This window comes from Mycobacterium sp. NGS49 (genome assembly GCF_059812565.1).
This window is the reverse complement of sequence record NZ_JCALCX010000033.1, coordinates 1-57,671: the sequence shown is the minus strand read 5'-3', so window position 1 is coordinate 57,671 and position 57,671 is coordinate 1. Positions and strand designations below refer to the sequence as shown.

Annotated in this window: 50 protein-coding genes, 1 tRNA gene and 3 pseudogenes (1 of these 54 running past the window's edge); 37 read left to right on the top strand and 17 right to left on the bottom strand. The window is 63.6% G+C overall.

Annotated features, from left to right (window positions below; translation table 11 throughout):
• Together AC5Y7D_RS25790 and AC5Y7D_RS25785 are read left to right on the top strand one after the other, a co-directional pair.
• Positions 1 to 744 carry the 3' portion of an alpha/beta fold hydrolase gene (locus tag AC5Y7D_RS25790; RefSeq protein ID WP_264915937.1) on the top strand. It extends 168 nt beyond the left edge of the window, so 744 of the gene's 912 nt are visible here — the last part of the coding sequence; its start codon lies off the left edge, out of view; the stop codon is at positions 742 to 744.
• 90 nt (positions 745 to 834) lie between these two features.
• A complete protein-coding gene (locus AC5Y7D_RS25785; protein WP_264915943.1) occupies positions 835 to 1,416 on the top strand; it encodes a TetR/AcrR family transcriptional regulator in 582 nt (193 codons plus the stop codon).
• Positions 1,417 to 1,498: 82 nt separating this feature from the next.
• On the opposite strand, the gene AC5Y7D_RS25780 is transcribed toward AC5Y7D_RS25785, so the two are convergent.
• From AC5Y7D_RS25780 to AC5Y7D_RS25770, 3 genes are read right to left on the bottom strand one after another with little or no spacing between them, the layout of a single operon-like run.
• Positions 1,499 to 2,698: an NAD(P)/FAD-dependent oxidoreductase gene (locus tag AC5Y7D_RS25780; RefSeq protein ID WP_264915936.1), complete on the bottom strand. Its 1,200-nt coding sequence runs from the start codon at positions 2,696 to 2,698 to the stop codon at positions 1,499 to 1,501.
• Positions 2,695 to 4,083, bottom strand: a complete 1,389-nt coding sequence (locus AC5Y7D_RS25775) for a cytochrome P450 (RefSeq protein ID WP_264915935.1) — start codon at positions 4,081 to 4,083, stop codon at positions 2,695 to 2,697. Before AC5Y7D_RS25775 ends, AC5Y7D_RS25780 begins: the two co-directional genes overlap by 4 nt.
• 30 nt (positions 4,084 to 4,113) lie before the next feature.
• Positions 4,114 to 4,434: a 2Fe-2S iron-sulfur cluster-binding protein gene (locus AC5Y7D_RS25770; RefSeq protein WP_005086615.1), complete on the bottom strand. Its 321-nt coding sequence runs from the start codon at positions 4,432 to 4,434 to the stop codon at positions 4,114 to 4,116.
• 114 nt (positions 4,435 to 4,548) lie between these two features.
• Here AC5Y7D_RS25770 and AC5Y7D_RS25765 point away from each other — a divergent pair, with 114 nt between their 5' ends.
• The 11 genes and pseudogenes from AC5Y7D_RS25765 (at position 4,549) to AC5Y7D_RS25715 (ending at position 13,692) form a co-directional block, all read left to right on the top strand.
• On the top strand, positions 4,549 to 5,553 hold the full coding sequence (locus AC5Y7D_RS25765) for a helix-turn-helix domain-containing protein (RefSeq protein WP_264915933.1): 1,005 nt from the start codon (positions 4,549 to 4,551) through the stop codon (positions 5,551 to 5,553).
• 282 nt (positions 5,554 to 5,835) lie between these two features.
• On the top strand, positions 5,836 to 7,002 hold the full coding sequence (locus AC5Y7D_RS25760; RefSeq protein ID WP_264915932.1) for a thiolase family protein: 1,167 nt from the start codon (positions 5,836 to 5,838) through the stop codon (positions 7,000 to 7,002).
• The gene (locus tag AC5Y7D_RS25755; protein WP_005061010.1) at positions 6,999 to 7,436 is read left to right on the top strand and encodes a Zn-ribbon domain-containing OB-fold protein; all 438 of its coding nucleotides are present in this window, start codon (positions 6,999 to 7,001) and stop codon (positions 7,434 to 7,436) included. Before AC5Y7D_RS25760 ends, AC5Y7D_RS25755 begins: the two co-directional genes overlap by 4 nt.
• Positions 7,433 to 8,476 carry an LLM class flavin-dependent oxidoreductase gene (locus tag AC5Y7D_RS25750; RefSeq protein ID WP_264915930.1) on the top strand — a complete coding sequence of 348 codons (1,044 nt, stop codon included), beginning with the start codon at positions 7,433 to 7,435 and terminating at the stop codon, positions 8,474 to 8,476. Before AC5Y7D_RS25755 ends, AC5Y7D_RS25750 begins: the two co-directional genes overlap by 4 nt.
• Entirely contained in the window at positions 8,469 to 8,927 is a 459-nt protein-coding gene (locus tag AC5Y7D_RS25745; protein WP_264915929.1) for an FAS1-like dehydratase domain-containing protein, read from the top strand. The genes AC5Y7D_RS25750 and AC5Y7D_RS25745 overlap by 8 nt, the downstream gene beginning before the upstream one ends.
• A complete protein-coding gene (locus AC5Y7D_RS25740; RefSeq protein ID WP_264915928.1) occupies positions 8,924 to 9,355 on the top strand; it encodes a MaoC/PaaZ C-terminal domain-containing protein in 432 nt (143 codons plus the stop codon). Before AC5Y7D_RS25745 ends, AC5Y7D_RS25740 begins: the two co-directional genes overlap by 4 nt.
• Before the next feature lie 32 nt (positions 9,356 to 9,387).
• Positions 9,388 to 9,879: an FAS1-like dehydratase domain-containing protein gene (locus AC5Y7D_RS25735; protein ID WP_264915942.1), complete on the top strand. Its 492-nt coding sequence runs from the start codon at positions 9,388 to 9,390 to the stop codon at positions 9,877 to 9,879.
• Entirely contained in the window at positions 9,876 to 10,346 is a 471-nt protein-coding gene (locus tag AC5Y7D_RS25730) for a MaoC/PaaZ C-terminal domain-containing protein (protein ID WP_264915927.1), read from the top strand. Before AC5Y7D_RS25735 ends, AC5Y7D_RS25730 begins: the two co-directional genes overlap by 4 nt.
• Positions 10,347 to 10,390: 44 nt before the next feature.
• Positions 10,391 to 11,158, top strand: a complete 768-nt coding sequence (locus AC5Y7D_RS25725) for an enoyl-CoA hydratase/isomerase family protein (protein ID WP_264915926.1) — start codon at positions 10,391 to 10,393, stop codon at positions 11,156 to 11,158.
• Between the two features lies 1 nt (position 11,159).
• A complete protein-coding gene (locus AC5Y7D_RS25720) occupies positions 11,160 to 11,972 on the top strand; it encodes a TIGR03084 family metal-binding protein (RefSeq protein ID WP_499928616.1) in 813 nt (270 codons plus the stop codon).
• Positions 11,969 to 13,692, top strand: a pseudogene (locus AC5Y7D_RS25715) (acyclic terpene utilization AtuA family protein). The gene AC5Y7D_RS25720 and the pseudogene AC5Y7D_RS25715 overlap by 4 nt, the downstream one beginning before the upstream one ends.
• Here AC5Y7D_RS25715 and AC5Y7D_RS25710 read toward each other — a convergent pair.
• From AC5Y7D_RS25710 to AC5Y7D_RS25685, 6 genes and pseudogenes are all read right to left on the bottom strand, one after another.
• Positions 13,689 to 14,380 (bottom strand): annotated as a pseudogene (locus AC5Y7D_RS25710) (TetR/AcrR family transcriptional regulator). The pseudogenes AC5Y7D_RS25715 and AC5Y7D_RS25710 sit on opposite strands and share 4 nt — an antisense overlap.
• A gap of 214 nt (positions 14,381 to 14,594) precedes the next feature.
• Complete coding sequence (locus AC5Y7D_RS25705; protein ID WP_264916022.1) at positions 14,595 to 16,148, bottom strand: acyl-CoA synthetase; 1,554 nt, start codon at positions 16,146 to 16,148, stop codon at positions 14,595 to 14,597.
• Positions 16,149 to 16,174: 26 nt separating this feature from the next.
• The gene (locus AC5Y7D_RS25700; RefSeq protein WP_264916021.1) at positions 16,175 to 17,329 is read right to left on the bottom strand and encodes an acyl-CoA dehydrogenase family protein; all 1,155 of its coding nucleotides are present in this window, start codon (positions 17,327 to 17,329) and stop codon (positions 16,175 to 16,177) included.
• Between the two features lie 54 nt (positions 17,330 to 17,383).
• Positions 17,384 to 19,417 carry an ATP-binding protein gene (locus AC5Y7D_RS25695; protein WP_264916020.1) on the bottom strand — a complete coding sequence of 678 codons (2,034 nt, stop codon included), beginning with the start codon at positions 19,415 to 19,417 and terminating at the stop codon, positions 17,384 to 17,386.
• 5 nt (positions 19,418 to 19,422) lie between these two features.
• Entirely contained in the window at positions 19,423 to 21,024 is a 1,602-nt protein-coding gene (locus tag AC5Y7D_RS25690) for an acyl-CoA carboxylase subunit beta (RefSeq protein WP_264916019.1), read from the bottom strand.
• A 345-nt stretch (positions 21,025 to 21,369) separates the two neighbouring features.
• Entirely contained in the window at positions 21,370 to 22,038 is a 669-nt protein-coding gene (locus tag AC5Y7D_RS25685; RefSeq protein ID WP_264916018.1) for a TetR/AcrR family transcriptional regulator, read from the bottom strand.
• 69 nt (positions 22,039 to 22,107) lie between these two features.
• Here AC5Y7D_RS25685 and AC5Y7D_RS25680 point away from each other — a divergent pair, with 69 nt between their 5' ends.
• Positions 22,108 to 22,977: a metal-dependent hydrolase gene (locus AC5Y7D_RS25680; protein WP_264916017.1), complete on the top strand. Its 870-nt coding sequence runs from the start codon at positions 22,108 to 22,110 to the stop codon at positions 22,975 to 22,977.
• Positions 22,978 to 23,147: 170 nt separating this feature from the next.
• Here the strand turns inward: AC5Y7D_RS25680 and AC5Y7D_RS25675 are convergent, their stop codons facing one another.
• Positions 23,148 to 23,780 carry a TetR/AcrR family transcriptional regulator gene (locus tag AC5Y7D_RS25675; protein WP_264916016.1) on the bottom strand — a complete coding sequence of 211 codons (633 nt, stop codon included), beginning with the start codon at positions 23,778 to 23,780 and terminating at the stop codon, positions 23,148 to 23,150.
• Between the two features lie 128 nt (positions 23,781 to 23,908).
• Here AC5Y7D_RS25675 and AC5Y7D_RS25670 point away from each other — a divergent pair, with 128 nt between their 5' ends.
• The 11 genes and pseudogenes from AC5Y7D_RS25670 (at position 23,909) to AC5Y7D_RS25620 (ending at position 37,492) form a co-directional block, all read left to right on the top strand.
• Positions 23,909 to 24,763 (top strand): SDR family NAD(P)-dependent oxidoreductase, encoded by an 855-nt coding sequence (locus tag AC5Y7D_RS25670; RefSeq protein ID WP_070949307.1) that lies wholly within the window; start codon positions 23,909 to 23,911, stop codon positions 24,761 to 24,763.
• A gap of 13 nt (positions 24,764 to 24,776) precedes the next feature.
• Positions 24,777 to 25,700: a reductase gene (locus tag AC5Y7D_RS25665; protein ID WP_070949308.1), complete on the top strand. Its 924-nt coding sequence runs from the start codon at positions 24,777 to 24,779 to the stop codon at positions 25,698 to 25,700.
• Positions 25,697 to 27,190, top strand: a complete 1,494-nt coding sequence (locus AC5Y7D_RS25660) for a flavin-containing monooxygenase (protein ID WP_264916015.1) — start codon at positions 25,697 to 25,699, stop codon at positions 27,188 to 27,190. The genes AC5Y7D_RS25665 and AC5Y7D_RS25660 overlap by 4 nt, the downstream gene beginning before the upstream one ends.
• 44 nt (positions 27,191 to 27,234) lie before the next feature.
• Positions 27,235 to 28,752, top strand: coding sequence for a flavin-containing monooxygenase (locus AC5Y7D_RS25655; protein WP_264916014.1), 1,518 nt, complete (start codon positions 27,235 to 27,237; stop codon positions 28,750 to 28,752).
• 5 nt (positions 28,753 to 28,757) lie between these two features.
• A complete protein-coding gene (locus tag AC5Y7D_RS25650; RefSeq protein WP_373878440.1) occupies positions 28,758 to 29,714 on the top strand; it encodes an alpha/beta hydrolase in 957 nt (318 codons plus the stop codon).
• A gap of 76 nt (positions 29,715 to 29,790) precedes the next feature.
• A pseudogene (locus tag AC5Y7D_RS25645) lies at positions 29,791 to 31,357 on the top strand (flavin-containing monooxygenase).
• A gap of 89 nt (positions 31,358 to 31,446) precedes the next feature.
• The gene (locus tag AC5Y7D_RS25640) at positions 31,447 to 32,904 is read left to right on the top strand and encodes a cytochrome P450 (protein ID WP_264916012.1); all 1,458 of its coding nucleotides are present in this window, start codon (positions 31,447 to 31,449) and stop codon (positions 32,902 to 32,904) included.
• The gene (locus AC5Y7D_RS25635) at positions 32,901 to 33,554 is read left to right on the top strand and encodes a transglutaminase-like domain-containing protein (protein WP_264916011.1); all 654 of its coding nucleotides are present in this window, start codon (positions 32,901 to 32,903) and stop codon (positions 33,552 to 33,554) included. Before AC5Y7D_RS25640 ends, AC5Y7D_RS25635 begins: the two co-directional genes overlap by 4 nt.
• Positions 33,555 to 33,580: 26 nt before the next feature.
• Positions 33,581 to 35,200: a fatty acid--CoA ligase gene (locus tag AC5Y7D_RS25630; RefSeq protein ID WP_264916035.1), complete on the top strand. Its 1,620-nt coding sequence runs from the start codon at positions 33,581 to 33,583 to the stop codon at positions 35,198 to 35,200.
• Between the two features lie 38 nt (positions 35,201 to 35,238).
• Positions 35,239 to 36,384 carry an acyl-CoA dehydrogenase family protein gene (locus AC5Y7D_RS25625; protein ID WP_264916010.1) on the top strand — a complete coding sequence of 382 codons (1,146 nt, stop codon included), beginning with the start codon at positions 35,239 to 35,241 and terminating at the stop codon, positions 36,382 to 36,384.
• 49 nt (positions 36,385 to 36,433) lie between these two features.
• Positions 36,434 to 37,492 carry a BtrH N-terminal domain-containing protein gene (locus AC5Y7D_RS25620; protein WP_264916009.1) on the top strand — a complete coding sequence of 353 codons (1,059 nt, stop codon included), beginning with the start codon at positions 36,434 to 36,436 and terminating at the stop codon, positions 37,490 to 37,492.
• Between the two features lie 178 nt (positions 37,493 to 37,670).
• Here AC5Y7D_RS25620 and AC5Y7D_RS25615 read toward each other — a convergent pair.
• A protein-coding gene (locus AC5Y7D_RS25615; RefSeq protein ID WP_264916008.1) for an IS3 family transposase occupies positions 37,671 to 38,863 on the bottom strand; the annotation gives its coding sequence in 2 pieces (ribosomal slippage) (positions 37,671 to 38,593 and positions 38,593 to 38,863; 1,194 coding nt in all).
• A 41-nt stretch (positions 38,864 to 38,904) separates the two neighbouring features.
• Between AC5Y7D_RS25615 and AC5Y7D_RS25610 the strand changes: the two genes are divergently transcribed.
• Positions 38,905 to 39,291 (top strand): SCP2 sterol-binding domain-containing protein, encoded by a 387-nt coding sequence (locus AC5Y7D_RS25610; RefSeq protein WP_264916007.1) that lies wholly within the window; start codon positions 38,905 to 38,907, stop codon positions 39,289 to 39,291.
• A 130-nt stretch (positions 39,292 to 39,421) separates the two neighbouring features.
• On the top strand, positions 39,422 to 40,765 hold the full coding sequence (locus AC5Y7D_RS25605; protein WP_444980284.1) for an IS256 family transposase: 1,344 nt from the start codon (positions 39,422 to 39,424) through the stop codon (positions 40,763 to 40,765).
• A 50-nt stretch (positions 40,766 to 40,815) separates the two neighbouring features.
• Here AC5Y7D_RS25605 and AC5Y7D_RS25600 read toward each other — a convergent pair whose 3' ends face one another.
• On the bottom strand, positions 40,816 to 41,181 hold the full coding sequence (locus tag AC5Y7D_RS25600; RefSeq protein ID WP_264916006.1) for a DUF6933 domain-containing protein: 366 nt from the start codon (positions 41,179 to 41,181) through the stop codon (positions 40,816 to 40,818).
• Between the two features lie 563 nt (positions 41,182 to 41,744).
• Here AC5Y7D_RS25600 and AC5Y7D_RS25595 point away from each other — a divergent pair.
• The 3 genes from AC5Y7D_RS25595 to AC5Y7D_RS25585 all read left to right on the top strand — a co-directional run bounded on the left by AC5Y7D_RS25595 (position 41,745) and on the right by AC5Y7D_RS25585 (position 44,763).
• Positions 41,745 to 41,969 carry a hypothetical protein gene (locus AC5Y7D_RS25595; RefSeq protein ID WP_373878439.1) on the top strand — a complete coding sequence of 75 codons (225 nt, stop codon included), beginning with the start codon at positions 41,745 to 41,747 and terminating at the stop codon, positions 41,967 to 41,969.
• 321 nt (positions 41,970 to 42,290) lie between these two features.
• The gene (locus AC5Y7D_RS25590; RefSeq protein WP_264916004.1) at positions 42,291 to 43,397 is read left to right on the top strand and encodes an NDMA-dependent alcohol dehydrogenase; all 1,107 of its coding nucleotides are present in this window, start codon (positions 42,291 to 42,293) and stop codon (positions 43,395 to 43,397) included.
• Positions 43,398 to 43,563: 166 nt separating this feature from the next.
• Complete coding sequence (locus AC5Y7D_RS25585; protein WP_264916003.1) at positions 43,564 to 44,763, top strand: acyl-CoA dehydrogenase family protein; 1,200 nt, start codon at positions 43,564 to 43,566, stop codon at positions 44,761 to 44,763.
• Positions 44,764 to 45,077: 314 nt separating this feature from the next.
• Here the strand turns inward: AC5Y7D_RS25585 and AC5Y7D_RS25580 are convergent, their stop codons facing one another.
• Positions 45,078 to 45,818 carry a creatininase family protein gene (locus tag AC5Y7D_RS25580; RefSeq protein WP_264916002.1) on the bottom strand — a complete coding sequence of 247 codons (741 nt, stop codon included), beginning with the start codon at positions 45,816 to 45,818 and terminating at the stop codon, positions 45,078 to 45,080.
• Positions 45,815 to 47,017: an NsdA family TPR-like regulatory protein gene (locus AC5Y7D_RS25575; RefSeq protein ID WP_264916001.1), complete on the bottom strand. Its 1,203-nt coding sequence runs from the start codon at positions 47,015 to 47,017 to the stop codon at positions 45,815 to 45,817. The genes AC5Y7D_RS25580 and AC5Y7D_RS25575 overlap by 4 nt, the downstream gene beginning before the upstream one ends.
• A 167-nt stretch (positions 47,018 to 47,184) precedes the next feature.
• On the opposite strand from AC5Y7D_RS25575, the gene AC5Y7D_RS25570 reads away from it, so the two are divergent.
• From AC5Y7D_RS25570 to AC5Y7D_RS25555, 4 genes are all read left to right on the top strand, one after another.
• Entirely contained in the window at positions 47,185 to 47,523 is a 339-nt protein-coding gene (locus AC5Y7D_RS25570) for a hypothetical protein (RefSeq protein WP_264916000.1), read from the top strand.
• A 92-nt stretch (positions 47,524 to 47,615) separates the two neighbouring features.
• A complete protein-coding gene (locus AC5Y7D_RS25565; RefSeq protein WP_264915999.1) occupies positions 47,616 to 49,058 on the top strand; it encodes an FtsK/SpoIIIE domain-containing protein in 1,443 nt (480 codons plus the stop codon).
• The gene (locus tag AC5Y7D_RS25560; protein WP_264915998.1) at positions 49,051 to 50,556 is read left to right on the top strand and encodes a replication initiator; all 1,506 of its coding nucleotides are present in this window, start codon (positions 49,051 to 49,053) and stop codon (positions 50,554 to 50,556) included. The genes AC5Y7D_RS25565 and AC5Y7D_RS25560 overlap by 8 nt, the downstream gene beginning before the upstream one ends.
• A gap of 186 nt (positions 50,557 to 50,742) precedes the next feature.
• Positions 50,743 to 52,389 (top strand): recombinase family protein, encoded by a 1,647-nt coding sequence (locus tag AC5Y7D_RS25555; protein ID WP_264915997.1) that lies wholly within the window; start codon positions 50,743 to 50,745, stop codon positions 52,387 to 52,389.
• Here the strand turns inward: AC5Y7D_RS25555 and AC5Y7D_RS25550 are convergent.
• Positions 52,371 to 52,456, bottom strand: a tRNA-Leu gene (locus AC5Y7D_RS25550). The genes AC5Y7D_RS25555 and AC5Y7D_RS25550 overlap by 19 nt on opposite strands.
• A 252-nt stretch (positions 52,457 to 52,708) precedes the next feature.
• Between AC5Y7D_RS25550 and AC5Y7D_RS25545 the strand changes: the two genes are divergently transcribed.
• The 3 genes from AC5Y7D_RS25545 (at position 52,709) to AC5Y7D_RS25535 (ending at position 55,476) form a co-directional block, all read left to right on the top strand.
• Positions 52,709 to 54,058: a M20/M25/M40 family metallo-hydrolase gene (locus AC5Y7D_RS25545; protein WP_499928617.1), complete on the top strand. Its 1,350-nt coding sequence runs from the start codon at positions 52,709 to 52,711 to the stop codon at positions 54,056 to 54,058.
• Positions 54,059 to 54,077: 19 nt separating this feature from the next.
• Positions 54,078 to 54,605: a YbhB/YbcL family Raf kinase inhibitor-like protein gene (locus AC5Y7D_RS25540; RefSeq protein ID WP_499928615.1), complete on the top strand. Its 528-nt coding sequence runs from the start codon at positions 54,078 to 54,080 to the stop codon at positions 54,603 to 54,605.
• 226 nt (positions 54,606 to 54,831) lie between these two features.
• Positions 54,832 to 55,476, top strand: coding sequence for a response regulator transcription factor (locus AC5Y7D_RS25535; protein WP_499928614.1), 645 nt, complete (start codon positions 54,832 to 54,834; stop codon positions 55,474 to 55,476).
• A gap of 3 nt (positions 55,477 to 55,479) precedes the next feature.
• Here the strand turns inward: AC5Y7D_RS25535 and AC5Y7D_RS25530 are convergent, their stop codons facing one another.
• On the bottom strand, positions 55,480 to 56,691 hold the full coding sequence (locus AC5Y7D_RS25530) for a sensor histidine kinase (RefSeq protein ID WP_499928613.1): 1,212 nt from the start codon (positions 56,689 to 56,691) through the stop codon (positions 55,480 to 55,482).
• A 90-nt stretch (positions 56,692 to 56,781) separates the two neighbouring features.
• On the bottom strand, positions 56,782 to 57,671 hold an 890-nt coding region (locus tag AC5Y7D_RS25525; RefSeq protein ID WP_499928612.1), incomplete at its 5' end, for a pentapeptide repeat-containing protein.

Sequence of the window (57,671 nt, the reverse complement as noted above, 5' to 3'; positions counted from 1 at the left end):
CAACGCCTGCACCATCGGGGTTACACGGTGGCCGCGTACGACGCGAGGGGGCACGGGGACAGCGACTGGGACCCTGACGGACGCTATGACGGGGACCGGCTGGGGTCCGACCTATTGGCCGTGCGCTCATACGCCGATTCCGGCCGCCCCGTCGCCGCGATCGGCGCCTCTCTGGGCGGCTTGACCATTCTCGGAACACACTTGCTCGCCCCGCCGGACCTATGGCAGGCCGTCGTGCTGGTTGACGTCACTCCGCGAATGGAGATGGACGGCGCCCGACGAGTCGTAGCGTTCATGTCGGCACACCCCGAAGGTTTCGACAGCCTAGAGTCGGCCGCTGACGTGATCGCCGCCTACAACCCGCACCGCCCTCGCCCCGAAAACCTCGACGGCCTCCGAAAGGTCCTCCAACGTCGTGAAGACGGTCGCTGGGCCTGGCGATGGGATCCAGCCTTCGTGACGTCGAATTTCCAGTTCCTGCAGGGTGATCCAGACGAAGGCGCTAAAGACTTCGACATGATGAGCGCATTCCTTCTTGATGGTGCGCGGCAGGTGTCCGCGCCAACGCTGCTGGTCCGGGGCCTACTATCTGACATGGTCTCCGAAGAGACAGTAAAGCATTTCCTCACCGTCGTTCCGCACGCGCAAACCGTTGACGTGTCGGGCGCGGGACACATGATTGCCGGCGACAACAACGACGCATTCTCGACGGCGGTCGTCGAATTCCTCGACAGGACCATATGAACCCTGCTGTCGGTTGATTGCCCTTGTAGGGCTGGCGCCTATCCTGCTCCTATGCCAACTGAACCAGTGCGGATGTCTTTCCGCCGGCATGTGCGTGAAAAGGTTTTGAGGGCGACACGAGAACTCACCATCGAGAAGGGCTGGGATCAGGTCCGGATGAGCGAGGTTGCCGAATCGGTCGGCGTCTCCCGCCCGACGTTGTACAAGGAGTTCGGTGACAAACAGGGGCTCGGTGACGCGCTTGTGGTGTCAGAGGGTCAGCGCTTTCTGGAAGGCATTCGTGCCGTCCTTGCCGAACATGTGGGCGACGTGCAGGGCGGCATCACCGCAGCGGTGCAGTTCACCCTTTGTGAAGCAGAAGACAGCCCGCTCCTCAAGGCAGTTCTGACGTCCAACCCCTCGGGGAATGATCGCGGTGGCTCGTCGTCTACGGGGGTCCTTCCTCTTCTGCCGACCTCGGCTTCCCTGCTTCAGCTCTGCTCCGCGGCTCTGATCACGTGGTTTAACGACCACTTCGCCGATCTCGATCCCGAAGACGTCGAGGAGGTCGCAGATGTTCTGGTGCGACTGACAGTGAGTCATGTTGTACTCCCAGCCGCGGACATCGCCACCACTGGTGAGCGGATATCCCGCGTAGCACTCAGGTACCTGGGAGTTGTCCACAGTTTGTGACCAGCAAACTTTGCCATTTTGCATCTGAGCAGACGGCAGAGTCTGCGGAGTTTCGAGCGCGTGGTTTTGCCGTCGCAGGATGTCAGATCGAGCCCGCGAGGAGGTCTGAGCGGTCAACCCGAAGCTGCTGGCTGATGGCCCGCTTACTGGACATGAAATCGCGAGGACGGTTGACGCAGTCGGCGGCGATGAGTTGACTGTCGTGGAAGTAGAAGCAGCTGAAGTCACGGTCACGCGACGGGTCGCCGCTCAAGACTACTTCGTCGTACCCGGCGTTGAGACCGGCGATCTGGAGCTTGAGGTCGTACTGATCTGACCAGAACCACGGAAGCGCAGCGATTGAGCTGTGTTTACCGCAGATTGTCGCCGCAGCGATCTTGGCCTGCTCGCCGGCGCTCGATACGGATTCCAAACGAATACGCGAGCCGTATCGAGCCATGGCGTGGCTGGTGCAGTCGCCGGCGGCCATGATGTCGGGGTCGCTGGTGCGGGCTTGGTCGTCAATCACGATGCCGTTGTCGACGGATAATCCTGCGGCCGAGGCGAGCTCGGTATTCGGCACCACACCGACGCCGACGATCACCAAGTCGGCGGGGATCGATTCGCCGTCAGCCAGCACCACCTCCTGCACTCCACCGTTACCGGAGAAAGCTTCGACGAGAGCGTGTGTTCGGATCTCCACTCCCTCGCCGCGGTGGATTCGCGTGTAAAACGCGGAAACCTCCGGTGCGGTGACCCTTTGGAGTACACGCTCGGTTGCTTCGAGGACAGTGACGTTCATGCCGAGCGAACACAGCGAGGCCGCAGTTTCCAACCCGATGTAACCGCCGCCCACGATCACGACCCTCCGACCTGATGCGGCGGCGGCACGGATCAACTCAACGTCTGCGGCGGTACGCAGGTAGTAAATTCCGGGAAGATCCACCCCTGGCGTGGGGAGTCGTCTGGCCCTTGCGCCGGTGCACAACGCGAGCGTGGTGTACGTCAGCGTGTCGCCGGTGCTCAGAGACACACGCTTGGCACTCCGGTGGATCGCCTCCACGGTCGCATTCAAGAGTCGAATGTTCTGCTTTTCGTAGAAATCAGCGCCGCGAATCAGAAGGTCGTCGAGGCCGTTTTTGCCGGCCAGGTATCCCTTCGACAACGGAGGCCGGTGGTAGGGCAGTCCCCCCTCGTCGCCGATGAGCACGACCTCCCCAGCCCACCCCTCCCTCCGAAGATTGGCTGCCAACTGCGCGCCGGCGTGGCTCGCGCCGACGATCACCGCTCGTTCGAGAGTCATGCACTTGGCCTGGGAGTGAGGCGAACCATCAGCTTGCTGATACCCCTGACGAAATTCGATTGCACATACTCGGGTTCGCCGACCACCTCGATGTTCTCAAAGCGAGGAAGCAATTCCTCCCACAGGATTCGAAGCTGCAACTCAGCAAGTCGGTTTCCCATGCACCTGTGCACGCCGAACCCGAACGAGATGTGATTGCGGGCGTTGCTCCTATCGATGATCAACTCATCGGCCCGCTCGAAGACACGCTCATCGCGGTTACCAGAGGCGTACCACATCACGACCTTGTCGTCCTTGCGGATGAATTGCCCGTTCAACATGATGTCTTTTTTCGCGACTCGGCGCATGTACGCCAAGGGGGTCTGCCAGCGAATGATCTCGGATACCATGTTGGGAATCAGGTCAGGGTTCGCCTTCAACTTCTCGAACTGATCGGGGAACTGGTTCAAGGCGAGAACCCCTCCGCTCATCGAGTTGCGAGTCGTGTCGTTTCCCCCGACGATCAGCAGTACCAAATTGCCGAGGAATTCCATCGGGCGGTCGATGAGATCCTTAGTGTCCTCGTTGGCCTGCAGCATCGTGATCAGATCGAAGCCCGGTCGCTCCCCGTTGGCGGTACGGGCCGCCTTGTCATGCCAGAGAGCGCTGAGACCCTTCGCCATGTCGACCATGCCACGAAACACTCTGTCGTTGTCGGAAGGACCACCATTGGCTTGCTCCATGGAGGTGGCGAGGTCCGACCATTCCACGAGCTTGTGCCGCTGCTCGTACGGGAAGTCCAGCAGGGTCGCGAGCATGCGCGCTGTCAGTTCGATGGAGACGTGGTGCACCCAATTGAACGGCTGATCCACCGGTAGATCGTCCAGCACTTCCTGGACACGCGAGCGGATCAGCCCCTCCATCTCGCGCAGGTTCTTCGGCGCGACAACCCCTTGGACGGAAGCGCGCTGCAAGTCGTGTTGTGGCGGATCCATCGCGATGAACATGGCGATGTCCATGAAGCGGGGCGGTCTCCCGATGATGATGAACGGCTCTGCGGAGAAAGCCTCGTGGTTCTTGTCGACGGCGATGATGTCCGCGTGGCGGGTCACCGACCAGAACGGGCCGAACGGACTGTGAGCCTGGTAGTGCACCGGCGCCTCGTTGCGCACGCGTTCGAAGTAGGACTTCCAGCGGCCTTGGCGGTAGAGGAACGGGTTGCTGAGATCGATGTCGGCGATATCGACGTCCTCGACCGGAGGAATGGGCGTCTCGGTGAAGATCTTCTTACCATTGGTTCCGGTTACCCACCGGCGTGTCTTGTCGTAGAGGTGTGCGCCGCGGATTTGCAGCTCCAGAGGCACGGCAGACTGGGCTTTGGCGGCCACTGCCGCGGGAATACTCATTATTGTTTCCTCCAAATCCATGACGTTGTTTCAGAGCTGGAACTCAGGTAGCTCGACCGTCAAGCCATCCCATGCCTCGGAGGCGGCCATCTGGCAGGACAGCCTCGACGTCCGCTGACGCTCGGGGTTCATCGCGAGCATCTCCTCTTCGTTGGCGCCGCAGAGTCCCACCGTGTCCGACCACTCGGGAGCGACGATCACGTGGCACGTTCCGCATGCGGCTTCCCCTCCACAATCGCCGTCGATGCCGGGCACCGCGTTGTTGACCGCAATCTGCATCAAGGACTGCCCTTCGGCCAAGGGGGCTTCGTACTTCTCGCCGTCATGAGAGACGAAGGTGACGACTGCCATGATTAACTCTCCTCAATCCGGAACTTCTCTTTTTAGTGTTGTCGCGCGTGACCAGCGTCGCTAGGCTCGCAGGAGTCAAAGAGTTGTGTTTTTAGCTCACGCGCAGGGAGGCACGTGAAACTCGACGACTCGGGTATGCCAGCGCTGGCTTTCCTGCAGATGCTGGACAGTGAGGCGCTGGGGCATGACGCCAGCATTGCGCTCCGCAGCATCATGGTTCGCGAGCACGTCACCGAGTCGATGTTGGTGGGCCGCGACGCGCAGGTCCCCTTACGGTGGTTCAGGGAGATATATTCCGATTTCGATTGTGATCAGGGAACCCGTCTGGGTTTCGCGTTCGCTGAACACGCCAAACTGACGTCCTTTGGGGCACTCAGTGTTCCCTTGGTCAGCGCGGGCTCGGTAGCCGAGGTTGTCGAGTTGCTTGCTTATCTGCCGGTGATCACCACAGCCCTCAGCCCGTCGTTCCATTCGACGGAACGCGGCCTCACGATCGGGCTCACCGGTCGCACCGGTGACGCGGGCCTGAACTGCCTGGCCGTCACCTACGGTGGGCTGGCGCTGTTGCGTCTGCTCGACATGCTCGCGGGTGCCGTACCGAATATTGAACTGCATCTGAGTCATTCAGCGCCGGAGTCGTGGGTTCTTCATGACGAAGTGTTGGCGGGTCGGATCTTCTTCGACGCCCCCAGCTCGTTCGTCCACGTTCCCGCGGCTTCGCTCGAGGAGGTCTGTCGATTCTCCGATCCTGTGGCGTACCGGATTGCCGTCACCGATTTGCAGCGAACTCTCGATCAACGACGTGACACGTCGGTCTCCGAAAAAGTAACGGACCTGCTCGAGAAAGATCCCGGAAAAACGAACATCAGCCGGACGGCGGGCGAGCTCTCGATATCCCCGAGCACGTTGAAGCGGCGCCTCAGCGAAGAGGGGACCACCTTTCGCGAATTACGTCAGTCGTTCTTGCAGGAGCGAGCAATTCTGCGACTTCTCGACAGATCGGTGTCTGTAAGCGAGATCGCGGCAGAACTCGGGTACGCGGACCTCACGAACTTCACACATGCCTTCAAACGGTGGACCGGTCGGTCACCGCGCCACTTCAGAAAAACGCGCGACTGAGCGCGCAAAGTTCCGCCCGGGCGCGTGCCGGGCGTCCACCGGAACCAGCGGGCTTCGCGATCGGCCTCATCTGTCACCTGGACATCGTCGAGAAACGACACGATCGGCGCGGGTTTCGGTCATCGCAGCACCCTCTTGGGAAGAGGCGCAACGACATCCAGAGAATCCATACCGCGCTGGCGGCGGGTGCGGGCGGGGGGTGACGCGGACCCCCTAGTCACGCTATGCTAACCGTCGTTCACGTCGGGACCGGCGTTGAACGCGTGGTCGGAAGGAGTCCGGATGCCACACGACCAGCCGGCCATCATCGGTGCCGCCGAACTCGCTCCAGGAAGAAACGTTCCGTACACCTCCACTGAATTGCATGTGCGCGCCGCGGTCGCGGCTCTCGCCGACGCAGGGGTGGTCCCAGACGAGGTCGACGGTCTCGTGTGCGCCGGGCCGATGACGAACGAGGGTTCGATCTTCCTGTCCGAGGACCTCATGGACTATCTCGGGCTGCACAACCTGAAACTTCAGATGACCTGTCAGCTTGGCGGCGGGACCCATCTGGCCATGACGCGCATGGCGAGTAACGTCATCGCCCGGGGCGAGGCCGAGACGGTGCTGGTCGTGTCGGCGGGCAAGTTTCCACCGATCCGCGATGGCGGGCGCGAACTGATGGCGCTGGTGTGTGACCACGCGTTCGAGATGCCCTACGGACCGTCCGTGCCGGCGCTGTACGGTTTGATCGCGCAGGCCTGGATGCACGAGACGGGACAGGGCAAGGCGGACATCGCCGAGGTCACCGCGTCGCAGGACCGGTGGGCCGCGCTGAATCCCGCGGCGATCGCGCACCGCTCACAACGCCTGACTGTGGAGGACGTGCTGGCGTCCCGCCCGATCGCCGGGCCGTTCCACTTCTACCACTGCTCGATTCCCTGCGAGGGCGGTGGCGCGCTCGTGCTGGGCTCGGCCCGCCGGGCTCGCGCGGGCAAGCACCGGCCGGTCCACCTGCTCGGCTTCGGAGAGGGTCACACCCACGGTTTTCTGACCTCGCTGGCCCGGCCGGGTCGTACCGGGGCCGCCCGTTCGGGTCCGATGGCCTTCGAGCGCTCCGGACGGGCGCCGGCCGACATAGACATCGCCTTGCTCTACGACGCCTTCGCCTCCAACCCGGCGATGATCCTTGAGGAGGCGGGTTTCGTGAAGCCCGGCGGGGCAGGCGATTTCTACCGTGACGGCTGCGCCGATCCGGGGGGCGACCTTCCGGTGAACTCCGACGGCGGCCTAATCCGGTTCGGGCACACCGGGACCTCCTCTGGCATTTCGCAGATCCTTGAGGGTTACTGGCAGTTGTCCGGTCGCGCCGAGGGCCGTCAGGTCTTCGGGGCGGATACCGCGTTCGTGCACAGCTACGGCTCGATGCTGTGCAGTCACGTCAGCATGGTGATGGAGGGAGCGTCATGACCGCAGCTTCGAGTTCTCTCGACGGTCTGCACGATCCTGAGGCGCTGCCGCCGCTGACCGATGTCAACCGTCCCTACTTCGCAGCAGCGGCCCGCGGCGTACTCGTCTTCCAGCGGTGCGCGAACGGCCACCCGTTCCTCTACCCGCGGCTGGTGTGTCCCGTCTGCCATGACGGTGAGTTGGCCTGGGAGACCGCGGCGGGTACTGGTGAGATCGTCAGTTTCGCGCCGGTGTACCGCCCCCCGTGGGACTCGTTCCCGCGCAGCGAGCCGTACGTCGTCGTGCTCGTTCGTCTGGACGAGGGGCCGCAGTTGTTGGCCAGTCTCGAGGGCGTGGCCCCCGATGAAGTTGCGATCGGCGCAAGAGTGCGCGCAGTGTTCGAGCGGGTGAACGAGGACCTTGGGCTGGTCCGATTCAGGCCGGCGGCGTCGTGAGCACGTACGGGGTCTCGGTGCTCGGCGCGGACTTGGCCACCCTTGTCGATACGGCCGAGGCTACCGACCTCGCCGGCTTCGACGCCGCCTGGGCCTCGGAGTTCTACTCGCGCTCCGGCTCGATCTCGATGGCCGCGATGGCCGCGCGCACAAAGCGCTGCCGCATCGGGTCGTCGATCCTGTATGGCGTCGGGCGCAGCCCGCTCGTGCTAGCCACAGAGGCGCGTGACCTCGACGAGCTTTCAGGCGGGCGCGTCGTGCTCGGGCTCGGCAACGGCACACGCCGCATGATGAGCGACTGGCACGGCGTGGAGGACACCTCCGCTCCCGCTCTGCGCATGGAGGAGCTGGTCCCGCTCGTGCGTCGGATCTGGAACCTGCACGAGGGCCCCGTGCGCCATGAGGGGCGCTTCTACCGGATGAATCTCGTCCCAACCGGCGACGTCGCGCCGCCGAAGCGAGCGATCCCGATCATCACCGCGGGCGTGCGTCCGCGGATGTGCGAGGTGGCAGGGCGCGTGGCCGACGGGTTGGCTGGTCATCCGCTGTTCACCACGGCTTACGTCGAGGAGGTCGCCCGCCCAGCCGTCGTGCGCGGTGCGGAGCGGGCCGGACGCGATCCCGCCGACATTGAGATCGTCTCGATGGTCATCTGCGCGGTGCACGACGACCCACAGATCGCACGTCGTGAGGCCGCGCAGCAGATCGCGTTCTACTCCTCGGTGAAGACCTACGAGCACGTGCTCGACGTCAGCGGTTTCGCCGCGCAGGGAGCGGCCATCCGCGACGCGTTCGCGCGGCGTGACCTGCCGGCCATGTTCGCCGCGGTCACCGACGACATGATCGACGCGATGGCCGTGGCCGGCACCGCCGCCGAGGTCCGCGAAGGGATGCGCCGCTACGAGGGCGTGCTGGACCACATCGTTCTCTACTCACCCTCGATTGGCCTCGCGCCCGAGCGCATCGCCGAGAACCTCGGCAGCCTCATTCGCGATTGTGCGCCGGCCTTCGCCGGCGGGAAAGGTGACCAGAGTGGCTGACGCATCGCTCATCGGGACGCAACTCGGGAGGACCACGTTTCCCGTCGACCGGTCCAAAGTGCGCGAGTTCGCACTTTCGCTCGGCGACCGCGACCCGATCTACCAGGACGTCGCGGCCGCCCGCGCCGCCGGCTTCGGCGCGATCCCCGCTCCTCCGACCTTCGTCGTCTCCTCGGCTCACTGGCGCGCCGACGACGACATATTCGGCGCCCTCGGGCTCGACCTGCGACGCGTACTGCACGGTGAGTGCGGCTGGGAGTATTTCGCTCCGCTGTTTGTCGGCGACGAGCTCACCGAGACGCGCCGGGTGTCGAACGTGGCCAGCCGCGAGGGCAAGCGCGGCGGCACCATGACAATCGTGACGATCGAGACCGACTTCACCAACCAGCGCGACGAACTCGTCGTGCGCCAGACCGACGTCTTGATCGAAACCGGAGGCTCCGCCCAATGACGACGTCTACCCCCACCGCGCCGGTGGCGTTGGCCGCCGGCGACGAGATGCCGAGCTCACAGTTCGGCCCGCTGACGCGCTCGCACATCGTGCGGTACGCCGGCTCCGGCGGCGACTTCAACCCGATCCACCATGACGAGGAGTTCGCCCGCGCGGCCGGCATGCCCGGTGTGTTCGGCATGGGATTGCTGCACGGCGGCGTGCTCGCCCAGCGGCTGACCGCCTGGGTGGGGCTGGCCAACATCCGCTCGTTCCGCATCCGTTTCACCGGTCAGGTATGGCCCGGTGACCTGCTCAGCTTCGGCGGCAGGGTCACCGGCGTGCGCGAGGCCGGAGGGCAGCAGGTGGCCGACCTCGAACTCGTGGTCACGCGCCAGTCCGGCGAACCCGTGATAAAGGGGAGCGCCGTCGTGCAGGTGGCCCGGTGAGCGCGCCCTCGAGCGACGTCACCGGCTTGGGCATGACGTTCGGGACCTTCGACGAAGGCCGGGCGTGGGTCGGTCATCGCTCCGAGCCGCGGCGTGCGTGGTTCCCGATCGACCGCTCGATGGTGTTGTACTACTGCTCGCTCGTGGAGGATGCGAACCCCCGTTACTGGGAGGGTGAGGACTGCCCGCCCGGGCTGCTGATGAGCCTCGGCTTTGCGCCGCAGTGGGTGCCCGATCACCTCAAGCGTGTGGACATGATGTTCGCGCTCAGCGTGCCGTTGCCGGGCCACCACATCATCAACGCATCAACGACGACGGAGTTCGAACGCCGGCCCCGGGTAGGCGATCACGTGTCGATCGTGGAGGAGATCGCCTCGATCTCGGAGCCGAAGACGACGCGGGTGGGCACCGGCGTGTTCATCACTACGGTGAGCACGTATTCCGATCAGCACGGTGAGGTCATCGGCCGCAACACCAACGTGCTCTTCCGATACGACACCGCCGATAGTGATGGCGCATCATGAACGACTCCACCGAGTACAGCATGGTCCGCGTCCCCGTGCGGTTCGAGGACATCACCGTCGGCGACACCCTGACGCCCGTCTCGATCGAGATCAGCTATAAGCGCATCTGCATGAACGCGGCTTCGACATGGGACTGGTTTCCCGGTCACCACGACCCCGACTACGCGCGCAGCCAGGGCCAGCGCACGATCTACCTGTCAAGCCTCTTCTTCCATGGCTTCATCGACCGCGGCCTCAACGAATGGGCCGGACCCGACGCGCTCATCCGACGCCGCAAAATCTCGATGATCCGCTCGATCTACCCGGGCCAGACCGCGACCCTGAGCGGCAAGGTCGTCGGCAAACGACAGGACGCGGGGCGGCACCTCGTCGACCTCGAACTGCTCGTCTCGAGCGACGACGGTCCCTGCGTACCGAGTGAAGCCACCGTTGAGCTGGCCGACCCGTTCGTCGAGGTGCCGGGGTGAACTGCCGCTCAGATGCGTGGCGACGTTGAGGGACGGAGGACCCAGTGGGCGAGCAACCGATTCGCTACGAGGTCGTCGACAGAGTGGCCTGGCTGACGATCAACCGCCCCGAGGCGCGCAACGCGCTGAACAACGCTGTGCGCACGGGGCTTTTCGACGCGGTGCGGCGCTTCAACGACGACGACGCGGCGAAGGTGCTGGTCCTCACCGGCGCAGGGGATAAGGCGTTCTGTGCCGGCGGGGACTTGAAGGAGATGGCGCAGAACGCGCTCAAGGTGCCCCCGAAAGACTTCGCTCCGCAGTTCGGCCGCAACATCGACGTCGCGAAGCCGACGATCGCGGCCGTCAACGGTCTCGCGTTCGCCGGGGGCTTCCTGCTCGCGCAGCAGTGCGACCTGGTCGTCGCTGCCGAACACGCGACCTTCGCCGTCAGCGAGGTCAAGGTCGGCCGGGGGTCGCCGTGGGGAACACCGCTGTCGTGGCTGGTGCCTCCGCGCGTTGCCATGCAGATCCTGCTGACCGGCGACCCGATCACCGCCGAGCGCGCCCACCAGGTCGGCTTGGTCAACGAGGTGGTGCCGGCCGATCAGTTGCGCGCGCGTACCCAGCAGTTGGCGCTCAGCATCGCCGCGAACGCACCGCTATCGGTGCTTGCGTCCAAGCGCACCGTGTACCTCTCGGCACAGCATCACCTCGCCGCCGCCTACGACCTAGCAGACGAGATATGGGAGCCGGTCTATCTGAGCGACGACGCGCAGGAAGGCCCGACGGCGTTCCGCGAGAAGCGCGCACCACAGTGGAAGGGACGCTGACATGGCGGTGACAATGCAGTCGGTTATCACCGACATCGAAGCGGAGACGGCAGCCCTACGCGGATTGGTCGCGCCGCTGACCGAATGTCCGCGCGGCTGGGACGCGCCGACTCCGGCCGCGGGCTGGACGATCGGCGACCAGATCAGCCATCTGGCGTTCTTCGACGACGTGGCGGTGCGCTCGGCCACCGACCCCGACGGGTTCAGCAGCGACTACCTGCCGATGATGGCCGACGGAAGCATCTCACCCGACGTCATCGCCGAGCGCTACCGTCAAATGCCGGCTGCCGACCTGCTCGCGTGGTTCGACACGTCGCGTGCAGCCCTCGTTGCGGCGTTCGCGGACATTGACCCGGCGACCCGCCTGCCGTGGTTCGGGCCGCCGATGAGCGCGGTCTCGTCGCTGACAGCGCGACTCATGGAGACCTGGGCGCACGGCCAGGACGTCGTCGACGCGCTCGGCGCGACCCGCGAGGCCACGGCACGGCTACGTCACGTGGCCCACATCGGGGTGGGTGCGCGCGCGTTCAGCTACCTGGCCAACGGTCTGGACCTGCCCGCGGACCCGGTACGCGTTGAGCTGACCGCTCCGGACGGCAGCGTCTGGACGTGGGGGCCAGCCGACGCCGCCAACCGCGTGAGCGGGCCGGCGCTCGACTTTTGCCTGTTGGTCACCCAACGCCGCCACCGCGACGACACCGCTTTGGTCGCCGACGGCCCGCTGGCCGACCAGTGGCTCGCGATCGCCCAGGCCTTCGCGGGGCCCCCTGGCGGCGGGCGCGTGGCGGGCCAGTTCGCAGGGGGTCAGCGGTGAGCGTCCCGGTCCGCATCGGCAACTGCTCCGGCTTTTACGGCGACCGCATCGCCGCAGCCCGCGAGATGGTCGAGGGCGGACCGATCGACGTCCTGTGCGGTGACTATCTGGCCGAGCTGACCATGCTCATCCTGGCCAAGGCCCAGGCCAAAGACCCGTCCGGCGGGTACGCGCGGACTTTCCTCACCCGAATGGAACAGGTGCTGGGCACCTGTCTCGATCGTCGCATCAAGGTCGTCGCGAACGCGGGCGGGCTGAATCCCGCCGGCTTGGCCGCCGCGTTGCGCGAGCTGTCCGCACGTCTCGGCCTCACCGCGCGCGTCGCGCACGTCGAGGGCGACGACCTACGTGGCGACCTCCACGCAATCACGCCGCCCGTCGGCGACATCAAACCGGTATCGGCCAATGCCTACCTCGGCGCCTGGGGCATCACCGAGGCGCTGCGTTCGGGCGCCGACGTCGTCGTGACCGGCCGGGTCACCGACGCATCCCTGGTCGTCGGTCCAGCCGCCTGGTGGCACGCCTGGGCACCCGCCGACTGGGATCGGCTCGCGGGCGCGGTCGTCGCCGGGCACGTGATCGAGTGCGGCCCTCAGGCGACGGGCGGCAACTACGCGTTCCTCGACGAGATCACGGACCGCCGCTACCCGGGGTTTCCGATCGCCGAGGTCGCCGAGGACGGCTCTTCGGTGATCACGAAGCATCCCGGCACCGGGGGACTGGTCTCAGTCGGCACGGTCACCGCCCAGCTGCTCTACGAGATCGCTGAACCTGCCTACCTCGGCCCCGACGTCGTCGCCCACTTCGACACCATCCGGCTGGCTCAACAGGGTGAGCACCGCGTCGCGATCAGCGGTACGAAAGGCAGTCCGCCGCCGGACACGTTGAAGGTGGCGTTGAATGAGGTGGGCGGCTTCCGTAACACGATGACCATGGTGCTCACCGGCCTCGACATCGAGGCCAAGGCGGCTTTCGCCGAACAGCAGCTCTTCGACGTTCTCGGCGGACGCGACGCCTTCGACGAAGTCGACGTGAGGCTGTTGCGTTTCGACGTCTCCGATGCACCGACGAACGAGCAAGCCTGCGTGCACCTGCGTGTGACGGTGAAGGACGCCGACCCGCGCAAGGTGGGCCGAGCATTCTCCGGGGGGTCATGGAGATCGCCCTGGCTGGTTTCGCCGGCTTCCACACCACCACGCCACCGTCCTCGGAGACCGCCTTCGGCGTCTACCGGCCGGCCTACGTAGCGCGCTCGGCCCTCACGCACGTACTCGTCGACGCCGACGGCACACGGCACGAGATCCCCGACCCGCCGACCGGTGCCGTCCCGCCGGCTGGGATCGCCCCGCCCGCGAAGCTGCCGGTGCCGTCCGGGCCGACACGTCGCGCGCCGCTCGGGTCGGTACTCGGCGCGCGGTCCGGAGACAAGGGCGGCAACGCTAACCTCGGCCTGTGGGCACGGGATGACCCTGGGTACGCGTGGGCGCGCGACTACTTCAGCGTCGAGCGGCTGCGCACACTGCTCGGGCCGGAGACGGCGCACCTGCCCATCGAGCGCTTCGAACTGCCGAACCTGCGCGCCCTCAACGTGGTGGTGCACGGCTTGCTCGGTGACGGGGTGGCCTCCTCGACCCGGCCGGACGCGCAGGCCAAGGGGCTCGGGGAATACGTGCGGTCCCGCATGGTGGACATTCCCCAGTCGCTGCTCGACACACACTAAATCCGGTGCGGGGCGCCGTCTACCTGCTGTGTAACCCCGAATCCGACTACGTCAGCGGATAGGTCGTGAAAATGCTGGGGCGGCTTAAAATCCTGAAGGGACTCAGCCGACCGCCACGCGAATCCGGTCACGGCGCGCCGCTGAACAGCGCCGCAACGGCCGCGGCGGCCAGCATCGCCTCAATCGTCGCGTCGTCCAGCGACGCCGGCATGTACGCGGACGCGTTGAGCAATGACAGCACGGCGGCGACCAGGCCCTGTGCGCGCTCACGGTCCAGATCGCCCCGTGCTCGTACGAGCGCGTCGACCCAGAAGGACTCGTAGCTGTGCTGTCGGCGTCGCAGGGCACGGGTCGCCAGCGGCGACAGCGAGCGGTGCTCGCGGGCGTAGACGGCCAACAGGCCGCGTCGTCGCGCGCCGAAGGCCGCGTGTAGGTCGACAAGGGCGTGCAGGACCTCCGTCGGTGTGCCGGCGGTGGTGGCGCGCCGGGCGCCGGCCAGCAGCTCAGTCATGGCGGCGTCGCATAACTCGCGCAGGATCGCGTCCTTGTTCTGAAAGTGCCGGTAGACGGCCGGCCCACTCACCCCTGCTGCGGCACCGATGTCGTCGATGCCCACGGCGTGAAAGCCTTGCCGCGCGAACAGGTCGGCGGCGGCCTCGAGGAGCAGTTTGCGGCGCAAACCGGCCACTTTCAGTCCTCCTGTCGATTTGTGGTTACGTTGTTCGCCGTCCGATCCGCTGGGCTGGGATCCTACCGACGCTGGCGTTGCCTGCGTCGGCACCCGCCGCACCAAATCGAGGGAGGTGAACGAAACCGCTAGCGCCCGCCGATGCTGTCGCATCCTCTTCTCAGTTCATGATTTAGGGGCTCTGCTTCGAACCCGCGATGTGCAGCGGCACGACTCAGCGCAAAACGACTCCGCCCTCGATGCCCGTGAACTGCGCGCGCAGCTCGGTCTTGAGCAGCTTGCCAGTGGCGTTGCGCGGCAGTTCGGCGACGAAGTGCACGTCACGCGGACACTTGAAGTGCGCCAGCCGCTCCCGGCACCAAGCCACGATCTCCTCGGCGCTAGGTGCCTGTGTTGCCGGGTCGGCGACGACGATCGCGACGACGCGTTCGCCCCACTTTGAGTCCTTGCCGCCGATCACGGCGGCGTCGAGTACCGCCGGGTGGCGGAAGAGAACTTGCTCGACCTCGATCGGGTAGACGTTCTCGCCGCCGGAGATGATCATGTCCTTCTTGCGGTCGACGAGGGTGATGAAGCCCTCGGCGTCCATGCGCCCGAGGTCGCCCGTGTGGAACCAGCCCCCGCGTAACGCCTCGGCGCTCGCCTCGGCCTTCATCCAGTAGCCGGTGAACACATTCGGGCCGCGCACGATCAGTTCGCCCACGGTGTCGGTCGCGACGTCGCGGTCGTCGTCGTCGACGATGCGGGCGTCGACATGCATTGCGACGCGGCCGATCGACCCGGCCCGCGTGCTGATGTTCTCGGCGTCGAGGACGGTCACCAGGGGAGCGGTCTCGGTCATGCCGAAGCCCTCGGTGAAGGGCACGCCTCGCTCGCGCATGAAGTCGATGACCGTGAGGGGGACGGGCGACCCGCCGCCCATGGCGAAACGCAGCGCAGACAGGTTGAAGGAGTCGAAGTCGGGCACCTGTGTGAGAGCGGTCCACATGGCCGGCACCATGAACTGAACCGTGACGTGGTGGTCGGCCATCGCCTGCAGCGCAGCTCGCGGCTCGAAGGACGGCATGATGACGCTGGTGCCGCCGACGTAGAGCAGCGGCAGGGTGTGTACTCCCAGCCCGCCGATGTGGAACATCGGCGCCACCGCGACGGTGACGTCCTCGCCCCGCAGGCCGATGTCGGTGCCGAGGACGTTGATCGCGTTCCATAGCAGGTTGTCGTGGGTGAGGATCGCGCCCTTGGGTCGGCCCGTCGTCCCCGACGTGTACATGATGAACGCAGGGTCGCGGCCGTCGACGTCACCGTTGAGCGGTTCGGGCGCGGCGCCCGAGACGACGTCTTCGTAGCCGAGCTCGCCCGGCGCCGGCACCCCACCGGCGCGCACGACATGGCGCACGCGGACTCCGGACTCGGTGACGGCCCTCCTGGCCTGCGCGGCCAACGGCTCGTGGAAGACCAGAACATCGGCGCCTGAGTCGGCCAGGATGTAGCCAATCTCGGGTCCGGCAAGGCGCACGTTGAGCGGAACTGCAAGTGCGCCGATTTTGGCGCAGCCCAGCAGCACCTCGATGAACTCGGTCGAATTGACCAGCAGCACCGCGACCCGATCGCCCCTGCGCACGCCGAGGGCGATGAGTGCGGCGGCGACCTGGTTGGTCCGCCGATCGAGGTCGGCGTAGGTGATGTGCGCGCCGTTGCTGATCAACGCGGTGCGCCCGCCGTTGAGGAAGGCGCGCCGGGTCACCCACTGACCGATGCCGAGTTGCATGCAATTCCCTTTCAGTCCGCGGCGACTCAGTAGGACGCGGGCAGTTTCAGGCTGTGCTGCGCCACGAAGTTGAGGATCATTTCGCGGCTGATCGGCGCGGTGCGCATGAGCCGGGCCGGACCCCACAACGTGGCGAGGCCGTACTCGGTGGCCATGCCGTTGCCGCCGTGGGTCTGAATCGCCTGGTCGAGCGCCAGGATGCCCGCCTCGGCTGCGGCATATTTCGCCATGTTCGACGCCTCACCCGACCCCGGATCGCCGGCGTCGTGCAGGGAGGCGGCACGCTGAGTCATCAACCGGGCCAGCTCAACCTGGATCTTGGCGTGGGCGAGCGGGTGCGATACGCCCTGGTGCGAGCCGATCGGCGCTCCCCACACGTGGCGCTCGCGGGCGTAGGCGGCCGCTTTATCCAGCGCGTAACGCCCGATGCCGTTGCCCAGAGCAGCCCCCAGGATCCGCTCCGGATTCAGTCCCATGAAGACCTGGCGTAGGCCTTCGTTCTCCGCACCGATCAGGCTGGCTGCTGGCACCCGGACGTCATCGAAGAACAGAGTGAACTGCTTCTCCGGAGTGACCGCCTGCACCGGGATGAGTGACTTGGTTAGCCCGGGGACATCGGTGGGCACGACGAGCAGGCTGAGTAGTCCGCGACCACGGTCGTTGGTAGACGTTCGGGTGACGACCAGGATCGCCTCGGCTTCGTCGACACCAGAAATGTAGTACTTGGTGCCGTTGATGACCCAGTCGTCACCGTCGCGTCTCGCGGTCGTGGAGATGTTGTGCGAGTTCGAGCCCGCGTCCGGCTCGGTGATCGCGAAGGCCATGATCGTCTCGCCGCTGGCGATGCCCGGCAGCCACTGCTGCTTGAGTTCCTCACTGCCGAATGCCTGGATGATCGTGCCGCAGATAGTCGGCGAGACGACGGTCATCAGCAGCGGGCAGCCCGCCGCGGCGAGCTCCTCACCGACGATCTGCATGTCGTAGATGCCGCCGCCGCCGCCGCCGTACTGCTCGGAAAGGTTCACCCCGAGGAAGCCCTGTTTGCCCACGGCCTGCCACAGCTCGGTGCTCTTCCCGCCGGCCAGCGACTTTTCCAGGTAGTACTCGTGTCCGAAGTCCTTGGCGATCTCGGCGACCGCCTTGCGCAGGTCCTGACGCTCCTCTGTCTCGTGCAATTCCATGACACTCCTCACATCGGTATCGACGCGCCACCGATCGGGAGCGCGCCGGGTTCATTAGAGCTCCGTGGCGTCCGACGCCACTTCACCGCCGTCCACCGCCTCGACCACGGCGAGGACGTCACCGCTCGAGACCTGATGGCCGACCTGGACCGGCAGGGCGCTCAGCACCCCGTCAATCGGGCTCGCGACGGTGTGCTCCATCTTCATCGCCTCCAGGACGACAAGGGTTTGGCCCGCCGAGACCGTCTCGCCCTCGGCGACCGGCAGTCGGACCACCGAACCCGGCATCGGCGCGGTGAGCGACCCGGGCGGGTTCAGAGTGCTCGGGTCGACGAAGCGTGGCGCCAGCCGCAGGGCGGAGTAGCCGGCGACCGAGTCGACGTGGGCGATATCGCGGTCGAGGACTATGTCGTAGGCGCGGCGCACGCCGTTCACGCGCAGCACAACACGCGCGCTGCTGCCGGCGACAAGCTCGACGTCGGCCAACGCCTCGTCATCGACGCGCAGGCAGGTGTCCGTCAGACGTAACGTGTACCCGACGCGCACTTCGCGCCCGTCCTGGGTCTGCCATGTCGTGGTCTGCGATTGCGATGGGTTGTTGCGCCAGCCAGCGGGCAACGTGGCCTGGACCGTCGCCGCAGCACGCCGCGCGGCCACGCTGGCCACGGTCGCCGCGACGGCGTGCAGGCGCTCTGCCTGCGTGTCAAGGAGGGCAGCGCCGAGTTCGGGGACGTCGTGTCGGTCAAGGAAACCAGTGTCGGTGCCCCGCCCGGCGAACTCGTCATGGCGCAGGACGCGCACAAGCAGGTTGCGGTTGGTGGTCACGCCGTGAATACGGGCGCCGGCCAGCGCCGCCGAGAGGCTGGCAAGTGCCTCGTCGCGCGTTGGTGCCCACGCGATGACCTTGGCCAGCAGCGAATCGTAGTAATGACTGATGACCGAACCGGCCCGAAAACCCGAGTCAACCCGCACGCCGGCGATCGCCGGGACATCCATGGTGCGCAGGGTGCCGGTGTGGGGCCGGTAGTCGTCGGCCGGATCCTCGGCGCACAGACGGGCCTCGACCGCGTGACCGCGAATTCGCGGGTTGTGCATCTCCTCAGGCAGCGGGCGGCCCATGGCTACGAGCAGCTGGGCACGCACCAGGTCGAGGCCGGTGATCAGCTCGGTAACCGGGTGCTCGACCTGCAGCCGGGTGTTCATCTCGAGGAAGGCAAAGGAGCCGCCCTTGCCGTCCTGGCCGGCGTCGTAGACGAACTCGACCGTCCCGGCGCCCACGTAACCGACGACGCGCGCGGCGGCGATGGCGGCGTCGCTCATCCGAGCGCGCAACGCGTCGTCGACGACCGGTGACGGCGCCTCCTCGATCACCTTCTGGTGTCGACGTTGCACGGAGCACTCGCGCTCGAACAGAGACACGACGTTTCCGTGCGTGTCGGCCATGACCTGGATCTCGACATGGCGTGGGCGCTGGACGTAACGCTCGAGGAAGACGGTGCCGTCGGCGAACGCGGCGGCGGCCTCACGCGAAGCGGAGGCGACCGCTTCGTCGAGCTCGTCCGGCGACGCGACAACGCGCATGCCTCGGCCACCCCCGCCGGCGCTCGCCTTGACCAGCAGCGGGTAGCCGACGTCGGCGGCCAGCTTCGCCAGCTGCTCGGCCGCCAGCCCCGTCGTGTCGCCACCGGGAAGTACAGGCACCCCCGCGTCGGACATCATCTTCTTGGCCTGAAGCTTCGAGCCCATCGCGTCGATCGCCTCGGGCGGCGGACCGATGAAGACGAGGTCGGCGGCGGCACAGGCACGCGCGAACCCGGCGTTCTCCGAAAGGAAGCCGTAGCCGGGGTGTACCGCGTCCGCGCCGGTGAGCGAGGCAGCGGCGATGATCCGGTGGATATCGAGGTAGGTCTCGGTTGCAGACGAGCCGGGAAGGTGCACGGCCTCGTCGGCGTCGGCGACGTGCCACGCGTCCGCGTCGGCGTCGGAATAGACCGCTACGGTGGCGATCCCGAGGTCGCGGCAAGTGCGGAACACCCGCCGCGCGATCTCGCCACGGTTGGCGACCAGGACCTTGCGGATCTCGGGCATCGCCATCACATCCGGAAGACGCCGTAGCCACGCTGGCCACGGACTTCGCCGTTGTGGATCACCGACAGGCAAAACCCGAGAACGGTCCGCGTGTCGCGGGGATCGATGATCCCGTCGTCGTAGAGGCGGCCGCTGTTGGCCAGTGCGACGGATTCGCGCTCGATCTGTTCCTCGACGGCGGCGCGCATCTGGGCGTCGGCCTCCTCGTCGAAGGGCAGCCCGCGGTCGGCGGCGGACTCGCGCGCCACGATGGACAGCACTCCGGCCAGTTGCGCCGGACCCATCACGGCCGACTTCGAGTTAGGCCAAGCGAATAGGAAACGCGGCGAGTACGACCGTCCGCACATGCCGTAGTTCCCGGCACCGTAGGACGCACCCATGGTGATGGTCACGTGCGGAACTGTGCTGTTGGACACGGCGTTGATCATCTTGGCGCCGTCCTTGATGATGCCGCCCTGCTCGTACTCGGCACCGACCATGAAACCGGTGGTGTTCTGCAGGAAGATGAGGGGGGTGTCGATCTGATTCGCCAGTTGGATGAACTGCGAACCCTTCTCGGCCTCCTCACTGAACAGGATGCCCCGTGCGTTGGCGAGGATGCCGACCGGGAAGCCGTGGATCGAGGCCCAGCCGGTGACGAGTGACGTGCCGTAGAGAGGTTTGAACTCGTCGAAGGTCGAGCCGTCGACCACTCGGGCGATGACGTCGCGAGGGTCGAAGGGCACCTTCGGATCGACCGACGCGATGCCGAGCAGCTGATCGGGGTCGTGCACCGGCGGGTGCGGCGGCGTGGTGGGTCCGGGGCCGCTCTTCCGCCAGTTGAGCCGCGCCATGATGCGACGGCCGATGCGGATCGCATCCTGCTCGTCCTCGGCCATGTAATCGGCCAGCCCCGAGGTGCGGGCGTGCATGTCGGCGCCGCCGAGCGACTCGTCATCGGAGACCTCGCCCGTGGCCATCTTGACCAGCGGCGGACCGCCGAGGAACACCTTGGAACGGTTGCGCACCATCACGACGTAGTCGCACATGCCCGGGACGTACGCACCTCCCGCGGTCGAGTTGCCCAAGACCAAGGCCAGTGTCGGCAGCCCCGCTGCGCTGTGCTGTGTCAAGTCGTGGAACAGCTGTCCGCCGGGCACGAAGATCTCTGCCTGTGTGGGCAGGTCGGCGCCGCCAGACTCGACGATGTTGATGATGGGCAGTCGGTTCTCCCGCGCGATGGCCATGCCGCGGAACACCTTGCGGAAGGTATAGGGGTTCGATGCGCCGCCGCGGACGGTGGGGTCGTGGGCGATGATCATCGACTCGATGCCCTCGACCACGCCGATGCCTACCACCACGCTACCGCCGACGGGGAACTTACTGCCCCAGGCGGCGAAGGGGCATAGTTCGAGGAACGCCGTGTGGGGGTCGAGCATCAGCTCGATGCGCTCGCGGACAAGCAGCTTGCCCCGCTTACGATGGCGCGCAACGTATTTCGCGCCGCCGCCGCCGTTGACCAGCGCCAGTTGCTCCGCGATGGTGTCGAGTTGCGCGCTCAGTCCTTCGCGGTTCTTGAGATAGCCGGGCGCGGTGTCGTCGACCCGATCGGGCAGAACCTGTACCAAAGTTTTCCCTCCAAGCGAGCATCGACGTTGATCTACTAGCCGCTGATGTTAGCCGCAATTAACATCAGGTGACAACGGTGCGGGGCGGGCGTCGGATTTGTTCCGCGCCGTGGTTCCGTCGAATGGCGAGGGATCGAAGCGGTGCGTTTCGCTGCAGATCGAGTGATCGAAGGAATTGACCGGGGTGGGACGGCACACAGGGCCCTTGCGAGGTCGTATCGAGTTCCTCGACTGGAGCGTTGAGCCTCTACGGTCGCGATCTCAGATGAACGCTCGCAGTGATTGTCAGCGTGCGCCATGCCCTTCAGCCAACCGAGTCGCGCCTAACGCCGGGTCGGTCAGAATCTATTCCTCAGCTGCGGCCAGCCGCGGAACGGCCTGATCAGGCACCTGCCCGAGGGTATATAGGCCGAGAATGCCAAGAAAACCCGCACCGTGCTCGATAAGCATTTCAGTCGAGAGGTTCAGTTGTCCGTCTATCCAGCGACGGAGTATCTCGAACAGGCCCCCGACACCGTAGGTAGCGGCGAGATCTGCGACTTGGAGCACATCGCTGGGTATATCGAGATGCAAGCGGGCCTCTCTGAGCACCAGCTCCGCAAAATCGGTCATCAGCTCGCTTCGCAGCTGCCGAAGGAGGGGTTCTGCGCCCGATTCGACAAACAGTATGCGGGCCATGCTGGGATCGTTCTCGATCACCTGAACCAGGGCCTTGATCGGAGCGTAAGCGAGTTCTTGAGGAGCAACCGTGTCGTCCGGAATGGCGCTGGTTATCACCGCTTGGAAGGTAGTGGATATCTTGGTAAATACCGCACGCAAGAGCGCGTCTCGGTCGCGAAACTGTTGGTAGAAGTACCGGCTCGTCACTCCTGATTTCGCACACACCGCGGTCACGGTGCACGCGGCAGCTCCGTGGGTGCCCATGATTGAGACCGCGGCATCAATCAACATCACGCGGCGCTGTGCATCGCGTTGAGTTGCGGACAGCCCGCCATAAACACGTGCTGGACTCATGTCCTACAGTCTGGCAGTCTTATCTGACAAGGCATAAAGTCAGATCCAAACTTCGAGGAAGGACTTCAAATGTCGAACGATCAAGCCCCGGCCCGGACCCGGGTGCTGCCAAAACCCAGGCGTGTTCGGTTTCCGATGCCGACCTCCACGAAGCGGCAACACTTCGTAGATGGCGACCTGGTGATGAGCCATTTCATCTCGACGCTTTCCGCGACGTTCCCGGAAGGCGAGGATTTCTTCATCCGTTCGGTCAGGAACTTCCACAGTTCCATCGACGATCCCCAACTAGAGACAGCGGTCAAGGGTTTCATCGGACAAGAGGCCACGCACCGACACCAGCATCGGCTCCTCAACGAGCGACTCCAGGCCATGGGTTATCCGACCGCGCGGATCGATCGTCACGTCGCACGCTTGATCAAGCGACTGGAACGGCGCTTTTCGCCGGAAATGCGGCTGTCCATGACTTCGGCATTGGAGCACTACACCGCTACGCTGGCAGAAATCATTCTTACCAGCGAAGACGCCCAGAAGCTCATTGGACATACAGAGGTTCGACCGATTCTGCTGTGGCATGCGTTCGAGGAGTCGGAGCACAAAGCGGTCGCTTTCGATGTCTACCAGTTGATTGGAGGAACCGAGCGCACCCGTGTACGGGGCATGCGGATCGCTTCAGCAATTTTGTTTGGCGAACTCATTCTGCAGACTGCCTTGTCCATGGCCGCCGACAAAGCTTCATATAACCCGGTCACGTTGGTGCGCAGTCTGTACCGCTTCAGTCGCACCCCGATGTTCACCGCTGATGCGCTGCGGAGATTCCGTTCGTACAACCGCCCGGGTTTCCACCCTGATGATTGGGACAGTGCTGCGGTCCTGGAGCGTTGGAGCAAGGAACTGTTCGAGCAAGACGGTTCACAGAGAGTTAGCGCTCAGCTGGGATAGCAGAGGTGCGGAAGTTTGGCGACGCAGGAGCACAGTTCCTGCGTCGCTCCTGCCGAACAGCGTGAGCGCCGGCAGCGTCACGGGCGCGGTGCTCGGCCGCTGAAGGCGGTCGGACCAAGAATGCGGTTCGGCAGCGATCGCCACGGAGCTGGCTGGCCTGTGAGCCTGGATCAGTCGCTGACGATATAGCGTTGAGCCAAGGTTTCAGCCAGTCTACTCGTGTGCGCGACCATTTCCTTCTCGGTGACCGTAAGCAGACCCGAGTGCCAGGCCGTTATGACTTCGACGAACCCGCCGACTGCGATGAGAGTATCCATGCGAAGGGCCATCTCGTCGGCATCTTGTCGGAGGTGTGGCCGGGTTGCCTCAACGACCAACTGCGTTGCTTCCTGTAGCGCCACGGCGCGGCGGTCTTGTAGCGGTGAGCTACCAACATGCTGAGCGAGGAGGATGTGCGCCCGACCGGGATCGCGTGCGATCCGGTCGACCACGATGGCGATCGCCGCGGTGATGGTTTCGATCGGCGGCCGATTCACGCGCTCGTCGAAGAGCGCGGCGACCTCGTCGAGCATGTCATTGCGGACGCCATCCCACGCTGCGACGAGCAGTTCATCGCGCGTCTTAAAGTCCTCGTAGAAGTATCGATCGTTTAGCCTCGTGCGGGCGCATACGCCGCGCATAGTCACTGCGGCCCAACCGCTCTCACTCCAAATCTCGGTTGCGGCCTCGATCAATTGCTGCCGTCGCTCTGCACGACGCTCGGCACCGGTTCGACCACCCCAGCGCTTGTTTATCGACCGCACCTCTCCATCTTGACAAAGGGCTTGCCTCACGACCAAACTGGTGGCATGCGACACCAATGGTGGCTGGTGCCCCCAATTGAGAGTTTCCCTACAGCCGAGACCGGTGTCGCGACCCCAAAGGCAGACGGATGAGATTGCTGCCGTTCGGCGGCTCACAACGTAGAACGCACCGCGCCGACGCAGTCGTCACAGGCGCAGGAAGCGGTATCGGCCGCGCATTCGCCGTGGAGCTTGCGCGCCGAGGTGGACGCGTGGTGTGCGCCGACAGAGATCCCACAACCGCAAAAGAGTCGGCAGAGTTGGTGAGGCAGGCTGGCGGCGAGGGTTTCGACATCGCATGCGACGTCACCGATCTTGAGCAGATCCGCAACCTGGCTGATGCGAGCGAAGACTGGTTTGGGAAGGCTGCAAGCCTCGTCATCAACAACGCCGGAATCGGTGCGGGCGGCAACCGTATCGGTGCGACGTCGATCGAGGACTGGAACGCGGCGATTTCTGTCAACCTCTGGGGCGTTATCTATGGGTGCGAGACTTTCGTGCCTCGGCTCCGGAGCAATGGGCATGGCGGAGTCATCAATGTGGCGTCGGCAGCGAGCTTCGGCTCGGCCCCTCGGATGGCGGCTTACAACGTGAGCAAGGCCGGGGTGCTCGCTCTGTCGGAGACATTGGCGGCCGAACTGAGCGGTACTGACGTCAACGTCACAGTGCTTTGCCCTACCTTCGTGAAGACGAACATCGTCAACAATCCTCAAATCGACGAGGCGGCTGCAAGTCTTGCGACCAACCTGATGAAATGGACCGGCATTTCGCCACAGCACGTTGCTCGAACGACGTTGAACGCGCACGATCGCGGACAAATTTATGTAGTACCCCAACTCGATGCCAAAGTCTTGTGGCAACTCAAGAGAGCCCTACCCGGTCCCTTTACACGCACGCTGGGCCTCGTGGAGCGCATGGCCTCATGGAACGATTCAGCCGAGTAGAGGAGCAGGGAAAATGGCTTTCGCATACAGCGACATGCTCGAGACAATCAAGAACAAGCAATGGGCTCTTGCCGATATCGATTGGAACGCCCCTGGCGCGGAACTGATCACCGATGAACAGCGTCCCAAACTCAAGCAATTCATGTCCGACGTGGTGTGGATTGAGCATGTTGGAGCACGTGCCTTCGCCGCGATGGCTCCAAAGGCGCCATTCGAAGCGCTCGGAGACATTTACCGTTACTTTCACGCCGAGGAGCAGCGTCACGCCAATGCCGAACTTGCCCTGATGCGTCGCTGGGGCATGCTTGAGGAAGGCGAGAAACCGGTCCCGAACAAGAATATTCGGCTGGTCATCGAATGGCTGGACCGTTATGCCGAAGCCCTGCCCCTGACCGTCATCGGGGCCGCGATTCCGGCACTGGAGACTGCGCTCGATGGAGCGCTGCTGAAGTTTCTCCTCGAGGAGGTTGACGACCCTGTGTGCGGGGAGGTGTTCAACAAGGTCAACAGCGACGAATCAAGGCATCTCGCGGTTGGCTTCCAGGTCTTGAACGACCTGGGCGCCAGCCCCATGCGAATCCACGCCATTCAAACTGCGGGTGCTCTGGTCGACCCGCGCATTCTCACCGGCGCGTTGCTGTATATCCCGCTCCTGACGCGCATGTTGATGAATCTCAACGCTATGGGTCTGTCCGAGGAGAAGTTATACAACGCAGTGACGCGGTACGCCAATGTCGGCGATCGCAGTGAGCATACGCGGAGGGTGCCCGGCTATCACATCTTGAAGGCGCACATGTCGTCTTCCATCAAGCGGTCCCAGCCTCTGCACTTCGTGTCTCAGCGCCTTGGCAATGCGATCGATGTTTTCCCTGTTCAGATCTTCGGCCGGCCGCCATCGTGGACGGACGAACTGACCTACGAACCGGTTGCCAAATGACAGGCACCACGACGACGTTGATCGTCGGCGCCGGGTTCGCAGGTATCGGTACGGCGATCAGACTGCTTCAAGAGGGCACGGATGACTTCGTCATCCTGGAACGGTCAGATCGCGTCGGAGGCACCTGGCGAGACAATACTTATCCCGGTGCGGCCTGCGATATTCCCTCACTTCTCTACTCCTACTCGTTCGAGCCGAATCCGGGCTGGACTCGTACCTACTCGGGGAGCGCTGAGATCCTCGAATATATCGACGATATGGTCGCCAAGTACGATCTTGCCCGGTTCATCCAGTTTGATACCGACGTGACTGCCTTGGAATTCGATGAGAGTGCCGGCATCTGGGTGGCCGACACGGCAGATGGAAAGCGGTATCAAGCCCGGTCAGTTGTGATGGCCAGTGGACCACTTGCCAACGCCAGCTTTCCCGATATTCGGGGTATTGACTCGTACGGTGGAAAAAAGATCCACAGCGCTCAATGGGACCATGGCTACGATCTCGGCGGTAAGAGGGTTGCAGTCATCGGGACAGGCGCGAGCGCGGTTCAGATCATTCCTGAGCTCGTAAAGTCGGCTGCCTCGGTCAAAGTTTTCCAGAGAACGCCCGGCTGGGTGTTGCCCAGGGTGAACTTCAGGCATCCAGCTTGGGCGCGTTCGACCTTCACACACGTGCCGATGAGCGAACAAGCGCTCCGCGACGCCTGGTTTTGGGCCCACGAAGTGATGGCAGTGGGTATGGTCTGGAACACCACCGCGACGTCCGCGATACAGCTGGCGGCGAAGGCTCATCTCCGTCGGCAGGTGAAAGACTCCTGGTTGAGACGTCAGTTGACGCCCCATTTCAGACCTGGATGCAAGCGCATGCTCATGACCAGTGATTATTACCCTGCGCTACAGGCGGATAATTGCAAGCTGATCAGCTGGCCGATCGCCACATTGTCACCCAACGGTGTTCGGACCGCCGACGGTGTTGAGCACGAGGTGGACTGTATCGTATTTGCCACTGGCTTCGATGTGGCCAAACGTGGCACCCCGTTCCCGATTAGCGGCCTCGGTGGTCGGAAGCTCGGCGATGAATGGTCTCAGGGGACATTCGCCTTCAAGAGCGTGAGCGTGGCCGGGTATCCGAATTTGTTCTTCACTTTCGGACCGAATTCCGGGCCAGGCCACAACTCGGCGCTCGTATATATGGAGGCCGCAATTGACTATATAGTCAAGGCGATCAAGCTCCTTCAGCAAAATGACATCGGTACTTTGGATGTGAGGGAGGATCGCCAGGACCGCTATCACTCCGAAATTCAGCGCCGCCTTCGACGAACGACATGGAATTCGGGGTGCAGCAGTTGGTATTTGACCGAGGACGGCTACAACGGCACGATGTACCCAGGTTTCGCGACCCAGTTTATGAGAGAACTATCCCGCTTGGATCCTCATGATTACGTGATAACCCGGCGCGACGATACACACCTCGAGCTGACGCAATCACTCTGAATACAAGTTTGCAAGGCTGACCGTCAGAACGGTGAAATACAGCAATGGATCGCAAGTCCGACCGTAATTACGAGATAATTATCATAGGAGCTGGATTTTCCGGCATCGGGTCTGGCATTAGCTTGATGAAGGCGGGATTTACCGACTTCTTGATGGTTGATGACGCCGATGGCGTAGGTGGTACGTGGCACTGGAACACCTACCCGGGTATCGCTGTCGATATACCGTCGTACAGTTATCAATTCTCATACGAAATGCGGCCCTCTTGGTCGCGCACGTACGCCCGCGGCAATGAGCTCAAAGCCTATGCAGAGCGATGTGTTGAAAAGTATCGGCTCCGGGACCATATTCGTTTCAACACAACCATTACCGAGGCTTGTTTCGACGAGAACGCAACACGGTGGTATTTGACCAGCGCCAACGGTGAGGAGTTCACGGCACGCTTCGTGATAAATTGCTCCGGCGTTCTCAGTCGGCCAAAGTGGCCTGAAATCAAGGGGGTGCGAGATTTCGCCGGCGTTACGCTCCACACGGCTAGATGGGACAATACCAAAGATCTCAGCGGGAAGAGGGTTGCAGTAATCGGTACCGGTGCATCGGCGGTGCAACTGATACCCGAAGTCGCAAAGAAAGCAGAGAGTCTGACGGTATTTCAGCGAACTCCAATTTATTGTCTGCCGAAGCCAGACTTCCCCATACCGACGTGGGGTGGAAGGCTTCTACATTTCCTGCCGGGGGCACAATTGGTGACCCGGACCGCGAGCCAGGCGTTCGTGGAAATCACTTTCCCAATCGCCGCTCACTTTCATACGGTGATACCGTTCGCCGATGTCATGGAGAGCGCCGCAAAGCGGTACATGCGGCGTGAGGTCCATGACCCGACGACGAGAGAACAACTCATTCCGCGCTACTCGTTGGGCTGTAAACGACCCAGCTTCCACAATTCCTATCTCGCAACCTACAACCGGTCCAACGTTTCGCTCGAGACGAGCGGCATAACCCATATCGACCATGCATCCGTCCATACTCGAGACGGCAAAGCTCATCCCATTGACGTCTTGATCCTGGCCACCGGCTTCAAAGTGGTGGAGTCGGGCAACATGCCGACTTACGTGTTGAAGGGCCGCGGCGGGCTGGAGCAGGCTACATGGTGGGACGAGCATCGACTGCAGGCCTTCGAAGGGGTGAGCGTCCCGGGATTTCCGAATCATTTCAACATCTTCGGCCCGTACGGCTACAACGGTTCCTCGTACTTCACGCTCATCGAGGCGCAGAGTCGGCACATCGTCCGGTGTCTTCGTCGCGCGCGGGCGCTGGGTGCTAACTGCGTGGAGGTCAAGAAGGAGGCGAACGACCGGTATTTCGCCGAAGTGCTAAAGCGGCGTCACAGACAGGTTTTCTGGCAGCCGAGCTGTTCCAATGCCAACAGCTACTACTTCGACAGGCACGGTGACGTTCCACTCCGTCCATCAACGACTCTGGAGACCTATTGGCGGAGCCGCACCTTTCGCCTCTCGGACTACCGATTCGAGAATCGGCCCGAGGAGGTGTGTCCCCGGTGACCAGAATGGATGCCCCCGACTGGCAGCCCAGTCTTGCCAGTCATCTCGTCGCGATGTCCTCGCGAACCACCCTGCGCCCACTGGCGCAGCTGATGCCATCAAACGCCTACGGACTTGCGGTGATGGATCGCGTGCTTCGAACAGCGCTCGTAGCCTCACGGCCTCGGCGCGGCGTCACAGTGCGCATGGTTGACACTGTATTCGCCGGAGGCCCGGTTCGTGGGGACTGGATCACCACACCTGTGATTAATCCGCATGCGAACCCATTGCTGTACATACACGGCGGTGCATACTCTATGTGTTCGCCGGATACGCACCGCGGTCTTCTCGGCGAACTCGCCTCTGCAAGCGGACGCCCAATCTTCGCCGTCAAGTATCGACTTGCGCCACGATATCCCTATCCCGCAGCCGCGGACGATGCACTGAACGCGTATCGCTGGCTTACCAGCGGAGGGTCCCCGGGTTCTTGCCAGCGCACCGTCGCGGTTGCCGGAGATTCAGCGGGCGGTCAGCTCACGATGGCCACGGCCTTGGGCGCACGTGCAGGTGGATTGCCGCTCCCTGATGCGATGCTGCTGATGTCTCCCGTCCTGGATCTCAGGTGCGAACTCGCCAGGGCGCGTGAACTTCGCCGCCGGGATCCTTTTGCCTCCGCTCAATCAGCGGCGCGCGCTCTTGACCTCTACGTAGGGGGTGCAGATCGCGACGATCCGCGCCTCAGCGTGCTTGACGCGGACCTGACTTCGATGCCGCCGATCCTCATTCAGGTGGGCGGGAGGGAAATGTTGATCGATGACTCGCGGCGTCTCGCCGAGCGACTTCAATCGGCTGGATCCCACGTCGAGATCCAGGTATACCGGGGACAGATCCATGTATTCCAGGCTATGTTCCGGATTCTTCCCGAAGCCCGCGACGCGATTCATCGAGCGGGACGCTTCCTTGAAGCCTCGGGAGTCAGGTGAAAGTGTCTGAACAGGCAATGCTCCTACACCTACACCAGCTACACCGCCGCAGCGTGAAGTCAGTCGTCTCTGCCTCATGAGCAGCAACTTCGCGACGGCCTGTCGCGCATACGATCCGTCGATCGTGATCATCGGGGCCGGCTTCGCCGGGGTTGCGATGGCCCACCGGCTGAAGAAGGACGGTTTCACGAACTTCACGATCCTGGAAAAGGCTGCAGACATCGGGGGTGTTTGGCGTGACAACACCTATCCGGGAGCGGCCTGCGACGTGCCGTCAGCGTTGTACTCACTCTCGTACACGCCCAATCCTCGCTGGTCACGGCGGTATGCCGAGCAACCCGAGATACTTGAGTACCTCCAACGACTCGTGGAGAGTGGCGGACTGGACGCACATCTGCGCACGCAGACCGAAGTTGTCGACCTGACCTTCGACGAACAGTCCGGGCGTTGGACACTGGCCACGAGCTCGAACGAGACGATATGCTGCGATGTCGTCGTCTCGGCCGTGGGTCAGCTGTCCTTACCCCACATACCTGATATCGCCGACGCAGACACCTTTCAGGGGCCGCGCTTTCACTCGGCGCGTTGGGACCGGTCGGTTTCGCTTCGCGGCAAGCAAGTAGCCGTCATCGGCACAGGAGCAAGTGCGATCCAATTCGTGCCACACATAGCCCGCGAGGCAGAGCATGTCACGCTATATCAGCGCACGGCTCCGTGGATCTTGCCGAAGTGGGACAGCAGGTATGGAGTCCTTCACTACAGGGTGAGCGAATTATTGCCGATGGCGCAGCGCCTCGAGCGTTTCGCGGTATGGCTACTTTTCGAGTTGCTCGCTGTGACGCTAGTCGACGCGAAGCCCCTCTCACGCGTCCTCGGTGCGATCGCGCGCCGCCACCTACATCGGCAGGTTGCTAGCCCATCTTTGCGCGAGCAATTGACGCCTTCCGACGCGCCAGGGTGCAAGCGAGTGCTGTTCTCGAATGATTACTATCCAGCAATCGCGAGTGATCGCGTGTCGTTGGTGCCGAAGGCTATCGCAGAGCTCTGCGACAAGGGTGTCAAGACCGTGGATGGAGAGTTTCGTCCTGCAGATGTCGTGATCTACGGAACCGGTTTTCGAGCCACCGATTTTCTCGCCCCGATGTCCGTGCGCGGCTCTCGCGGAGTCTCCTTGGCCGAGGTGTGGAAGACCCAGGCATACGCATCTGGGCATCACTGTCCCCATGTTCCCGAACCTGTTCCTGCTTTATGGTCCCAACACGAATGTGGGCTCGGGGTCGATCCTCTACATGATCGAGTCACAAGTCCGTCACATCACAACGCTCATCAAGGTCGTGGCTGCTCATCCGGGTCATGCGGTCGAGGTCAAGTCAGAGATCGCGCAACGTTACAACACGCGCTTGAGAAGGCGACTACGGAGGTCGGTGTGGGCGCTGTGTGCGAGCTGGTATCGAACCTCGAGTGGGGAAATCCCGACGAACTGGCCGGGGCCTACCTTGGTTTATCGAATCCTCACGCGGAAGCTGCGCAGCGGCGATTACGTCTTGAGAAAGGTCGGGCGTCTAAAGGTCGGAGGCCCCGCTGCACCGAGTCTGCCGGGTCCTGAGCCGGCCATGGGTGCGAGACGCGTACTTAACCCCTAGCCCAATAATGTCCAGATATTGACATCGAGTGCATGTTTGTAAAGTCTGGTGGAGACGCCGTCAGAGCGGCCCAGCGTCCAGGAGGAACCATGACGAATCACCTTCTCGCACCTGCGCACCACGTGAAGGAGCGGTTGTCCTCTGTGATCATGGTCCCCGCGCCCCACGCCGTCGACGACAGATGGCGTCGATGGAGCCGGGACTGGCCGATTCGTGAACTGGCACCGGCACCCGCGGGCAGTGGATTGAAAGCCGTGCGGGGGGATGCCGGACTGCCCTTGGTGGGTCACACGCTCGACTACATACGATTCGGCTCGGATTTCAGTCGAGAGCGCTACGACCGTCTGGGTTCGGTGTCGTGGATGGGCGCGTTCGGCACCAAGATGGTGGTCATCGCCGGCCCTGACGCCACTCGAGAGGCATTCACGAGCGAAGCGAAGGCATTCTCTCAGGATGGCTGGTCCTTCCTGATCGACGCCTTCTTCCATCGCGGTTTGATGCTCATGAGCTTCGAAGAGCACTTGATGCACCGGCGCATCATGCAGGAGGCGTTTACGCGTCCGCGCCTGACCGGATACGTCGAACAGGTGACCCCATGCGTTCGCTCGGCACTGCCTGCGTGGCCGGTGGGCCCGTCGGTTCGAATCTACCCACTGTTGAAGGAACTCACCCTCGACATAGCTACCGACGTCTTCATGGGCGGCCGTGGCAAGGACGAGAGCGATGCTGTCAACAAGGCGTTCGTCGCTACGGTCCGGGCGGCGAGTTCCCTTGTGCGTGCTCCGCTTCCGGGAACCAGATTCCGCGCTGGTGTGCAAGGGCGGCGCGTCTTGGAGGACTACTTCTTCCGGCATCTGCCGGCCGCGCGAGCCGGTGAAACGGAGGATCTGTTCGCTGCTCTCTGTCAAGCCACGGCCGAAGACGGGGAGCGGTTTTCCGACGAGGATGTGGTGAATCACATGATCTTCTTGATGATGGCGGCCCACGACACCTCGACGATCACCACCACAGCGGTCACCTATTTCCTTGCCAAGTATCCGCAGTGGCAGGAGGCAGCGGCTGCGGAAGCCGCGGCCATCGGTGACGGGTTGCCGGACATCGATGCCCTGGAGAAGATGACGGTCATCGACCTCGTGATCAAGGAAGCGCTCAGACTGCTTGCACCTGTTCCGCTGGTGATGCGCAAGACGGTTCGAGATGTCGCCATCGACGGATATCACATCCCCGCGAACACTTTGTGCGCCATAACGCCTGCCGTGAATCACTTCGATCGAACGATCTGGAGTGATCCGGAGCGGTTCGATCCCTCACGTTTCGACGAGCCTCGGCGCGAAGACCAACACCACCGATTCGCCTGGGTTCCGTTCGGAGGTGGAGCGCACAAGTGCATCGGCATGCAATTCGGGACGCTCGAGGTCAAAGCAATCCTGCACAGGATGCTGCGTTCGTTCACCTGGACGGTTCCGGAGAACTATCACGTCCGATGGGACAACACCTCCCTGCCCATTCCGGTGGACGGACTTCCGTTGGAGATGAAGCGCCGATGACCGTCGACCACAGGCCCTACCTCGAACCCACGGAGTTTCTTGACTGGCAACAAGATTCGGTACGTGACTTCGTGTCATCGGCGATCCGTGGTGCCTGCGGCGACACCGAGAAGGCCATCGCCATCTTCACCGCGGTCCGTGACTCCATTTGGTACGACCCCTACACGGTGACCGACAACCCACACGCGTATCGCGCCAGCACCGTCGCGACCGCAGAACGGGCCTACTGCGTCCCGAAGGCCGTGCTCTTGACTGCAGCGTGCCGAGCGGCGGGAATCCCGGCGCGGCTGGGGTTCGCCGACGTCCGAAACCACCTCCAGACCAAGACATTGCGCGAGCGGATGGGTGGTACCGACGTTTTCGTATACCACGGCTACAGTCTCATGTTCCTCAACGGTGCGTGGGTAAAGGCCACCCCGGCGTTCAATCGCGAGCTGTGCGCACGTTTCGGTGTCTCGCCGATCGAATTCGACGGCCGTAGCGACGCGCTACTCCATGGTTTCACCGCTGACGGCACCCAGCACATGGAGTATCTGCGCGACCGGGGAGCCTACGACGATCTACCCCTAGCAGACATCCTGCGAGCACTGAGAACGCATTACGGCACATTCATCGACCAGCCGAACAGCCGTCCCGACCTCTTCGCCTGAAAGGGCACTACACGATGCAAAGCACAATGCAAAATGTTCCCCTGTCGGTTTCGGCGATCGTTCAGCATGCGGCAGCCATACACGGTGACAGCGAGGTCGTCACTCCGACCGGAAATGGATATCGGAGAACGCCTTACCGCATTGTGCTGGCGCGAGTGGCTCGCCTTGCCAATGCGCTGCGCAGTCTTGGCATCACGGCAGACCAACGCGTGGCCACCTTCCAGTGGAGCAACCAGGAACATCTGGAGGCCTACTGTGCGATTCCCTCCATGGGCGCGGTCCTGCACACGCTCAACATTCGTTTGGCCCCAGAGCAACTCGCGTACATCGCCAACCACGCGAGCGATCAGATCGTCCTAGTCGACGCTTCGGTTGCCCCGTTGTTGGCGCGCGCGCTCCCAGCGATGGCGTCGGTGCACACCGTCATCGTCACCGGAGAGGGCGACCTTGCCCCGCTACAGGGATGCGGGAAGACCGTTCTGCGTTACGAGGAAGTGCTTGCCGGCCAGGAAGAATCATTTGACTGGCCTCGGCTCGACGAGCTGTCCGCCGCGGCCATGTGTTATACGAGCGGCACCACCGGAGATCCCAAAGGCGTCGTCTACAGCCACCGTTCGACGTACCTTCACTCGCTGACCGCCTGCACAGCTAACGCTTTGTCAGTCAGCGAGGCCGACCGTGTGCTGGCCATCGTCCCAATGTTTCACGCCAATGCGTGGGGGCTTATCTACGCAGCGTTGATGTCCGGTGCGGATCTGGTGCTGCCTGACCGGTATCTCCAAGCCGAACCGTTGGTGTCGATCATCGAAGACACCAGACCGACCTTGGCCGGTGCAGTGCCGACGATCTGGAACGATGTCGACCGATATCTGGATTCGCACCCTGAGCGGGACATTTCTTCGCTACGGCTGGTCGCGTGCGGGGGATCTGCTGTTCCGCTTTCCTTGATGCGGGCATTCGAAGAGAAGTACAACGTGCCCATTGTGCAGGCCTGGGGTATGACCGAAACCTCTCCGTTGGCGACCGTTGCACGTCCGGCTCACAGAGCCGACGCGACGCGACGATGGGAGATGCGCGCATCCCAGGGCCGGCCGATCTGCGGTGTCGAAATCCGGTTGCGGGACGACGACGGGAAAGACGTGCCGTGGGACGGGCAATCAGTTGGGGAAATCCAGGCGCGCGGTCCTTGGATCACCGGGTCCTATTTCGGAGACAACGATACGGAGAAGTTCGACGAAGGATGGCTGCGTACCGGTGATGTGGGCAAGATCGACGCCGAGGGCTATCTGACACTGACCGACCGCTCGAAAGACGTCATCAAGTCAGGTGGCGAATGGATCTCCTCGGTGGAGCTGGAAAACACGCTGATCGGGCACCCTGCCGTGTACGAAGCGGCGGTAGTCGGCGTCGCGGACGATAAATGGCAGGAAAGGCCGTTGGCGCTTGTCGTCGTCCACCCCGGAACCGACGTTGACATTGACCACCTCCGATCGTTCCTTGCGGACAAAGTCGCCAAATGGTGGATTCCTGAGCGATGGAGCTTTGTGTCCGATATTCCGAGAACGAGCGTCGGAAAGTACGACAAAAAGGCCATCCGTGCGCGCCACTCTGCCGGCGAATACCTCATCGAAATCGAAACGCAATAACGTCAAGTCCCCGGAATTCCAACAGTCGGAAGGTAATCATGTCCTCCCCAATCTCTCCCTGGATGAATGCTGAATTACTCGAGCTTCGTGACCTCGCTGCGAAGTTCTTCTCGGCCGAACTGGCGCCGCATGCGCAGCGCTTTGCAGAACAGCACCACGTCGACCGAGAACTGTGGAACCGAGCAGGCGAGCTGGGCCTACTCTGCATGTCAATACCTGAGGAATATGGCGGAGGCGGGGGTACTTTCGCGCACGAGGCGGTCGTCCTCGAAGAGCAGGCCCGCATCGGCGACAGCTCGTGGGGCGCGGGATTGCACAGCGGAATCGTGGCCCACTACATCCTGCAATACGCGACTGAAGAGCTGCGTAAGCAGTGGCTCCCCAAAATGGCCTCCGGTGAAATGATCGGGGCGATAGCCATGACCGAACCGGGTACGGGTTCCGATCTCCAGAGCGTCAAGACAAAGGCCATCCTCGACGGTGACGAATATGTGATCACGGGCTCGAAGACGTTCATCACCAACGGCCAACAGGCCGACCTGATCATCGTTGTCGCCAAGACAGATCCGAGCCAGGGCGCCGCGGGTATCTCTCTGATCGCTGTCGAGGCAGACCGGTCGGGATTCCGTCGTGGCAAAGTTCTCGACAAAATCGGCCAGCGCGGCCAGGACACTTCGGAGTTGTTCTTCGATGAGGTGAGAGTTCCGCGCTCGCACCTTCTGGGCCAGGCCGAGGGACAAGGCTTTATTCAGCTGATGACGCAGCTGCCGCAAGAGCGACTCATTGTCGCGGTGGGGGCTGTCGCAGCGATGGAACTTGCCCTGGAGCAGACGCTCAAGTACACGCGTGAGCGGGAGGCGTTCGGTCGGCCTGTCTTCGGCTTTCAGAACACCAAGTTCACGCTGGCTGAAGCCGCGACCGAAACGCGCATCGCACGAGTGTTCCTCGACTACTGCATCGACCTGCACCTTTCGGGTCAACTCGACGTGCAGACCGTCGCCATGGCGAAGTGGTGGACCACTGAGCGAGCGATGAAGGTGCTCGACGACTGTATGCAGCTTCACGGCGGATATGGCTACATGACCGAGTACCCCATCTCGAGATTGTGGGTGGATCAGCGCGTGCAAAAAATCTATGCCGGCACGAACGAGGTGATGAAGGAAATCATCTCGCGTTCCTTATGACGCAGATGAGTTGCCGCCTGCACGTTAGTCATCTAGAGGAGGAGGATTGATGGCATCGATGGTGGTGCCGTATCGCCACGACATGGGCGGCCATTGCGGATCGGGTGCGCTTCGGGATCTGACCGAATGGGCAGGGATCCGTTGGGGTGATGACGCTCCGGACGAAGGCATCGTGTTTGCTCTCGGGGGGGCCCTCGACTTCTCGTATGTTCGCTCGGGGCACCTATGCCCACCGATCTACCTGGTTGGACGCAGCGCGGACCTCGAAGACGAATACTTGACCCGGTTGGGCGCGCGCTTCGAGCGCCGTTCGACAGACGACCCCGATCTTGGTTGGAAATGGGTGACCGAACAGATCGATTCCGGCACGCCGGTCATGGTGTGGACTGACATCGCCGAATTGCCCTATCTGAGAACGCATCTGAGTATGAGCCGGCAAGACGTCGTGATCGTGGGGTACGACGACGACAAGGAACTCGCGTTCGTGGTCGATAACGATCGCGATACACCTCAAGCGGTGCCGTACGAGAATTTACGGAAGGCGCGAGCATCGACGGGATTTCCCGTCCCCACGCGGCACACCACCTACGTGGTCGAGTGGCCCGGCGCGGCACCAGATCTCGGCAATGCTGCCCGGTCGGCCTTCCGTAGGTCCGCGGACGCGATGCAGGGTTCGTTTGTGAGCGCGCCGATCACCGAGGGCTCCGATTGTGAAATTCAGGTGCGTGGATTATCAGGGGTATCGACCTTTGTGGAGGACCTCAAGCGGTGGCCGGAGATCTTTGACGACGACACCCTCGACGGTGTCTTGTTTGCGCTGAGCGCCTTCATCGAAAAGGCTGGAACCGGAGGCGGTCTGTTCCGAGATCTGCAGGCACGTGGATGTCGGCGCATCGCTGAAGAGTTGAGTTTCGAACCTGCGTTCCGAGCAGCGGAGGCTGCGAAGACCGCATCTGAGTTGTGGACCGCTGTTGCGCACACCGCTTACGAACGCGGTGCAGATCCGCGCCGGCGAGCGAGTGGCGCCGCGTCCCTCGCTGCGCAGTTGCCGCGAGCCGAACGTCGACTCGCGCAGGCGCTGAGGGAGGCAGGGAATTTACTCCTATGAGTCCTGATTGCCTGCGGAGGAAATCAAACTGGGTGCGACCCAACGGATTTCTTTGTGAGTGCTTGGATTGCGTCAACAGAATGGAGATTCACGATGGCTGTCTTCGCTGATGCGGAAGAGGTTTACCGCTACCTCGCCGGCATCTTTCTGGGCTTGACCCCGTTTGGTGGACACACGGTCAGGCGGCTTGTGCCGTCTGAGTGAGTCGGTTCTCGAACTCGACGGGGCAAATCATACCTAGCGATGAGTGGCGCCTGCGTCGGTTGTAGACGCGCTCGATCCAGTCGCCGACCGCGACTTTGGCGGCGGCCTTGGTTGGCCACACGTAGCGGTCGTAGAACTCGACTTTCAGTGTCGCCCAAAAAGATTCCTGCTGAGAGTTGTCCCAACACAACACCCCTGTACGGCCAACCGAGCGGGCCAGGTTGTGCTCGCGGGCGAACCGCGCGAGCTGCGCCGAGGTGTACTGACAGCCGCGATCGGCGTGCATCACAACCTGCCCAGCGAGCTCGCCGCGCATCGCCACGGCCATCTCCAGGGCGGCCTGGACCAGATCGGTGTGCAGGTAATCGTCGATGGCCCAGCCGATTACCCGGCGTGAGCAGCCATCGCGGACGGCACACAAATACAGCCAGCCCTCACCAGTACCCAGATAAGTGATGTCCGAGGTCCACACCCGGTTGAGTATCCCGGTGTCGAAACGGCGCTTGACCAGGTCTTTAGGTACCGCAGCATCCAGGTCAACCACCGTGGTGGCCGGCGTAAACCGGCGGGGGCAGACCCCGGCCAATCCCTGGCGGCGCAGCGAGGCCGCCACCGTTTTGCGTGACACCTGCTCACCGTCGTCGCGTAGATCGGCCAAAATGCGTGGGGCGCCGTACACACCGTCAGAAGCAGCGTGGAACTTCGCGACCTTGGCGTCCAGCTCGGCGCGGCGCTGCTGGGCCAGGGTCGGCCCGGAATCGCGGGATTTGCGCCACTTGTAGTACCCCGAGCGCGACACCTCCAGCAGCTCGCACATCCGCTCAACCGTGTAGGTGGCCTTCTCCGCCTCGATCACCCGGTAGGCTTCTACCGGTTGTGTTCGGAGACGAAGAAGGCCGCGGCTTTTTTCAAAAACTCACGGTCCAAACGTAATTCGGCATTTTCACGGCGCAGGCGCTCCAGCTCGGCGCGCTCATCAGCATCCAACACCGCGCCAGTATCACCAGCCGACAAGGCCTGGCGTTGGAGGCGCACCCAACGCCCGAGCACTTGTTCTCCGACACCAATTTCGGCCGCCACATGAGCCACCGGACGGCCGGTCTCAATCACCAGGCGGGCAGCCTGCTCCCGAAACTCCGGGGTGTACTTGCGACGCTTGCCCGACATACGGACATCCTTCCCGCGGGACCAGCAGTCCCACCAGTCAGGTGTCCACCATTAGGGGTCAACCCCACTTTCGACGAGGTTTGGAGAACGAAGACCTTGCGAACAGACTTGCCGGGTCCGGGGTGGTGTTGCGGATCCACTACACCGATCCGGATGCGGTAGTAACCGTGGATATGCCGAAGAAGGTGATAGAGACCGGCGCGGACAGTGGCGTTACACCGAATGTCGAATTGTTCATGTCCGCGGATACCGGTAACAGGTTCTGGTTGGGGAAAGTCAACTTGACCATGGCGATGGCCAAAGGAACTGTACGAGCGAAAGGTCCTGTCACGAAACTGATCAAGCTCATACCGCAGGCCAAAAACCTTTTTCCAGAATATCGGGCAATCCTCGAAGCCGACAAGCGTCACGACCTGCTCGATGTGTGATGTCAGTCCGGTACGAGACCGGGCGCGGGCGAGCGGCCGCCGGGTCGTGTCCGGAATCCGGTGTAAATAGGGAGCACGGGCGTAGGTTCCGCTTCACGACCTGCAAGTCTGCGAAGAAGGAGCAACGCCCGTGCCTGTTCGAGTATCAGCCACCGACCGTATCCGCACCAAGATCGACGCCTTGTTTGCCGAGGATCGGGAGCTGCCGGAGATCCTTGAAGAAGTCGCCCGTCTCGGCGCCCAGCTGTTGATGCAGGTGGCGCTGGAGGCTGAGGTCACCGAGTTCCTCGGCCGCGAACGCTACCAACGCACCGCCGCCTGTCCTGCCGCTAAGGAGGGCTCACGCAACGGGTATCGGTCGGTGACGGTCAAAACCACCACTGGACCGGTCAGGTTGGAGCGGCCGAAGCTGCGCGGCACCACCGCAGCGTTTGCGTCGCGGTTGTTCGGTAAGCACGTGACGAAAACCAACGCCCTGGAGACGCTGGTGATCGCGGCGTTCGTGCGCGGCCTGTCCGTCCGGGATGTCGAGGCCACCCTGGCCGAAGCGCTCGGCGATCAGGCCGCGATTTCCAAGTCGACGGTCTCGGAAGTCTGCAAGGTGATCCGCGCCGAGTATCAGGCGTGGGCGCGCCGCCGGCTCGATGAGATCGTGCTGGACTATCTGTTTTTGGATGCCTCGTTCTTTCGGATGCATCCTGGGTCGCCGGCCGAGCCGGTGTTGGCCGCTTGGGGCATCACCACTGAGGGCAAGCCGGTGTTCGTCGGATTGGCACCCGCGACGGGCGAGTCGACCGACGCGTGGGGCGACTTTTTGACCGATCTGCGCGAGCGCCGCCTTGGCTGTCCGCTGCTGGTCGTCTCTGACGGCGCCAAGGGCTTGATCGCAGCTATCGAACAAATTTACCCAAAAGCGTTGCGCCAGAGATGTCTTATTCATCGACTCCGAAACGTGCTCGCCAAGATTCCCACCGGGGTGCAAGCCGAGGTCCGCGACGGGTACTGGGCGATTTTCGATACCACCGACCTGGGCATCGAACCGGGACCCCAGCTGGTCGAGATCGTCGACAAGCGGATCGAAGCGTTCGCCGCTAAATACTGCGACCTCTACCCGGCGGCTATGCGGATCCTGCTTACCGACAAAGCAGGGCTGACGGCCTATCTGCGGTTCCCGGTCGAACACCATGGGCGCGTTCGGCATTCGAATTTTATTGAGCGCTCCTTTGGGGAGACCAAGCGACGGACCAAGGTCATTGGCCGATTCCCTGGCGAGACCAGCGCCATCAGCCTGGTGTGGGCCGTGCTTGATCGCGCCTCGGCCGGTTGGCGCGGTCTGACCATGACCCCGGTCGGCACCCGGTTGCTGCAAGACCTACGCCGATCACTCCTCGACCCACCCCGTGAACTGCGGCCGCCGCCCTCCACCACGAATTACGAACCCGAACCCGCAGATCCCATCTCGGCCACCGCGTAGCGACCTGGGGTTTGCGACGCCGGTACGTCCCCCAGGTAGGAGGACAGTTGTTACCGCTGGTCTTGACGGCTGGCGGTGACGAGGTCGATCGGTGGGATATAGCCGGTGATGCTGTTGATGGTGCGGTGCAGGCCGTGGTGCAGCGCGTTGATGTCGCAGCGGGCCAGTCCGCCAGTGGTGGCGATGACGTGTTCGGTGGTCAACGCTAAATCGTTGATGGTGCCCAGGATGCGGCGGTCGGCGGTCTTGGCCACGACCATCTGCTTGGGATCAAGATCGCCAAGCGTATCGACGGGCAGGCCTTCGGCTTGCAGCGCGGCCTGGATCGCCGAGACGACGGGCGGGCCGATCGGGCGCAACCCGGCGGCGGTGACGTTCGGCATGAACACCGAGAACAACGTCCCGCTGTGGGTCACCAGCAGGCATTTGCGTCGGTCGATCCAGACCAGATGGGCATACCAGTCCCGCGCGCAAGCTCGCCGATGGCCGGCTCAGACACCCCCAGCAGCGCCAACACCTTGGCGGTGCATCGCAGCATCACGAGTCATGATCGTAGGCAAAGCCACCGACGATCGGGACGCAAGAACGCCGTGGCTTGGCGCCGGTACAGTGTGGCGACGTGTTGGTCGCTGATCTGCATCACTTCCTCGACATGCCGCACGACGCTTCGGGTCCCGCGCGGCGCCTCGCGCAGCATTTGGGCGACATTGTCCGGGCGGGCACCGCCGGCGAGGTCGGTGATCCGTGGGTATCCGCATTGCCGTGTCGGCGCCGACCGGCCCACAGGCGCTGCCCCGGGCGGATGACCATCGCCATCATGGGGGCGGAGGCCTCGGCGCCGATCCGATGGTGGTGCAGCGTCTGCGACGACGAGGGGGTGATCAGCAACTGGGCAGACTCCCCGTACGACCTGCGCCGCCGCCGGCTCAGCGTTGCCGGCGACGTCGACGAGGTCATCGTCAGCGACAAGACCGCCGCGGTGTTACGCGACCTGGTGTTGCTTGACCCCGACTGTGAGCGACTGGTGTATGGCATGCGCGCCCACCCCGACGGCGCTGCCTTGTTAACCAGTGCAGACGACCTGGAGGAGCTGATCGGGTTCGTGGCCGCCGAAGCCAACCACGAACCCAACCGGCGCCGCCAAGACCGCCTCGACGCCGCGTTTAACACACTGACCGAAGCCGCCCAAACCCTATACGGCTGAACATCTCTCGGCCCTGCAGTGTCGGTCCTGGGGGCTGCCAAAGCATCCGGAGCGGGACCCGAGCCTCGTTACCCATGACACCATCAGGGGCCAGCTGCGCGGTGGTGTGACTGCCGCCCGAGTTCCCCTGCCCGTATGCTGACGACGAAGCCGCGAACCGGCCCGTGCTTTTACACCAACTTTCGGACGCGACCGGCCGCCGCGGCCCCTGGGCGACGTGCCCGGAGATCATCCACGACAGTTCGCGGTATCGCCGTGCGCGGTCGGGATAACTACTTCAGAAGCGTCATTAGATATAGCTAGAAAAGAAGGGACTTAAGCATGAAGACACGTGCCGCTGTTTTGTGGGGCTTGGAGCAGAAGTGGGAGGTCGAAGAAGTCGAGTTGGATCCGCCAGGTCCCGGGGAGGTCCTCGTGCGGCTGGCGGCCACCGGCTTGTGCCATTCCGACGAACATCTGGTGACCGGCGACCTCCCGATCCCATTGCCGGTAGTGGGGGGTCATGAGGGTGCTGGCACAGTCGTGGAGTGCGGTGAAGGGGTTGAGGAACTGTCCGAAGGTGATTCTGTCATCTTGACCTTCCTTCCCTCGTGTGGGCGCTGCTCGTACTGCGCGCGCGGCATGGGCAATCTCTGTGAGTTGGGAGCGGCGCTCATGATGGGACCGCAGATCGACGGCGCCTATCGCTTTCACGCACGAGGCGAGGACGTCGGGCAGATGTGTTTGCTCGGAACGTTTTCCGAGTACACAGTGGTGCCGAAGGCGTCCGTGGTCAAGATTGACGGCGGGATCCCCCTGGATCGGGCAGCCTTAATCGGCTGCGGCGTCACGACCGGTTACGGATCTGCGGTGCGGACTGGGGAGGTGCGCGCCGGGGACACCGTCGTGGTAGTGGGAGCGGGGGGAATCGGAATGAATGCGATTCAGGGCGCGCGAATCGCGGGAGCGTTAGCGATTGTGGCGGTCGATCCGGTTAAGTTCAAGCGAGAGCAAGCGAGCGGGTTCGGTGCGACGCACACCGCGGCCTCGATGGATGAAGCTTGGTCGTTGGTCAGCGATATGACGCTGGGCAAGCTGGCTGATGTCTGCATCCTCACCACCGATGTGGCTGAGGCCTCCTACACCGCGGAAGCGCTGGCCTTGGTCGGAAAGCGCGGGCGCGTCGTGGTCACGGCCATCGGGCACCCCGACGACTCATCGATCTCAGGATCACTGCTTGAAATGACGCTTTACGAGAAGCAGATTCGTGGCGCTTTGTATGGCTCATCCAATGCGCCGCACGATATTCCGCGACTGGTCGAGCTGTATTCCGCTGGGTTGTTGAAGCTCGATGAGTTGGTCACCCGCGAATACTCCCTCGACCAAATCAACGAAGGCTACCAGGATATGCGTTCAGGAAAAAACATCCGAGGGCTCGTCCGGTTCTGAAGAGAACCATGCTCCACTGCTTGTGTTCATGTCCTTGCGCCGCTGCAGATTACACGCCGCCGGACCGCTTAGGCTGCCGCGCGTCGCGTCCTCCTTTCCTGTCTGAGGACGGCAAGCGTCAGACACCTTGTAATCAATCATCCATCAAATTCTCCCGGAGGCTGAGATGACGGACGCTGGCACGACCATGGCAAGCGAGGATGGGGCAGCTCGTTTCGTTGTCGCCCCGGAGGTGTGGACCACGCCGGAGCGACGAGCGCTGAGTCAGATGGCGCGGTCTTTCGTCGAACGTGAAATCGCGCCGAAGCTAGCGCAATGGGAGCAGGTGGGTGAGATTCCACGCGACCTGCACCTCAATGCTGCCGAGGTGGGGCTTCTCGGAATCGGGTTCCCGGAAGAAGTCGGCGGCAGCGGCGGCAATGCGATTGACTCCGCGCTGGTCACTGAGGCCATCCTGGCCGCAGGCGGGTCCACTGGCGTCTGCGCCGCCTTGTTCACCCATGGCATTGCCCTTCCCCACATTGCCGCCAATGGCTCCGACGCCCTGATTGAACGATATGTCCGTCCTACGCTCGCAGGAAAGATGATCGGCTCGCTGGGCGTTACCGAGCCTGGGGCAGGCTCAGATGTCGCGAATCTGCGCACACGCGCGGTGCGCGACGGGGACACCTACGTGGTCAACGGAGCAAAGACATTCATCACCAGCGGAGTTCGAGCGGACTTCGTTACTACGGCGGTACGCACCGGCGGACCGGGTTACGGTGGAGTTTCATTGCTTGTGATCGACAAGAATTCGCCTGGATTCGAAGTGTCCCGCCGGTTAGACAAGATGGGGTGGCGATGTAGCGACACCGCCGAGTTGTCTTTCGTCGACGTTCGCGTACCGGCTGACAACCTGGTGGGGGCAGAGAACAGCGGGTTTTTGCAGATCATGCAGCAATTTCAGGCTGAACGGCTCGGCATCGCCGTCCAGGCGTACGCGACGGCGGGTCGGGCTCTCGATCTTGCCAAGAGTTGGGCGCGGGAACGTGAAACGTTCGGTAGACCCTTGACGGGGCGCCAGATCATTCGCCATAAGCTTGCGGAGATGGCTCGACAGGTCGACGTGGCGTGCACCTACACCCGTGCGGTCATGCAGAGGTGGCTAGCGGGGGAGGATGTCGTTGCCGAGGTGTCGATGGCCAAGAACACCGCTGTGTATGCGTGCGACTACGTGGTCAATGAGGCGGTTCAGATCTTCGGTGGGATGGGCTACATGCGTGAGTCTGAGATCGAGAGACACTATCGAGATTGCCGAATTCTCGGAATAGGCGGCGGCACCAACGAAATCATGAACGAGATCATCGCCAAGCGCATCGGACTCTAGTTCTTGATTCCAGTAAAGAAAGTTCTCACACCGCAGGCCAGAAGCGGTCAGCCCGCTGGCGCTGGTAGTCCCGGCTGTGAGCGGGCCGCCGCTGGTCGAGGATGGCGTTGGCACTATGCGTGGGCCGCGGCTGTCGGCTCATCGCATGCTTCGGGTAACCGATTCGACAAGTGTGCTCGCTCGTGCTGGCTGCTGTGGCGGCGGACGGAGGGCGCAACGTAGCGACCGGCGCGGACGGGAGCGCCAGCGGACGGGAGCAGAGGGAGCGCAGTGAAGCCCGCAGGTAGCCGCCGATGTTGCGCGCCGGAGCCGGGTTATTGGCGCGCTTGGTGTCGGGGCGGTCCGGTCAGCAGGGTGATGAGGGTGTCGGCGTGTCGGCCGAGGTGGTCGAGCAGGGCGTGCCCTTTGGCATCGGTGGCCCGTGACGGGTAGCCGATGACACCGGTAGGGGTGTAAGCGTTGATGCCGACGGTGGTGAGGTAGCGGCGGTCGCTGGCGCTGTGATCAGCGATGTCCCACCCGCTGCGCAGGTACCGCGGGTATGCGGCGAGCAGGATGGAGGTTTCTAGTTCTCCGGCATGCATGTCGTCGTGGTTGGTGCTGGTGATGCCAGCGGCGGTGCGGGCTTCGGTCCAATCTTCGCGACTTGGGTAGAGCCCCAATTTGATCGACGTGGCGGGCTGGTTGGCCTGCTGCACGACATTGGTGAGCACGGCGTTACCCCCATGGGCGTTGACGATGACGAGCCCGCACACCGCCTGTTGGGTGAGCGACTGGACGATGTCGGCGATGACGGCCGCCAGTGTTGTGGCACTAATACTGACTGTTCCGGGATAAGTGGCGTGTTCGTGGGAGCATCCGAACGTGATCGGTGGTAGCTGGAAAACGTTGTGATGCTGGCTGATTGCCGTTGCGATGGCACAGGCGATGAGGGTGTCCGCGCCGAGGGGCAAATGGGGGCCGTGCTGTTCGAAGGAGCCAACGGGTAACACTGCCACGGTGTTGGTGGCCGCGGGATCGGTGGTGGTGGTATCAGGGATGATGCGGCGGCTCACGTATGGGCTCCTTGGGTAGCTTTCTTGATGCGCGCGGCGAGTTCTTGCAGGACAGGGCTGGAGTCTCGCCGTCTACGGTCACGGACGAGTTTGCCTGCCTGAGCGAGGTGTCGGCGCGCTCGTTGCGATGGCGCCGATAGGTAAGCGGGGATGGCGGTGTCAGCTAATGCCAGCGCAAGGCGATAGTCCCGGATCGCGACGTAGGCATGCAGCAGCCGCATGTCCGCGACGGCACGGTCGCGGTGTTGTTGTGAAGTCCATTCGGAGTGATGGCTGGCCAATAGCTCAAGAGCTTTCTCAGCATGGCCCAGACGTAGATATCCGGATGCGACATCACTTGCGACGTAGGCGGCGTGGGCATAGGGAGCCCGATCACCAGCGACGGGCTCGATGTCGCCGAGTTCAAGGGCTTCGGCGGCGTGCCGGTGAAAGCCCCGCTCGTCCTCATTGTGCAGCGCGGCAAGGGCTTGCTGGCGGGCGATGCTGGCCGTCAGCCGGCCTGCGTTGCCGCCTTCGATGAGATCGGCCGCATCGGCTACGAGGTCGACGGCCAAGCTGGCGTCACTGCGCGTGAGAATGTTCGATTGCCGCATCAGGATCATCGCACGTAGCTCGGGACTCGCCGCTCTCAGATGCAAGAACGCTTTGTGCGTCAGAGTTTGGGCGGCGGCATGATCGCCGAGGTCTTGGGCGATCCAGCCGGCTACTTCGGCGATGGTCCCCGCAGCTTCTGCCATGGCACGTTTGAGCCGGCGGGGCGCGGTCCTGATCAGCGCTTCGACAGTGTCGAGATCGCGCTCGACCAACGGCCGCGCGTGCTGGGCTCCGAAGGCATGCTCGGCCTCGATATGCGCAGCCCGTTGCGCGGTGATTACCGATAGGACATCCTCGTCGACCGGCAATTCCAGGAGCAACGGGTGCGGCAGCGGTGATTGGACCGGCACGCTGAATATCTCGTCGGGGTCGCGGCCGAAGACTGCGGCAAGGTCTGCCCGCCACATTTCCCCGAACGAGCCGCCGCGTTCGATGCTGATGATCATCTGACGCAGTGATTCGCGGGGAGGAATATCGCGGTCACTGCGCATCCGGCGAACGTTTTCGACCTCAGCAGCAAGCTCCTGGAGACTGAACCCGTATTCCAGGCGGGCACGTCGAAGCCGCTGCGCGTTGAGCGCACGGTTTGGGTCGACTGCCGCCATCTTCTGATCATGCCTCACACATCAGCGCAGGTCAGGCGATCCTGCGCGTGCCGGGGTGTTACTGACTCTTACTGGTGGTGACTTCCGGCGATTGCTGTCGAAGCGCTGTTCTGGGTGTCGCGGGCACCGATGACCGCATACGAAACCAAAAAAAGGACGGCACAGCAATGCGATTGAAGATCGATACATCAGCGACCCGGTTCATCGTGACCCGGGCGGCCGAACCCCGGCTGAATTTCGAGACAGGCAGCCCCAAGGTCGACACCAGTACCGGGTTGCCGCTGTTTGCGACGCAACTCCTCGCTCTGGACGACACCGGTGGCGAAGTACTCAATGTCACCGTCGCCGGTGACCCGAAACTGGCTGTCACTCAACCGGTGTCGGTGTCGGGCTTGGTGGCAATCCCGTGGGCACAGGGCGATCGCAACGGTGTGGCGTTCCGCGCCGACGCCATCACCGCGATCCCGGCCGGCTCAGCTGACCAGGTGGCGCGCGCACCGAAGTAAACCCGGGGCTGGGGTGTGGCACTCGCATGGTCTCACGCCCCAGCCCCGGCCATCGATCCGCACATCACATCGGCTCACGAAAGGCAGTCGTCATGGCGTCAAACAGCAAGGGCACCAACAACACCCAGTCGAACAATGACGAATGGATCGAAGACCTCATCGTGTCACTGTTCAAGGCGGTGGGGTATCTGCTGTGGTGGGCGATCTTGTTTCCCACCATCAGCATCCCGATCATCGCCTGCATCGCGGTGGCGATCACTCATGGAGTACGCCCGGGACTGATCACTGCCATCGTGGTCAGTGTCGGGTACATGGCGTGGGCATGGCTGGACAACCGATCGTTTCACGCCTGGGTGACCGAGCCAGTGCGGCGGCGCTGGCTGACGTGGTGGCGCTACACGCGCAACTGGGATTCGGTGTGCAGCCTGCACGGATTGACCGCCAAGCTCGGCGAGCGCACTCTCACGCCGACTCTGCAGTCGGTGCAGATCTGCGCGCAGACCGATGTACTGCGGCTGCGGATCGTGACCGGCCAATCGGTGCAGGACTGGTACAGACAAGCCGAGGCGCTGGCTGCCGCGTGGCGCGCGGAGCGCATCACCATTACCGCCACCGCGCCAGGAGAACTGCGGATCGCCCTGATGCGCGGCGACGTACTCGCCGAGCCGATCCCACTACCGATGCCCACGCCAGCCACCGTCGTCGATCTCACGTCCGTGCCGATCGGGGTCACCGAGAACCGTGGCTGGTGGCGGCTGCCCCTGCTGGGGCATCACATCCTGGTCGCCGGGGCGACCGGCGCCGGGAAAGGCAGCGTGTTGTGGTCACTGATCGCAGGCATCGCTCCCGCAGTGCGAACGGGACGGGTGCGGTTGTGTGTGATTGACCCCAAAGGCGGCATGGAACTGGGCGCCGGAGCACCCATGTTCACGGTGTTCACCCACGACGCCACGGACACCACTCTGGAGTTGCTGCGCCAGCTCGTGAAGGTGATGTACGGCCGCGCAAACCGGCTGCGCGGCAAGACGCGTCTGCACACTCCCACACAGGCTGAGCCATTGTTCGTGGTGGTGATCGACGAGATCGCAGCTCTGACTGCGTACCTGACCGACCGCAAGATCCGCACCGAAATCGAACAACTATTGGGCCTGCTGCTCTCCCAAGGCCGGGCCGTAGGCATCAGTGTCGTGGCGGCGGTGCAGGATCCCGCTAAGGACACCCTGCCGGTGCGGCAGCTGTTCACCGTGCGGATCGGCCTGCGGCTGACCGAAGCCACTCAAACCACCATGGTCCTGGGCCAAGGAGCCCGCGACGCCGGCGCCGATTGCGACCACATCCCCGATGTCACCCCCGGTGTTGGGTACATGATGATCGACGGCACCGCCCACCCGACACGGGTTCGCGCCTTCCACGTCACGGACCACGACATCACTACCCTCTCCCGCCGTTTCCGCCACCCTACCGGCCGGCCAAGTAGCAGGCAGCCGAGAAGTGACGACAGTGGCCAGACATCGGGTGAGGGCAGCGGTGAATAGCGCCCAGACATCGGCGCAGCTCGCCCTTCCCGGTGTTCCTGACACTGTCGACACCGCCAACGTGGTCGAGCAGATGGTGCGCCGCGCGGCCTCCATGGGGTTCGAATCGTGGTGGCGGCGTGCCGAATCGGTCGGGTTCTGCGCCCACCCAATCCAACTGGTCGGCACCGATGAATATAGTCGGGATCGGGTGGTATGGACACGGTGCAACAACCGCCGCGCCCGGATCTGCCCGTCGTGCTCAGACCTGTACGCGCGCGACACCTGGCAACTCGTGGACGCCGGCACGGCTGGCGGCCATCACGACGTCCCCGCAGCAGTAGCCGATCGTCCGCAGGTTTTCGTCACCCTCACTGCACCCAGCTACGGACCTGTTCACAGCTACGCGCGTGCGGGCGACAAGCGCGACCGGGTGTGTCGCGATCACGACCGTACTGGCGGCTATCACCGCTGTCCGCATGGAAAACCGCTGTGGTGCAGCATAACCCACGGCGACGGTGATATTCGTGTGGGACAGCCGACATGTGCGGACTGCTACGACTACACCGGGCATGTTCTGTTCACCTGGCACATGCCCGAACTGTGGCGACGCTTCACCATCACCCTGCGACGCGCACTGCGCCGAGAAATACGCTCCTCGGGTGCCGACCCGGACGGGGTGCGGGTCAGCTTCATCAAAGTCGTCGAACTACAAGCCCGGCTCATACCGCATATTCACGCTCTGATCCGCCTCGACCCGCCAGCCGACGCTAACTGTGGCGGCCAGGACTGGCACTCGCCCGTCACGGCGACCGAACTGGCCACAATCATCCAACAGGCTGCTCGAACCGTGGCCGTGACGGTCATCGACTCATCCTCAGCGACCGCGACACGGGTGATCAGGTTCGGCACACAAGTCGACACTCAACCCATCGACAACCGGCACGCCGGCATGGAAGGCCCTGCTGTGCAGGAGGATTCACTGCGCGGCAGCGTGCTGCCAGGCCGCCGCGTAGCTCGCTACCTCGCAAAATACGTCACCAAATCCTTAGCTGATGTCGGGATCGGTGCACGGCGCATCTCCACTGAGGCCATCGCCGACCTCGACGTCACCGAACATGTCCGCGCGATCCTGACTACCATCAGCCAACTCGCCAATAGGGGACTGGCCAGTATCGGCCGGTGGCTGCACACCCTCGGCTACCGAGGCCACATCACCAGCAAGTCCCGTCGCTACTCCACCACCATGACTGCGCTGCGCGAACAGCGCGCCACCTGGACACGTGAACAACGCTTGAAAAACGCTGCACACCAACATGATCTCGGCTTCAACTCCACCGATGGCGATGATCTGGTGGCGTGGGAGTTTGACCGTGCCGGCCCCACCAGCTTCGGCGACCGCACTCTCATCTACTCCGCGGCCCTGCAACGCATCGATGCCCGCCGCATCGGGCTGGTGGAAGCCCGTCGACAAGCCCGAAACCAACGAGGGGATCCGCCGGGGGTACTCGATGGCTGACAACTCCCGAACAGCAGGTACTCGCTCCGAGTGTGACGGTCGAATCGACGCGCCGACCTTGTCAGAGGGAGATGTTGAAATAGTCGTACCCGAGAACTATCGACTTCGGCATGAGGCCAACCGCGCGCTGGTACACGTCATACTTGCTGTGCGGGACCGGATGCTTGGATCAGGGAGGGGAGTGGCGTGAGCTTGAGGTTCGCCTTCTATGGCCGAGTGAGCACGGAGGACGCTCAAGACCCGGAGGCGAGCCGCAGCTGGCAGAAGCGGCGTGCCATGGACCTGATCACTCCGCATGGCGGAGTGATCGCCGCTGACTACTTCGATGTGGGACAGAGCCGTTCGCTGCCGTGGAAGCGCAGACCGGAGGCATCACGTCTGCTTGCTGACGTCGCTTCGCGTGATCGTGGCTTCGATGCCGTGGTGATCGGGGAACCCGCGCGCGCGTTCTACGGGCCACAGTTCGCGCTCACTTTCCCCGTGCTCACACACTACGGAGTCGGTCTGTGGGTGCCGGAGGTCGGAGGCGCGGTCGATCCCGGCTCCGAGGCACATGACCTCGTGATGACGCTCTTCGGCGGTATGAGCAAGGGCGAGCGCGCACGAATCCAGATGCGAGTCCGTACCGCGATGTCGGCACTCGCGCAGGACACCGCCAGATACCTCGGTGGTCGGCCACCGTACGGCTATCAGCTCGTCGATGCCGGCCCGCACCCGAACCTTGCCAAGGCAAATCTTGGGCAGCGGCTGCACCGCCTCGAACCTGACCCCGCAACAGCGCTGGTCGTTGAGCGGATCTACCGCATGTACGCCGACGGCGCTGGCCTGCGCTACATCGCGCAACAGCTCACCGACGACGGCGTGCCGTCCCCGAGTCAGTACGACCCAGCCCGGAATCGTCACCGTGATCCGCGAGGATGGTCCCATTCCGCGATTCGCGCGATACTCGACAACCCCGCGTACCGCGGTATCCGTGTTTGGGGCAAGCAGGAGAAATACGAGGTACTGGTCAACCCCGACGATGTCGCTGCGGGGTACGAGACCCGCATGCGGTGGCGTGATGAGTCCGACTGGATCGCACCAGACCGCCGCACGCACGAAGCGCTGATCCCTGACGAGCTGGCGCAGGCTGTTCGACTTCGGACACAGGTGCGGCGCGGTCCCGGTCTTGTTTGCAGCAGAGAATCGACGGTGCCATATGCACTGCGTGGGCTGGTGTTCTGTGCCGCATGCGGACGGCGGATGCAGGGCGCTGCCCGGCCAGGGAAGCAGACAACGCGCATCCTCTACCGATGTGAGCTGGGCAAGTCGCGTTCTGTACCCGTGGACCTGAGTGATCACCCGCGCACCGTCTATCTCCGTGAAGACGAGGTGACTGCGCGACTGGACGAATGGATCGCCACCTTGGCCGATCCAGAAGACCTCGCCCGCGGGCAGGAGATGGACCCCTCGGCCGGAACTGGCTACGCCGCCTTGCAGCGCGAGCTCGGCGAGGTCAATGGCAAGATTGCTGCCTTGGTTGCGGCGGTGGAGTCTGGTGTGGCCGTTGAGGATTTGACTGCTGCGTTGCGTCGTCGCACGGCCGAGCGTGACGAGCTGAGGGCACGCCTTGAGCGCACGGAGCGGCCCCATGTCATGTCTGCCGCACAGATCAGCGAGCTGGTCGAAGGATTGGGCGGGCTGTCGGCCATCCTCGGTGCGGCAACCGGGGCAGAACGCGCTCAGGTGTACGCCAGCCTGGGTCTGCGGCTTGACTACGATCCCCACCTGCGACGAGTCAAGGCGACGGCCGACCTAAGTCGTGTCGCCGGATGTGTCCGAGGGGGGACTTGAACCCCCACGCCCATTAGTAGGGCACTAGCACCTCAAGCTAGCGCGTCTGCCATTCCGCCACTCGGACTTGACCAACCACATGAGTTGGCAGCTAAGGCTATCGGATCGATTCGCGTCGGCCCAATCGGCCCGTGGCGATCGCAAGCGCGGCGTGGCCGGGCGCGGCGGGTCGCCACCCTGGCAGCGGCGCGGATCGCAAGCGCGGTGTGGCCGGGCGCGGCGGGTCGCCACCCTGGTAGCAGCGCGGATCGCAAGCGCGGCGTGGCCGGGCGCGGCGGGTCGCCGGCAGGTCGTGGTAGGAAAGGTGACTGTGACCGGTGTGCCTGCGGCTGACCCGAATGTTCCCTTCGGCCCTGCCGATGATGTGGCCGAAACGGTCAGCAAGTTGATCCAGTTCGACACCAGTAACACCGGTGAACTCGAGACCACCAAAGGCGAGGCCGAGTGCGCGCAGTGGATCGCCGAGCAGCTCGAGGAGGTCGGGTACGAGACCGAATACGTCGAGTCGGGGGCACCTGGCCGGGGCAATGTGGTCGCTCGGCTCCCCGGCGCGGACCGCACGCGGGGCGCACTCATGGTCCACGGACACCTCGACGTGGTACCCGCTGAACCGGCGGATTGGAGTGTGCATCCGTTCTCGGGTGCGATTGAGGACGGCTACGTCTGGGGGCGCGGCGCGGTTGACATGAAAGACATGGTCGGCATGACGCTGGTGCTGGCCCGCCATTTCCGGCGCGCCGGCATCGTGCCACCGCGAGACCTGGTGTTCGCGTTCGTTGCAGACGAGGAACACGGCGGCAAGTACGGGGCGCAGTGGCTGGTCGACAACCGCCCTGACCTGTTCGACGGCGTCACCGAGGCAATCGGTGAAGTCGGCGGCTTCTCGCTGACGGTGCCACGCCACGACGGCGGCGAGCGGCGGCTCTACCTTATCGAGACCGCGGAGAAGGGCATCCAGTGGATGCGGCTGACCGCGCGCGGACGTGCGGGGCACGGGTCGATGGTGCACGACAACAATGCCGTCACCGCCGTCGCCGAAGCAGTGGCCCGGCTCGGACGTCATCAGTTCCCGTTGATATGCACCGACACCGTCGCCCAGTTCCTCGCCGTGGTAAGCGAGGAGACGGGGCTGGCGTTCGACCCCAACTCACCCGATCTCGACGGAATGATCGACAAGCTGGGTCCGATGGCGCGCATGCTGAAGGCCGTCCTTCACGACACCGCGAACCCGACGATGCTCAATGCCGGTTATAAGGCCAACGTGGTTCCGGCGACAGCGGAAGCGGTGATCGATTGCCGGGTCCTTCCCGGTCGGCTGCCGGCCTTTCAGGCGGAGGTGGACGCGCTGCTCGGACCCGACGTGACCCGGGAATGGATCAGGAGTCTGAGCTCCTACGAGACCTCGTTCGACGGCGATCTGGTGGACGCGATGAACGCCGCGGTGCTGGCGCTGGATCCGGATGCCCGGACGGTGCCGTACATGCTGTCCGGTGGCACGGACGCAAAAGCGTTCATGCGCTTGGGTATTCGCTGTTTCGGCTTCAGCCCCTTGCGGCTGCCGCCGGATCTGGACTTCACCTCGCTGTTCCACGGCGTCGACGAGCGGGTACCCATCGACGCGCTGAGGTTCGGCACCGAAGTACTGGCGCACTTTCTGACTAACTGCTGATCACACGAGAGGACTCACCATGACAGTGCCCAATCCCTACGACGCGCTGCCCAAGCTGCCGTCGTTCACCGTGACCTCGGAGTCGATCACCGACGGGCAGCCACTGGCCAAACCACAGGTCAGCGGGATCATGGGCGCCGGGGGTGAGGACGTCAGCCCGCAGCTCAGCTGGTCGGGCTTCCCTGCCGAGGCTCGCAGCTTCGCGGTCACCGTCTACGATCCCGACGCGCCGACGGCGTCCGGATTCTGGCACTGGGCGGTGGCCAACCTGCCGGCCGACGTCACCGAGCTACCTGCCGGCGCGGGCGACGGCAGCGACCTGCCGGGCGGCGCGCTGACGCTGGCCAACGACGCCGGGCAGCGTCGCTACATCGGGGCCGCGCCGCCCCCCGGACACGGCCCGCACCGCTACTACGTCGCCGTGCATGCGGTCGATGTCGACAAACTGGATCTTCCGGACGGCGCCACCCCCGCTTACCTGGGCTTCAACCTGTTCCAGCACGCGATCGCCCGCGCCGTCATTCACGCGACCTACGAGCAGACGTAAGTTCCCACGTCGACTCTCTTCGGGCAGCCGCTGCCTCGCGAAAAGCCTGCTGAAGCGGCGGCGATGCCGTCTGCCGGTACGTCGGCGTCGGGCAATGGCTGCGTAAGTGAGTGACCCGGGGCCGCAAATCATCCCAACCGCAGGTCTAGGAAGCAACAATGGGTAGGCGCCCGTCCGCGCCGCGGCAGGGCTCGTAGCGCTTCGCCGAGATGTGCTGGGAGAGTCGATGACCACCACTGACCGTGTCACCGTCGTCGTGGCAGACGATCACCCGGTAATGCGACAAGGCGTCGTGCGGGCTCTCAAGGCCAGCGGACGGGTCGAGGTCGTCGCCCAGGTCGCCGATGGACGTGCGGCGTTGGACGCGATCCGGCGATTTCGGCCGGCGGTCGCGCTGCTGGACTACAAAATGCCCGGCCTGGACGGCCTGGAGGTCACCCACGCGATCGTCCGTGACGGATTGCCCACCAGCGTGGTGCTGTTCACCGCCTTCGACGACAGCCCGGTCGTCTTCAAGGCCCTGGCTGAGGGCGCCTCGGGATTCTTGACGAAGGAATCCGACGTCGACGAGATCGTGAGCGCCGTACTTCGGTGCGCGGCCGGAGATTCCTATCTGCCGCCCGGGGTTGCCGGGGGGCTGGCCGGTGAAGTCAGAAGGCGCGGCAGGGGAGCGACGACATCGCTGACCGAGCGCGAGACCCAGGTGATCACGATGATGGCAGAAGGGATGTCGGTTCCGCAGATCGCCGTACGACTTCACTTGGCGCGCAGCACAATCAAGACGCATGTGCAAACCCTCTACGAAAAGCTGGGTGTCTCCGATCGCGGAGCGGCGGTCGCCGAGGCGATGCGCCGTCGCTTGCTGGAGTAGCGGTCAGACCGGTACCCGCTTCGGAGCCTGCGCACGAAGCGGCAGCTCTACCCGCAGGTGTGCCCCGACGGGTTCGTCGACGATCGTCAGTGCGCCGCCGGCGGCTTGAACCCGCGCGCGGTGGGAGGCGAGACCTATGTGTCCCTCCGCGAAGCGACGCGCGGCGACGTCACCGGCCAACCCGATCCCGTCGTCCACCACGTCGACGCGGGCGATTCCGCGGTCCACAGCAACCTTCACCGTCGCCGAGCCGGCCTGCGAATGACGGGCCACGTTGGACACCAATTCGCGGATCACGCCGAACAGGATCGGGTCGATCGCGTTGGAGTCCGGATAGTCGATGTCGGTGGTGAACGCTATGCCGGACCGGGCCGCGGCGACGGTTACCAGCTTGTCCACGGCCGCGGCCAGCCCCACCTGCTCCAACAGGGCCGGGTGCAGTTCAAAGGTCGCCTCCCGCAACAATTGGGAAGCTTCGCGCAGGCTCGCCAGCGCGTGTTCCAAGGGCGCCTCCGGGGACACCTTGAGGAAGCCGGCCACGTCGCGGCGGGCCGCCAACACGTCTTGCAATGGCCCGTCATGGATGAATTCCGATATCTGCCGACGCTCCGCCTGCGACGCCGTCATCGTTTGAGCGAGGAGTTCTTCGCGCGAGGCCGTCAGCTCGGCCATCTCGTCGACGTTGCGCAATCGGAAGACAACCATCAGAAACGCTGTGGCACAGACGAATCCGTACATCAGCACGATCAGGGCCACCTCCCACGCGCCGACGCGCGGCATGATCACGGGATCTTGCAGCAGCGACGCTGCGAACACGGCGAGGCTGGCGGTCAGTACCGCGCCGGCCCGTCGTAACGACAACTCCGCAGCCACCAGGCGTGGCAACAGAGCCATCACCAGCAGCGGGATGTAGCCGCCGGGGGAAAGCAGCTTGAATCCGAAAACGGCCGCCACGTCGGCAAGGCCGAGCGTCATCAGTGTGGTGTCGTCGCCGAACTGACTGGCGCCGCCGGAGAAAGCCACCAGCAGCGCAGCCACCGTCACCACGGCATAGATGCCAAGCAACACGGCCTTCATCGGCATCCGGGCGCTGTCGCCCGCGATGAACATGGCGACGATCATGATCACGAGGACACCGACGCGCAGCAGGGACCCGCCTTGCAATGAGCGCAACCGTTGTCGTCGCAGGACCTGCTCGATATCTGTGCTGCTCATCAGTCACCTAACGTTGGCGGCGCATGCTGCGAATGTACAACGGTTCCAGCCCGATTCAATCGAGTCACAAGTCGCGTCGTCCGCGGTTGCTCAACGTCGCGAAGCATTGTGGAAGAAGCCGGACAGGTCGATGCCGACATTGCCGACACCGGAGGTCGAAGCGACCTCCGCGATGTCGACGGTGCTCGTATTGAAGAAGCCCGAAATGGTGTTGCCGGTGTTGGACACTCCCGACGCCAGTTGACCGAAATTGAGATAGCCGGAATTACCCGGTCCGCCGGCGTTGCCCAGCCCTGACGTGTCGGCGAAGGCGTTGAACAGGCCTGATACCGCGCCATCCGCGGAGTTGAAGAAGCCCGACGCACCGCCACTACCGGAATTGAGGAAGCCTGAGGACGGGTCCGCCGACGAATTGAAGTATCCCGGGTTCTGCTGATACGCGAAGCCGAAAGTGTACGGGCCCACGGTGCCGCTGCCGGGCAGGTCGAATGTCTGGCCGACGGTCTGATCTATCGACATCGCGGAGAGCAGGGTGGTCGCGCTGATAGTCCAGCCTCCGATGCTGCCGTTGTAGACGGTCGTCGTCACCGTGCTGCATTTGTAGAACGGGTACTCGTACCACGGATAGCAGATGGTTTGCTGCAGTTGCACCTTGAGTGGGACCTCGGAGATATTGAGTTCGTCCAGGGTGATTTCATTGATGTGGCCGGTAATTGGTATCTCCATGGGCGCATTCACGTCGTAGTGCCAGGCAATCTCGGGAATGGTCGACGAGTATCCGACAGCGGCCAGGCCCTGGTAGTCGCCTCTCCAGAACAACCCGTTGCTGTAGCTGCCAGTGATGAAGGCGCCGGTGTCGACGTTGCCCGAATTGGCCAGGCCGGTGTTGGTATCACCCGTGTTGAACAACCCGGTGTTGTAGGAGCCGGGGTTGAGCAAGCCGGTGTTGTGGTGGCCGGGGTTGAAGCTGCCGGTGTTGG

Bases quoted from the DNA above. Each gene is read 5' to 3' on its own strand.
- AC5Y7D_RS25535 (WP_499928614.1), top strand. From the start codon at position 54,832: ATGACCACCACTGACCGTGTCACCGTCGTCGTGGCAGACGATCACCCG.
- AC5Y7D_RS25575 (WP_264916001.1), bottom strand. From the start codon at position 47,017: ATGGCGGCAGTCGACCCAAACCGTGCGCTCAACGCGCAGCGGCTTCGA.
- AC5Y7D_RS25775 (WP_264915935.1), bottom strand. From the start codon at position 4,083: ATGAGTATTCCCGCGGCAGTGGCCGCCAAAGCCCAGTCTGCCGTGCCT.
- AC5Y7D_RS25680 (WP_264916017.1), top strand. From the start codon at position 22,108: ATGTCGAACGATCAAGCCCCGGCCCGGACCCGGGTGCTGCCAAAACCC.
- AC5Y7D_RS25565 (WP_264915999.1), top strand. From the start codon at position 47,616: ATGGCGTCAAACAGCAAGGGCACCAACAACACCCAGTCGAACAATGAC.
- AC5Y7D_RS25585 (WP_264916003.1), top strand. From the start codon at position 43,564: ATGACGGACGCTGGCACGACCATGGCAAGCGAGGATGGGGCAGCTCGT.
- AC5Y7D_RS25700 (WP_264916021.1), bottom strand. From the start codon at position 17,329: ATGGAATTGCACGAGACAGAGGAGCGTCAGGACCTGCGCAAGGCGGTC.
- AC5Y7D_RS25720 (WP_499928616.1), top strand. From the start codon at position 11,160: ATGGCGGTGACAATGCAGTCGGTTATCACCGACATCGAAGCGGAGACG.
- AC5Y7D_RS25660 (WP_264916015.1), top strand. From the start codon at position 25,697: ATGACAGGCACCACGACGACGTTGATCGTCGGCGCCGGGTTCGCAGGT.
- AC5Y7D_RS25650 (WP_373878440.1), top strand. From the start codon at position 28,758: ATGGATGCCCCCGACTGGCAGCCCAGTCTTGCCAGTCATCTCGTCGCG.
- AC5Y7D_RS25570 (WP_264916000.1), top strand. From the start codon at position 47,185: ATGCGATTGAAGATCGATACATCAGCGACCCGGTTCATCGTGACCCGG.
- AC5Y7D_RS25590 (WP_264916004.1), top strand. From the start codon at position 42,291: ATGAAGACACGTGCCGCTGTTTTGTGGGGCTTGGAGCAGAAGTGGGAG.
- AC5Y7D_RS25695 (WP_264916020.1), bottom strand. From the start codon at position 19,417: ATGCCCGAGATCCGCAAGGTCCTGGTCGCCAACCGTGGCGAGATCGCG.
- AC5Y7D_RS25640 (WP_264916012.1), top strand. From the start codon at position 31,447: ATGACGAATCACCTTCTCGCACCTGCGCACCACGTGAAGGAGCGGTTG.
- AC5Y7D_RS25735 (WP_264915942.1), top strand. From the start codon at position 9,388: ATGACGTTCGGGACCTTCGACGAAGGCCGGGCGTGGGTCGGTCATCGC.
- AC5Y7D_RS25780 (WP_264915936.1), bottom strand. From the start codon at position 2,698: ATGACTCTCGAACGAGCGGTGATCGTCGGCGCGAGCCACGCCGGCGCG.
- AC5Y7D_RS25665 (WP_070949308.1), top strand. From the start codon at position 24,777: ATGGCTTTCGCATACAGCGACATGCTCGAGACAATCAAGAACAAGCAA.
- AC5Y7D_RS25635 (WP_264916011.1), top strand. From the start codon at position 32,901: ATGACCGTCGACCACAGGCCCTACCTCGAACCCACGGAGTTTCTTGAC.
- AC5Y7D_RS25540 (WP_499928615.1), top strand. From the start codon at position 54,078: ATGACAGTGCCCAATCCCTACGACGCGCTGCCCAAGCTGCCGTCGTTC.
- AC5Y7D_RS25625 (WP_264916010.1), top strand. From the start codon at position 35,239: ATGTCCTCCCCAATCTCTCCCTGGATGAATGCTGAATTACTCGAGCTT.
- AC5Y7D_RS25655 (WP_264916014.1), top strand. From the start codon at position 27,235: ATGGATCGCAAGTCCGACCGTAATTACGAGATAATTATCATAGGAGCT.
- AC5Y7D_RS25670 (WP_070949307.1), top strand. From the start codon at position 23,909: ATGAGATTGCTGCCGTTCGGCGGCTCACAACGTAGAACGCACCGCGCC.
- AC5Y7D_RS25530 (WP_499928613.1), bottom strand. From the start codon at position 56,691: ATGAGCAGCACAGATATCGAGCAGGTCCTGCGACGACAACGGTTGCGC.
- AC5Y7D_RS25630 (WP_264916035.1), top strand. From the start codon at position 33,581: ATGCAAAATGTTCCCCTGTCGGTTTCGGCGATCGTTCAGCATGCGGCA.
- AC5Y7D_RS25740 (WP_264915928.1), top strand. From the start codon at position 8,924: ATGACGACGTCTACCCCCACCGCGCCGGTGGCGTTGGCCGCCGGCGAC.
- AC5Y7D_RS25730 (WP_264915927.1), top strand. From the start codon at position 9,876: ATGAACGACTCCACCGAGTACAGCATGGTCCGCGTCCCCGTGCGGTTC.
- AC5Y7D_RS25620 (WP_264916009.1), top strand. From the start codon at position 36,434: ATGGCATCGATGGTGGTGCCGTATCGCCACGACATGGGCGGCCATTGC.
- AC5Y7D_RS25685 (WP_264916018.1), bottom strand. From the start codon at position 22,038: ATGAGTCCAGCACGTGTTTATGGCGGGCTGTCCGCAACTCAACGCGAT.
- AC5Y7D_RS25770 (WP_005086615.1), bottom strand. From the start codon at position 4,434: ATGGCAGTCGTCACCTTCGTCTCTCATGACGGCGAGAAGTACGAAGCC.
- AC5Y7D_RS25705 (WP_264916022.1), bottom strand. From the start codon at position 16,148: ATGCAACTCGGCATCGGTCAGTGGGTGACCCGGCGCGCCTTCCTCAAC.
- AC5Y7D_RS25760 (WP_264915932.1), top strand. From the start codon at position 5,836: ATGCCACACGACCAGCCGGCCATCATCGGTGCCGCCGAACTCGCTCCA.
- AC5Y7D_RS25755 (WP_005061010.1), top strand. From the start codon at position 6,999: ATGACCGCAGCTTCGAGTTCTCTCGACGGTCTGCACGATCCTGAGGCG.